The 57671-nt window shown below is 50.4% G+C and carries 51 protein-coding genes and 3 tRNA genes (1 of these 54 running past the window's edge); 34 read left to right on the plus strand and 20 right to left on the minus strand.

The window, feature by feature from the left end:
• Positions 1 to 37 precede the first annotated feature (37 nt).
• From VGN67_RS15560 to VGN67_RS15570, 3 genes are all read right to left on the minus strand, one after another.
• Positions 38 to 193, minus strand: coding sequence for a hypothetical protein (locus VGN67_RS15560; protein ID WP_327487774.1), 156 nt, complete (start codon positions 191 to 193; stop codon positions 38 to 40).
• A gap of 230 nt (positions 194 to 423) precedes the next feature.
• Positions 424 to 1953: a dihydrolipoyl dehydrogenase family protein gene (locus VGN67_RS15565; protein ID WP_327487775.1), complete on the minus strand. Its 1530-nt coding sequence runs from the start codon at positions 1951 to 1953 to the stop codon at positions 424 to 426.
• 30 nt (positions 1954 to 1983) lie between these two features.
• A complete protein-coding gene (locus VGN67_RS15570) occupies positions 1984 to 2265 on the minus strand; it encodes a DUF427 domain-containing protein (protein WP_327487776.1) in 282 nt (93 codons plus the stop codon).
• 350 nt (positions 2266 to 2615) lie between these two features.
• On the opposite strand from VGN67_RS15570, the gene VGN67_RS15575 reads away from it, so the two are divergent.
• Both VGN67_RS15575 and VGN67_RS15580 read left to right on the plus strand, forming a co-directional pair.
• Complete coding sequence (locus tag VGN67_RS15575; protein ID WP_327487777.1) at positions 2616 to 2798, plus strand: hypothetical protein; 183 nt, start codon at positions 2616 to 2618, stop codon at positions 2796 to 2798.
• Between the two features lie 26 nt (positions 2799 to 2824).
• Positions 2825 to 3457, plus strand: a complete 633-nt coding sequence (locus VGN67_RS15580) for a class I SAM-dependent DNA methyltransferase (protein WP_327487778.1) — start codon at positions 2825 to 2827, stop codon at positions 3455 to 3457.
• Positions 3458 to 3518: 61 nt separating this feature from the next.
• On the opposite strand, the gene VGN67_RS15585 is transcribed toward VGN67_RS15580, so the two are convergent.
• Positions 3519 to 3761, minus strand: a complete 243-nt coding sequence (locus tag VGN67_RS15585) for a hypothetical protein (protein ID WP_327487780.1) — start codon at positions 3759 to 3761, stop codon at positions 3519 to 3521.
• Positions 3762 to 4117: 356 nt separating this feature from the next.
• On the opposite strand from VGN67_RS15585, the gene VGN67_RS15590 reads away from it, so the two are divergent.
• The gene (locus VGN67_RS15590) at positions 4118 to 4531 is read left to right on the plus strand and encodes a response regulator (protein WP_327487781.1); all 414 of its coding nucleotides are present in this window, start codon (positions 4118 to 4120) and stop codon (positions 4529 to 4531) included.
• Positions 4532 to 4569: 38 nt separating this feature from the next.
• Here the strand turns inward: VGN67_RS15590 and VGN67_RS15595 are convergent, their stop codons facing one another.
• The 7 genes from VGN67_RS15595 to VGN67_RS15625 form a co-directional block, all read right to left on the minus strand.
• Complete coding sequence (locus VGN67_RS15595) at positions 4570 to 4776, minus strand: hypothetical protein (protein WP_327487782.1); 207 nt, start codon at positions 4774 to 4776, stop codon at positions 4570 to 4572.
• A 192-nt stretch (positions 4777 to 4968) separates the two neighbouring features.
• Complete coding sequence (locus tag VGN67_RS15600) at positions 4969 to 7404, minus strand: TonB-dependent receptor domain-containing protein (protein WP_327487783.1); 2436 nt, start codon at positions 7402 to 7404, stop codon at positions 4969 to 4971.
• Positions 7385 to 8734 carry an HTTM domain-containing protein gene (locus tag VGN67_RS15605; protein ID WP_327487784.1) on the minus strand — a complete coding sequence of 450 codons (1350 nt, stop codon included), beginning with the start codon at positions 8732 to 8734 and terminating at the stop codon, positions 7385 to 7387. Before VGN67_RS15605 ends, VGN67_RS15600 begins: the two co-directional genes overlap by 20 nt.
• 26 nt (positions 8735 to 8760) lie before the next feature.
• Positions 8761 to 9903, minus strand: a complete 1143-nt coding sequence (locus VGN67_RS15610; RefSeq protein WP_327487785.1) for an imelysin family protein — start codon at positions 9901 to 9903, stop codon at positions 8761 to 8763.
• Positions 9904 to 9981: 78 nt separating this feature from the next.
• Positions 9982 to 11142 carry a DUF4856 domain-containing protein gene (locus VGN67_RS15615; protein WP_327487786.1) on the minus strand — a complete coding sequence of 387 codons (1161 nt, stop codon included), beginning with the start codon at positions 11140 to 11142 and terminating at the stop codon, positions 9982 to 9984.
• Between the two features lie 127 nt (positions 11143 to 11269).
• Entirely contained in the window at positions 11270 to 11647 is a 378-nt protein-coding gene (locus tag VGN67_RS15620) for a hypothetical protein (protein ID WP_327487787.1), read from the minus strand.
• A 363-nt stretch (positions 11648 to 12010) separates the two neighbouring features.
• Entirely contained in the window at positions 12011 to 13114 is a 1104-nt protein-coding gene (locus VGN67_RS15625) for an Ldh family oxidoreductase (protein WP_327487788.1), read from the minus strand.
• Positions 13115 to 13843: 729 nt separating this feature from the next.
• Between VGN67_RS15625 and VGN67_RS15630 the strand changes: the two genes are divergently transcribed.
• Positions 13844 to 14275, plus strand: coding sequence for a response regulator (locus VGN67_RS15630; protein WP_327487789.1), 432 nt, complete (start codon positions 13844 to 13846; stop codon positions 14273 to 14275).
• A 153-nt stretch (positions 14276 to 14428) separates the two neighbouring features.
• Positions 14429 to 14860 carry a response regulator gene (locus VGN67_RS15635; RefSeq protein WP_327487790.1) on the plus strand — a complete coding sequence of 144 codons (432 nt, stop codon included), beginning with the start codon at positions 14429 to 14431 and terminating at the stop codon, positions 14858 to 14860.
• Between the two features lie 78 nt (positions 14861 to 14938).
• Here the strand turns inward: VGN67_RS15635 and VGN67_RS15640 are convergent.
• A tRNA-Arg gene (locus tag VGN67_RS15640) sits at positions 14939 to 15012 on the minus strand.
• A gap of 187 nt (positions 15013 to 15199) precedes the next feature.
• Here VGN67_RS15640 and VGN67_RS15645 point away from each other — a divergent pair.
• Positions 15200 to 16222 carry a chemotaxis protein CheB gene (locus VGN67_RS15645; RefSeq protein WP_327487791.1) on the plus strand — a complete coding sequence of 341 codons (1023 nt, stop codon included), beginning with the start codon at positions 15200 to 15202 and terminating at the stop codon, positions 16220 to 16222.
• Here VGN67_RS15645 and VGN67_RS15650 read toward each other — a convergent pair.
• From VGN67_RS15650 to VGN67_RS15665, 4 genes are all read right to left on the minus strand, one after another.
• The gene (locus tag VGN67_RS15650) at positions 16207 to 16566 is read right to left on the minus strand and encodes a response regulator (protein ID WP_327487792.1); all 360 of its coding nucleotides are present in this window, start codon (positions 16564 to 16566) and stop codon (positions 16207 to 16209) included. The two genes, VGN67_RS15645 and VGN67_RS15650, sit on opposite strands and share 16 nt — an antisense overlap.
• Before the next feature lie 195 nt (positions 16567 to 16761).
• Positions 16762 to 21255, minus strand: coding sequence for a CheR family methyltransferase (locus VGN67_RS15655; protein WP_327487793.1), 4494 nt, complete (start codon positions 21253 to 21255; stop codon positions 16762 to 16764).
• Between the two features lie 626 nt (positions 21256 to 21881).
• A tRNA-Pro gene (locus tag VGN67_RS15660) sits at positions 21882 to 21955 on the minus strand.
• Between the two features lie 78 nt (positions 21956 to 22033).
• Positions 22034 to 22120, minus strand: a tRNA-Ser gene (locus VGN67_RS15665).
• 126 nt (positions 22121 to 22246) lie between these two features.
• On the opposite strand from VGN67_RS15665, the gene VGN67_RS15670 reads away from it, so the two are divergent.
• The 13 genes from VGN67_RS15670 to VGN67_RS15730 all read left to right on the plus strand — a co-directional run bounded on the left by VGN67_RS15670 (position 22247) and on the right by VGN67_RS15730 (position 39335).
• The gene (locus VGN67_RS15670; RefSeq protein WP_327487794.1) at positions 22247 to 23209 is read left to right on the plus strand and encodes a vWA domain-containing protein; all 963 of its coding nucleotides are present in this window, start codon (positions 22247 to 22249) and stop codon (positions 23207 to 23209) included.
• Positions 23210 to 23253: 44 nt separating this feature from the next.
• Positions 23254 to 23958, plus strand: a complete 705-nt coding sequence (locus VGN67_RS15675; RefSeq protein WP_327487795.1) for a hypothetical protein — start codon at positions 23254 to 23256, stop codon at positions 23956 to 23958.
• A 27-nt stretch (positions 23959 to 23985) separates the two neighbouring features.
• Complete coding sequence (locus VGN67_RS15680) at positions 23986 to 24927, plus strand: phosphoribosylaminoimidazolesuccinocarboxamide synthase (RefSeq protein ID WP_327487796.1); 942 nt, start codon at positions 23986 to 23988, stop codon at positions 24925 to 24927.
• 63 nt (positions 24928 to 24990) lie between these two features.
• Positions 24991 to 25413 (plus strand): STAS domain-containing protein, encoded by a 423-nt coding sequence (locus VGN67_RS15685; protein ID WP_327487797.1) that lies wholly within the window; start codon positions 24991 to 24993, stop codon positions 25411 to 25413.
• Positions 25414 to 25418: 5 nt separating this feature from the next.
• Positions 25419 to 26339 (plus strand): ribonuclease Z, encoded by a 921-nt coding sequence (locus tag VGN67_RS15690; protein WP_327487798.1) that lies wholly within the window; start codon positions 25419 to 25421, stop codon positions 26337 to 26339.
• Positions 26340 to 26661: 322 nt separating this feature from the next.
• The gene (gene gltB, locus VGN67_RS15695; protein WP_327487799.1) at positions 26662 to 31239 is read left to right on the plus strand and encodes a glutamate synthase large subunit; all 4578 of its coding nucleotides are present in this window, start codon (positions 26662 to 26664) and stop codon (positions 31237 to 31239) included.
• Positions 31240 to 31299: 60 nt separating this feature from the next.
• Complete coding sequence (locus VGN67_RS15700) at positions 31300 to 32814, plus strand: glutamate synthase subunit beta (RefSeq protein ID WP_327487800.1); 1515 nt, start codon at positions 31300 to 31302, stop codon at positions 32812 to 32814.
• A gap of 200 nt (positions 32815 to 33014) precedes the next feature.
• On the plus strand, positions 33015 to 34283 hold the full coding sequence (locus tag VGN67_RS15705) for an ectonucleotide pyrophosphatase/phosphodiesterase (protein ID WP_327487801.1): 1269 nt from the start codon (positions 33015 to 33017) through the stop codon (positions 34281 to 34283).
• 23 nt (positions 34284 to 34306) lie between these two features.
• Entirely contained in the window at positions 34307 to 34762 is a 456-nt protein-coding gene (locus tag VGN67_RS15710; RefSeq protein ID WP_327487802.1) for a GNAT family N-acetyltransferase, read from the plus strand.
• A 163-nt stretch (positions 34763 to 34925) separates the two neighbouring features.
• Positions 34926 to 38393, plus strand: coding sequence for an ATP-binding protein (locus VGN67_RS15715; protein ID WP_327487803.1), 3468 nt, complete (start codon positions 34926 to 34928; stop codon positions 38391 to 38393).
• 123 nt (positions 38394 to 38516) lie between these two features.
• Positions 38517 to 38687, plus strand: coding sequence for a gamma-glutamyltransferase (locus tag VGN67_RS15720; RefSeq protein WP_327488414.1), 171 nt, complete (start codon positions 38517 to 38519; stop codon positions 38685 to 38687).
• A gap of 69 nt (positions 38688 to 38756) precedes the next feature.
• The gene (locus VGN67_RS15725) at positions 38757 to 38885 is read left to right on the plus strand and encodes a hypothetical protein (protein ID WP_327487804.1); all 129 of its coding nucleotides are present in this window, start codon (positions 38757 to 38759) and stop codon (positions 38883 to 38885) included.
• A 192-nt stretch (positions 38886 to 39077) separates the two neighbouring features.
• Complete coding sequence (locus VGN67_RS15730) at positions 39078 to 39335, plus strand: SemiSWEET transporter (protein WP_327487805.1); 258 nt, start codon at positions 39078 to 39080, stop codon at positions 39333 to 39335.
• Positions 39336 to 39399: 64 nt separating this feature from the next.
• Here VGN67_RS15730 and VGN67_RS15735 read toward each other — a convergent pair whose 3' ends face one another.
• Positions 39400 to 39819, minus strand: coding sequence for an OsmC family protein (locus VGN67_RS15735; RefSeq protein ID WP_327487806.1), 420 nt, complete (start codon positions 39817 to 39819; stop codon positions 39400 to 39402).
• A gap of 148 nt (positions 39820 to 39967) precedes the next feature.
• Here VGN67_RS15735 and VGN67_RS15740 point away from each other — a divergent pair, with 148 nt between their 5' ends.
• From VGN67_RS15740 to VGN67_RS15755, 4 genes are all read left to right on the plus strand, one after another.
• Complete coding sequence (locus VGN67_RS15740) at positions 39968 to 40549, plus strand: collagen-like protein (RefSeq protein ID WP_327487807.1); 582 nt, start codon at positions 39968 to 39970, stop codon at positions 40547 to 40549.
• A gap of 358 nt (positions 40550 to 40907) precedes the next feature.
• On the plus strand, positions 40908 to 41351 hold the full coding sequence (locus VGN67_RS15745) for a DinB family protein (RefSeq protein ID WP_327487808.1): 444 nt from the start codon (positions 40908 to 40910) through the stop codon (positions 41349 to 41351).
• A gap of 136 nt (positions 41352 to 41487) precedes the next feature.
• Complete coding sequence (locus VGN67_RS15750) at positions 41488 to 42732, plus strand: pyridoxal phosphate-dependent aminotransferase (RefSeq protein ID WP_327487809.1); 1245 nt, start codon at positions 41488 to 41490, stop codon at positions 42730 to 42732.
• Positions 42733 to 42835: 103 nt separating this feature from the next.
• Positions 42836 to 43627, plus strand: coding sequence for a queuosine precursor transporter (locus VGN67_RS15755; protein ID WP_327487810.1), 792 nt, complete (start codon positions 42836 to 42838; stop codon positions 43625 to 43627).
• Here VGN67_RS15755 and VGN67_RS15760 read toward each other — a convergent pair.
• Entirely contained in the window at positions 43613 to 44374 is a 762-nt protein-coding gene (locus VGN67_RS15760) for an RNA methyltransferase (protein WP_327487811.1), read from the minus strand. The genes VGN67_RS15755 and VGN67_RS15760 overlap by 15 nt on opposite strands.
• Here VGN67_RS15760 and VGN67_RS15765 point away from each other — a divergent pair.
• From VGN67_RS15765 to secG, 6 genes are all read left to right on the plus strand, one after another.
• Positions 44374 to 46830, plus strand: coding sequence for a BamA/TamA family outer membrane protein (locus tag VGN67_RS15765; RefSeq protein ID WP_327487812.1), 2457 nt, complete (start codon positions 44374 to 44376; stop codon positions 46828 to 46830). The genes VGN67_RS15760 and VGN67_RS15765 overlap by 1 nt on opposite strands.
• Before the next feature lie 193 nt (positions 46831 to 47023).
• The gene (miaB, locus tag VGN67_RS15770; protein ID WP_327487813.1) at positions 47024 to 48475 is read left to right on the plus strand and encodes a tRNA (N6-isopentenyl adenosine(37)-C2)-methylthiotransferase MiaB; all 1452 of its coding nucleotides are present in this window, start codon (positions 47024 to 47026) and stop codon (positions 48473 to 48475) included.
• 102 nt (positions 48476 to 48577) lie between these two features.
• Positions 48578 to 49873, plus strand: coding sequence for a sigma-54 dependent transcriptional regulator (locus VGN67_RS15775; protein WP_327487814.1), 1296 nt, complete (start codon positions 48578 to 48580; stop codon positions 49871 to 49873).
• A gap of 47 nt (positions 49874 to 49920) precedes the next feature.
• Positions 49921 to 50463 carry an LptE family protein gene (locus VGN67_RS15780; RefSeq protein ID WP_327487815.1) on the plus strand — a complete coding sequence of 181 codons (543 nt, stop codon included), beginning with the start codon at positions 49921 to 49923 and terminating at the stop codon, positions 50461 to 50463.
• A 60-nt stretch (positions 50464 to 50523) separates the two neighbouring features.
• Entirely contained in the window at positions 50524 to 51360 is an 837-nt protein-coding gene (locus VGN67_RS15785; protein WP_327487816.1) for a hypothetical protein, read from the plus strand.
• Between the two features lie 94 nt (positions 51361 to 51454).
• Positions 51455 to 51823: a preprotein translocase subunit SecG gene (gene secG, locus VGN67_RS15790; RefSeq protein WP_327487817.1), complete on the plus strand. Its 369-nt coding sequence runs from the start codon at positions 51455 to 51457 to the stop codon at positions 51821 to 51823.
• A gap of 72 nt (positions 51824 to 51895) precedes the next feature.
• On the opposite strand, the gene VGN67_RS15795 is transcribed toward secG, so the two are convergent.
• The gene (locus VGN67_RS15795; RefSeq protein ID WP_327487818.1) at positions 51896 to 52603 is read right to left on the minus strand and encodes a hypothetical protein; all 708 of its coding nucleotides are present in this window, start codon (positions 52601 to 52603) and stop codon (positions 51896 to 51898) included.
• 227 nt (positions 52604 to 52830) lie between these two features.
• Between VGN67_RS15795 and VGN67_RS15800 the strand changes: the two genes are divergently transcribed.
• The 4 genes from VGN67_RS15800 to VGN67_RS15815 all read left to right on the plus strand — a co-directional run bounded on the left by VGN67_RS15800 (position 52831) and on the right by VGN67_RS15815 (position 56442).
• The gene (locus VGN67_RS15800; RefSeq protein ID WP_327487819.1) at positions 52831 to 53127 is read left to right on the plus strand and encodes a co-chaperone GroES; all 297 of its coding nucleotides are present in this window, start codon (positions 52831 to 52833) and stop codon (positions 53125 to 53127) included.
• Between the two features lie 68 nt (positions 53128 to 53195).
• Positions 53196 to 54824, plus strand: a complete 1629-nt coding sequence (gene groL, locus VGN67_RS15805) for a chaperonin GroEL (protein ID WP_327487820.1) — start codon at positions 53196 to 53198, stop codon at positions 54822 to 54824.
• Between the two features lie 219 nt (positions 54825 to 55043).
• The gene (locus tag VGN67_RS15810; protein WP_327487821.1) at positions 55044 to 55445 is read left to right on the plus strand and encodes a DUF4174 domain-containing protein; all 402 of its coding nucleotides are present in this window, start codon (positions 55044 to 55046) and stop codon (positions 55443 to 55445) included.
• 133 nt (positions 55446 to 55578) lie between these two features.
• Positions 55579 to 56442 (plus strand): hypothetical protein, encoded by an 864-nt coding sequence (locus VGN67_RS15815; RefSeq protein ID WP_327487822.1) that lies wholly within the window; start codon positions 55579 to 55581, stop codon positions 56440 to 56442.
• Between the two features lie 11 nt (positions 56443 to 56453).
• On the opposite strand, the gene VGN67_RS15820 is transcribed toward VGN67_RS15815, so the two are convergent.
• Positions 56454 to 57116, minus strand: a complete 663-nt coding sequence (locus VGN67_RS15820) for an ABC transporter ATP-binding protein (protein WP_327487823.1) — start codon at positions 57114 to 57116, stop codon at positions 56454 to 56456.
• A gap of 261 nt (positions 57117 to 57377) precedes the next feature.
• Between VGN67_RS15820 and sucC the strand changes: the two genes are divergently transcribed.
• A protein-coding gene (gene sucC, locus VGN67_RS15825) for an ADP-forming succinate--CoA ligase subunit beta (RefSeq protein WP_327487824.1) crosses the window boundary here: on the plus strand, positions 57378 to 57671 show its beginning. The gene runs 930 nt beyond the window's last position; 294 of the gene's 1224 nt are visible here — the first part of the coding sequence; the start codon lies at positions 57378 to 57380; its stop codon lies beyond the right edge, outside the window.

Below are 57671 nucleotides of genomic sequence, written 5' to 3' on the forward strand. Positions count from 1 at the left end.
AAATGATACTTTTAATTTGAATGAAGGTTGTGAAGAATTATTCCTCCATGCTCTTTTGCCGCACTTTTCGGTAGGTAGAGAAAATGCCGTATCCAACCAAAGCAGCAATAATCAGGTAAACCCAGACTGGTATATTCTCTCCAACGACAATCAGGTACAGGTAGGCCGAAATAAAGAAGAATCCTGTAAGCATTACAGGTATTACAATTGATTTCTTACGTCGGATATTGCGTATAAGCCAACTCAGCGATAGAAAGAAAAAAGGAATGGCCCCAACATAAATTCCTCCAAAAATAAGGGGGTTTACCTGGTATTTTTCACCAAGCCCCCAAAACCATTCCTGTATCTGATTCCACCAGTCCATTTTCTTTTTTCAGGCTATACACATTTTGCTGTTAGTATCCCGGACCCGCTACTTAACTTCTAAATTTTGTAAAGGAATTGAAATAACTTCTTCACCAGCGGGGTCAGTTGCTGCCGTTTTTTGGTCATCACGATGCGTTTATTTACGGTAGCGGCCGTAGGATAGGCATAAATCTTTTCGAAGAAGGCGTTAATCCCGATCTTATGGGTATTGGCCAGTACCAACTCCTGAAAGATTTCTCCGGCATGGGGTGCAATCATAGAGCCCCCAAGTACCTTCGGATTCCGATTCAGGAGACTGCTCTTTTCAATGTAAAGTATAAGTTTACCGTACTGGTATTCTTCTATTACAGCCCGGTCATCTTCCTCCAAATCCATTGAAAGCTTTTCATAGCTGACCTTCTTTTCCTTCAGGTGCTGTTCGCTATACCCAAAAGTAGCTACTTCCGGGTCAGTAAAAGTTACCCAGGACATGTGCCGGTTATCGAGCTTTTTCTTGAAAGGAGAAAGAAAGTTGTTCAGGAGCACAGTGGCCTGTTGCTCGGCGGCGTGAGAAAATTTGAGGGAACCTGCAATATCACCACACACATACACCTGCTTATTGGTCGTCTGCAGGTACTCATTTACCACGATTCCGTCTTCATCGGTCGCAATACCGCCCCTGGGCAAGTCCAGTTGCTCGGTGTTTAGTTCGCGGCCTATGGATACCAGTAGCTCATCAAAGGCCAGGGTTTCTTCTGTTCCCTGCCGGGTTTTAATCACCAGATGGTGTGCATCCGTAAGCTTGACTGACTCCGCCTCCAGCACAAACCGAATTCCCTCGGCCTCCAGTCTTTTATGCAGGATGCTGGCTATCTCTTCGGCTTCTTTGTCAAGAATCATGGGTTTATTATGCAGGACCGTCACCGCGGTACCCAACCTGCTGAAAGCCTGGGCCATTTCAATTCCAATGGGTCCGCCCCCGACGACCAGCAGGCGTGGGGGGAGGTGCTGCAGGTCAAAAATACTTTTGTTGGTCAGGTACCTTACCTGTTCTACGCCCGGCAGGGTTAGCTTTCGGGGACGGGAACCGGTGGCGATCAAGATCTTTCGTCCCCGGTAGCGGGTACCCTCTACTTCTACCTGGTCTTTGTCTACAAACCGGGCCGTGCCCAGCGCCACGTCCATTCCCTGGCGGCGGAAGTACCCGGCGTTTTCGTGCTGGCGGATGATTTCCTGTCTTTCCTGAATAAACCGGTTAACGCTGGCCATATCCACCTCTCCCTGTACTTCCACGCCAAAGCGCCGGGCCTGACGGGCCTGGTGTACCGCCCGGGCGGCGTGGATGAGGGCCTTACTGGGAACACAGCCATCGTTGAGGCAATCTCCGCCGATTGCTGCATCCGCTTTGTCAATAAGCAACACGCGGAGGCCAAATTCGTGCAGGGGCAGTGCCACACTCAAACCACCCGAACCGGCCCCAATCACAATGATATCATACAGTAGATCAGTGGGTTGCTTCTCTGATTTTTCGGACTGTGCTTCGGCGATGTCTGTCGCCATGCCCCTGGTAGTAGCAGAGGCCGGTGCTTCGAGGGTTGTGCTGGTCATCTTCGATTTGCTACGGTTTAGTCTTTGGGTTTACTTGCTCACGTCCACGCCCCGCCAAAACGCCACCCACCCTTTGATATGTTTAGCCATATCTTTGGGCTCCGGATAATACCAGGCCGCATCCTTGTTTTCTTCTCCTTCGACTTTCAGTGTATAATAGGAGGCTGTTCCTTTCCAGGGACAAACGGAAGTAGTGCTGCTTTTTTCTAAAAATTCTTGTTTGATACTATCAGCCGGAAAATAATGATTTCCTTCAATCACAATCGTGTCGTTGCTTTCGGCTATGGTTTCGCCGTTCCATACTGCTTTCATACGTTTCTATTTTTTAATGATCACCACTTACTTACTACTTTTATAGATGTCCGGGTGTTCTTACCCTATTCTTACCTGGTTAGTGGTATTGGTTCTAACATTTTCAACCGGGCATTGGGTAGTTTGTTTAGCTTCCTATCAACATAGCTCGTACCTATATCGCAGCATCTTCAAATGAATAAATCCTGTCAGGGCCGGATTAGGTCAACTTTCAGACGGTAAAGAATAATAACTAAAATGTTTATAATTGTCGGCTGGATGACATTAGGCAATTTCATTTATAACCAATGAAATTTCGTGGAGTTATTGTAAAGGGGTTTCCCCTATATTTAGAGCCAAAATACTACCTGATGAAATCAGGAATCCAAACTATTGAGAAAACCCGCTTAGCCCTCCAATGGTTGCCGCTTGTCTTATTTGGTACCATCGCCAGATTTCCGGGACCTGCGAACCTGGCCCAAAGTACTTCAATACTCCTGCCCGCTTTGTATCAGGTAGGAGTAGCCGGATTTAGTCTGAACAGAAGCTCTTAAACTGAAACAGAAGGGCCATACGGTACATGAAGAACAACTACTACAAGTCGCATGCGGATACGTATGACAGCCAATGGGAAAGCTATACCAACAAGACACTTCAAAAGTTGATTAGCTACCTTCCTGATTCGTTGGAAGGCAAAACCATCCTCGACTTTGGTTGCGGTACGGGCGAATTAATCAAAAGGTTGCTTTTACAGTATCCGTCTATAACCCAAATAACGGGATACGACCCCGCAGAGGAAATGCTGCACCAGGCCCGTAAGAAGGTAGCTGCGCTTGATGATGAAGCAAGCAGAAAAGTAAAGTTGCAAAGTCACCGGAATTTTGACACCCCATTTGATATCATAGTTTCCGGGAGCGTTTTACACTATCTGTCCGAACCAGATACAACTCTTACTACCCTAAAATCTTTACTAAACGAAAACGGGATACTGGTACTGCTGGACTACACCAAGGATGGTTTACTGGTAAACTATTTTGAATGGATTATTAAATTATCGGACGCGCAGCATCAGCAGGCTTACCATCCCCGGAAAATAAGGCAGATGGTTAAAAAAGCCGGTTTTGTTATCAGGAAAGAAGAAGCGTTTCGTATTTCCTTCTTCTGGAAGGGGTACGTTGTCAGGGCATCCAAAGCGACTGCATCAAAACCATAAGAAAGCCGGTCTGCGGAAAGCAGACCGGCTGGTTATTATTTCGGGTCAGGCAGATGACAGATCAGGCAGTTTCAATTAATGCCTTCACAACGGCGCAGTGTTCGTACATTTCCAGTTCTTCAAAGTACTCGAGGTACCACGGCAAACTATCCTTTTCCAGGGCTTTACATTGGGTACGGAATCTATCCATTTCCGTGGGCTTTAACCTGTTTTTCAGGTGCTGATCAATCTGTTCGCCGGCCTGCTCCATATTTTTAAGGGCCGCAAACAGATGCTCGATTGGGTCGGGAGGGTTATTGTACATTTTTGGGGAGGGTTACGTTCAATTATATTGAAATAAACTAACTTAATAACGAATTTTATGTCTACTCGATTGTCATCATCGCGGTATTTTATATTAATGAAAAGATAAACTACTAGCCTAATATTTGGCAAACGCCAAATTATGCAAAACATTATTATACTTCTGAAAAAACATTTTTTCTATAAAATGAATGTTAATTTAATTACGTTACTACTTGGTTAATGCGGTTGAAATAATAATTTATCCTGAATCAGCATTAGATTGAAACTTCTGTTTACTTTTATTACGCAATTATAAAGTAAACTACTGGCAATCAATCTTTTTCCATAGTTTGTTCCACAACCTTCCTCAAAGCTATGATAAAAAATGTTTTACTAATTGACGATGATGATACCACTCTATCGCTGGTAAAGCTGGCGGTAACCCGGAATGGTTTTGCTGAGCACGTTATACCTCTGCGAAACGGGAAAGAGGGAATCGATTATTTTGAGCGTTTAGCCGCGGGCAACGAAAAAGAGGTACCGGAAATGATATTCCTGGATATATTTATGCCAGGAATGGACGGTTGGGAATTTATAGATGAGTATATCCGGCGATTTGCGGCCCAGTTCCCGAATACCCACATTTGTGTGCTTTCCACTTCATCGGAGCCCGATGATCAGGTGAAGGCAAGTTCCTATCCTTGTATCATTTGTTTCTGGAACAAACCCCTGTTTATCAAAGATTTAAATACTTTAAAAAATCACGAGCTACTCCGTCAATATTTTTAGGTACGTAAAAAAAGCCGTTTTTCCGTCGGGCCGACCCATTAATTGTTTCGCATCCGGGCCGGCAAATCAATGACAACCACCAGGGAATTGATTTCTTCTTTCAGGGCCAGAATTTTGAAATGCAGTTGCTCAATTGCCTCGTGACTGTCGCCGCTCTCCATGGCTTTTCTATAAGTCATTTGGAGACCGTGCAGATCGTAGCGTTTACTATCAATGATAGTCTGTAAGTTGGACTTGGGTCCCATGGTTGTTGAAGTTGGAGGGTTTTGGACAAATATCAACAAAAGGCGAGAAAACTACTACTACAACCCGCATTAGTTATTTAAAGGATTTTTTAGCGTTACCCTTCCTTTGCAGGACGGTAAGAAAAGCCTTTGAGAAACAGCCAGGTACCTTTTGGCGAGCCAGAACACCTCCTGAACTTAATAAACCAGTACCTACAATTTTACCTGAAGCGTCAGGTAAAAACCCCGGCCGTCGGAAGGTAGTATGCCCGGTCCGGGGTAACCCGTGGCCCGGCGGGTAAAGTATAGGGCATTGGCCAGATTGTTAACGCTGCCTTCCACCCGGTACCGCTTGTAGTCCCAGGAAGCACTCGCATCCATAATGGTATAGGCCGGTATTAACCCTACGACCCCGGCCACGCCACCATCCACCGCGTTGGTAGCCTCGGTAAACTGGTCCGACAGGTGGGTGTACTGAAAGGAGGCTTTCCAGTTTTTGTACCCCAGCCGAAGTCCGGTCTTAAGGTTGAACTTTGGTACAAACTCTACCTGATTGCCCCGCACGCCCACCAGTTCGCTGCTCCGGTACTCCGACCGGATAAGTGCCAGGTTTGAGAAAAGGACTCCGCTCAGGTCTGTCCGTTGGGGTAGTAAGTAATGCAGAAAATCACCCTCTACGTACGATTCTACGCCCATAATGACCGCCTGACCGATATTGCCCCGCTTCCGTAAAACACGGTTGTTCTCATCGTAGAACTGTACTTCGCCAATGCGGTTGTTATAATTGAGGTAAAATGCGCTGAGATCAAAGTTCAGGTACTGGGTCTGGTGACTCCGGATGCCCACATCCACCGAATGTCCCCTTTCGTCTTTCAGATCAGGATCAATAACCTGCGACGGATTGGCAATGCGCATATCACTGAAGGTTATCGAACGGTAGTTCTGGGAGGCATTGGCGTAAATATCAAGGTGCTGAACCGGCTTATAACTCACCCCCAGGCCGCCCAGTACCAATTGCCTGCCGTTGGTCCGGCTTTCTTCGGTACGCTGGATGTTGATAATATTACCAGCCAGGTCTCGGCTGATGCTGCCGTAGTACCCCTCGGCGGTCGTATAAATATACTCGTAACGCAGGCCGGGCGTCAGGCTGATTTTTTCGTTCAGGTAAAAAATATTTTCCAGAAAAAGGGCTACGTTGCGATTGGGAAAACTGTAATCGTAGGTAATGAAGCGTTCGGGTTCCACGAAGTTAAAATCGGCGTCCCGGCCGGTACTTCCTAATCCCTGCAAGCTGTGGTTGTAGCCGGAGTAGTAACGGGCTCCCGCCAGCAGTACCGACTGGGCCGGCCCCAGGTAGTAACGCTTCAGGTACCTCGACTCCACCCCCCAGTTGGTAAATTCGCCTTTGATTAAATCGCGCTCGCTCCCATCGTCGACGGTGGCGACCCGGTTAGGACGGAAACCGAGGGAGTAGCGGTGCGCCGACAACCCAAAGAAGCGCAGGTTAAACTCGTTCAGGGCGTTAAACTTATGGTCAAAGTGCAGCGCCATCATGTTCCAGTCCACCTGAAACCAGTTGCGCGCGCGGTTGCTCTGGCGCGGGTCCTGACGGAGCATCGCATCGGACAGTCCGCCCGGCTGCTGGGCCAGGTACTGCATGTGGGTAAGGTCGAGGCCAATGGTTGTTTTTTCAGAGATTTTGTAGTCTACATCCGAGAAAAGGGTCAGGTTGGTAAAACCCGAATTGGGGCGCCAGCCGTCGCCCCGCTTGTACTGGGCAAAAGTGTAGTAGCTAACCTTGCCTACCGTACCACTGGCACTGGCAAAGCCGTTGTAAAAGCCGAAAGACCCGCCCGTCTGTCGCACCACCAGCTCGATTTTACGGTCTTCCACCGGCTTTTTCATGACAAAGTTCAACAACCCGCCAAACTGCGTACCGTACTGGAGCGAGGCCGCTCCCCGGACAATCTGAATGCGCCCTACGGCTTCAATCGGGGGCGTATAGTAGCTTTCGGGGTACCCGAGGGCATCGGCACTGATGTCGTACCCATTTTGCCGTACGTTAAAGTTGGAGGTACGGTTCGGGTCCAGGCCACGTCCGCCAATGCTCAGCTGCAGACCCGCCCCGTCGTTCTCCCAGATATTGAGGCCCGCCACCCGGGCAAACACCTGACGGGCGTTGTTGGTAGCCAGGTTGGCGGTAAGTTTCTCGGGCAGGATTACCTCGGTTTTCTTTCCTTCGTAAATACCCATACTTTCCACGCTCCGCATGCGGGTAAACCCAAAGTCCCCCTGCTTTTCCCGTACCACCACTTCGTTCAGGTTTTCGTCTCGGGTGGTTAGCACAATAGTAAGCTGCAACGGCTGCCCCTGTACTTTTACCGTTTGTTTATAGGCTTTAAAATCGGGATGGACTACCTGCAGGTCATAGGTACCAGGGGGTACCTCCGCAAAGCGGAAGCGCCCTTCTCCGGCCGTGGTAGTACTTCGTTGCCCGTTCCCCAGGTACACGGTACAGCCCGAAAGGAGGGTACTATCTTTTTTTGAAACTACTACGCCCCCAACCGAAACACCCGTTTGTCCCGACTGCGCCAGAGCGCAGGTACTGAACAGGCAGAAGAGGAAGCAGTTAAAAACCTTTAATTTCATCGTTGAAGGGGGTAATCCATGATTTGGGACGGAAGGTATCAGTTTCATTGGCCAGGTCAACGTCCGGATTTACAAAAGTACGGCCCAGACGTCCGTTGAGCGATACGTAGGAATCGGCGAAGACCTTCGGGCGGTCAAAGCCCCGCTGCGCGTAGTAGTCACGCAGCAGGTGCGCGTACTGTAAAATCATATCCGGCTGGGTAGCCATCATTTTTTCCTGCAAAGGGGTCAGGAATTCGCTGTTGTTCACGATTACAGTTTTTCCGCCGCGGTCCCGGACCGTAAATTCGGTATGGCCGGCTTTTTCCATCAGCATCACCCGCCACGAAAACCGGTACCCCTGCTCGGTCCAGAACAATTCGCCGGGGTAGTACAGGTACCGGAAAGGTACCACCACCTGAACGGCGAAGAAAACCAAAAAAATACCCACCAAGGTGTAAGTAAGGCGGGGCCGCATACGGTAGGTGCGGTGCGGGAACAGGTACTCGCCCGACAACCGTAACCAGCGCCCGATCCGGTTAAGTACTTGTTGATGAAAATCGGCGGAGAAAAAAATCAACGCCGTCATGATCATGATGTACGGAAACATACCGATGGGGAAGAGCAGGGCGGTCAGGCCGTGAAAAACGACTACGGCCCCGAAGGCCCACCAGCGGGTCTTCCGGTTCCAGAGCAAAAACGGAATACTCAGGTCGTACAGGCAGCCAAACCAGCTAAACACATACGCCACCCAGGTGTAATTCAGCAAAAAGCCTACGACGGGCAGGTCGTTGTGGGCCGGCAGCCAGATCCGCAGCGGCTGAGCCTGAAGCAGCCAGTCGGAGTTGAGCTTGGCCAGGCCCGCAAAAAAATAAAGCAGGCCCACAAAGAGTTTCACCGCATCCAGACACCAGGCCGGAATCCGGTCGGACCGGAATTGGGGGTTTCGGTAGGAATCGAGCGAGAAATAAGCGTGGGCCGGTAAAAATAGCAGCATGAAACTAATCATGCTGATAAAGTAGTAGTGGTTGAGGTAGGTGGTTTTGTCAATGAGTTCAATGTAGGTAAAACTCAAAAAGAGGGTAATTGCGGCCACCCGGTAAAAAAGCCCCAGGGCCACCAGCAGCGCCGACAGCCCGCAAAGAGCAAAAAGCAGGTAGGTGTAGGTACCCAGCGGTTTTACAAATCCGAACCCATAAAAAGGAAAGAAGTACCGCGGCCTGATGTACAATTCGTCGATCCAGCCGTAACTCCAGAAACGGACTATACCCGCCAGCAGCAAGAGTCCGAACAGGATTCTGAAAACGGCCAGCGGGGCGGCGGAGGTGGTTTTATGTACATAATCCTTCATGAAACACCGGACCTGTCGTTTTTTGATTAATCGCCGTCGTTATCTACGTACGTAATGGTAATACTCATGGCGGAAGCCATGTCTACTTTCAGCATCCGGACCGCCTTCTGCATTTCGTTATAGACCTCCTTTACTGCCTGGTTGTTGGTCCTCACCTGATCGTACAGATTGGGCGGAAGTACTTCCATTTTGGCCTTGCTGGCGGCGAACTGCGCATTGATTAACTCGGCCAGGGTCTTGCCGGTGCTGCTGTCTTTGGCACCCAGCGCGGTCAGGTAGGTATTGAACGACGGGCCGTTTTCTCCGGTCCTGACGTTTTTCCCGTTAAAAAAATCTACCGTAGCCTGATGGGCCGTTTTGGCCAGCGTCAGGGAGAGATCTTTTTTATAAAAGGCTTCTACTTTTTCAGGTGCCACTACGCCGTTCAGCATAGCCCCCGAAGGTATTCCGAACTTTCCCGAACGTATGTAACGCTCGTAGTGCATGATGTAGCTGTTGACCAGGTTGGAGGTTGAGGAACTGATGTCCAGGCCCGTTTTGCTCACGAAGGTATCGCGGTAGCCCCCTTTCCATTCATTGACAACCCTGGTCAGGAGGGTACTCATACGGTCGGTGATGCGCTTGAGGTAAGCCCGGCGGGCGGGGGCCTCGGCAGCGGTGGTATAGTAGGCCAGTACCTGGGTGTCGGTGGCCCCTACCCCGTTGAGCAGGTAGTCCAGCGCCGGAAAACCCTGACGGGCAAAGGAAGCGGGCAGTTCCAGATCAGCCGTAGGGTTGGCGAAGTTGTTGGTTATTCCCTGCACATCGGCCGGATAAATATTAAAATAATAACGTATGGTATGTACTTCGCCCGGACCCACGTCAAATAACTCTACCTTCTGCCATTCAATATAAGCCTCGGTCCAGGCCTGCCGGAAAGCGGTAAGGGTAGTTTGATCGGGTCGGTTAGCAAATGCCTCCGATGCCGATTTCATTGCATCAAATTTCCCCTTAAAGTTATCGTAAGAAGGAATAATGATATTATCAGCCAGGTGGGTCAGCAGTACCTTCCGGTCCCTGTCGTCGGTATCGGTGCCGGGGGTTGGTTCCTGTCCGCCGTTTCCACAGGCCCAGAGGGTGGCCAGTAGTACTATTATAGCGGCTGTTTTCTTACTAAATGGTCTTAGCATAGCGTCCAAATCTTTCAACAAACAGGAGCAGAGTACCTACCTGAGTACTCTGCTCCCTTACAATTCAGAAAATATCTGTTAATTAATCCCAAACTTGGTACTGATGGTCCTGATGGCTTCTTCCAGTTGCTCATTCTTCACTTTCCACATTCCCTGCGAAGTATAGGCCAGCTTGTTCAGGATGGCGTCAGAGAAAGCGGCATCGGCACCGGCCAGTTTAGCGTAACGCAGGGAGTAAATAAAGCCAAGTCCTTCGCTGTAAGCGTGGGCGCGACGGGCCGGGTCAGTAGCGTTTTCGCGGGTCTTTTTAAGGTAGCCGATGGAAGAGTTAGCAATGGTTTTTTCCAGCTCTTTCCGGATCAGTTCGGCCTGCTCCTTGTACACAGCAGCATCATTGTTTACAATGGCCGCCCGTCCTTTCAGGAAAGCCTGGTGTAGTTTGGGGTACCCTTCTTTATTGTATTCCCACACGTAAGCGCCTAGGAAAGCCTCTCCACCGTTGGAGGTAGCGGAGGCGTCACCCGCATAAACCGGTTTTTGGGTAAAATTGGCGTAGGCCTGATCCCAGTTGTGTTCGAGTTGGGTGTACGGTTTGCCCGCTACCAGTGTATAGTTATCGGCTTTCAAGCCTTCACTGAGAAGTACATTGCCAATGTAGTCTAACTGATAGGCGCCAATCAACGATTTGGCAACAATCTGCCCCCACTCAATTCCCTGCTCATCGACCAGGTAGGTACCCAGTTTACCGGCTTTCCCGTCCTCGGCGGTGGTGGTCAAGGCTTTGCTCTTATTGGCCAGAATCACCAGAAAGTCATCCATTCTTTTGCGTTCACTTTCGGGGTTGGTCGTCGAAACGGCCGTAGCATCGCGCAGCTGGATTCCGGTACCATTTAACGAAGCGTAGGTACCCGAGAAGGGATTTCCCGAATTTGCGTACATATTTTTTAGCTGGCTGGCATCTAGTGGTGTAGTAGCACCGGCCGCAGTAACGGTTTTGGCGTAGGCATCAAGTGCCCTGAACGCGTTGATTCGGGCGTTACCCGTAGTAAGGTCCACCGTACTTGCTCCGTTCTGGTCAACGAAGAGCGACGAATAGGGCGTAGTAGCCGAAAGCTGCGTATAATCAATTGACGGGCGTAAATCGGGCCTAGGATCTACGGTTTCGTTACAGGCTGTAACACCAAAAACCGAAAGGGCGAAAAATAATACGGAGCGATTGGGTAGAGAATATGCTGACATGTCCTACTTATTTAGACTAATTATAAATGACCCTGCAAACATAGGCTCTATTTAGAATTAGTACAAATAAAATAGGAAATAAAATTATCTAATTGCGTAACTACCTCAGCAATTGAGCTTTATTTTTTTAATTCGGGCCGCTACCCGGAACCAGCGCATAAAACGGATTTTTAAACTTATACTTCTGGACTAGCAAATAACCTTTGATCAGTCGATTATCCCAGAGCCACCACCTGTTTTTGTTCGTCACGATGAATAATACCTTGCCGCCCGGCCGATCAAGTACCACCAGCATCCCAACTTCGGGTACAAGGCGTATAGTAATAGTGGCGTTGTTGTACCGGCTTCGTTCCTGCTTCCATTCTTCCAGTTGTTCCCGTAATGAAAGCTCTATTTTTTCGATTGAATTTTCCCGACTGACCAGCATTCTGCCAAATTCTCTAAGGCTGTATTCCAGGCTGTTCAATGAAGTACTTGCGCTACAATGGAAATATATATTATTCATGACTGCTCCCGTTTAGTACCACCTCCGGCATCCCGATTTCCAAATCCAGGTTTTTCTTAGGTGGAATGGTTTACAGGATACTACAAAAAATCGGTCCACCTAGAATACGACTTATTAGCAACCAGGGTAGTTTTGCCAATTGAATTTATATACCGTTGTCTATAAATAAATTACACCAATTCAATAACAGGAACTGCCTCCTGCCTGAGTGGTTCGGCAGGTAGGAGAGCATGTAGAAATAAGGTAGGGATTCTACTCCACAACTAAGGAAGACAGATCGGCTCAGCTGACAGAAAGTGGGGTTCTCAGGCCCGAATATTCATTGTAATGGTAATCGCTTGAAATAATTAGGCTACCAAAAGTTTAAAGATGTTGTAAGGGAATACCGGTACTTGCGGCCATGGATTCCAGGGAGGTCACTACCTCCCGATTAACCGGAATTCCCTCCTGCATTCGCCGCTGGTAGGCCAGGCGCTCGGGATCGCCCGGGATAAGTACTTCTTTTTTGCCGGGCAGGGGGCGGGTACTCCGCATGGTACGGATCCAGTCATCCATATCCTTTTTAAACTCGGTCTTATCCCGGAATCCATCAATGTCCCAGGCACCAAAAAAATGCCCGATTCCCTTACCTACCTGTCGGTTCGTGGCCTCAACCTGAATAGCAAAGGGCGTGGCAAAGGGTCCCCAGTTGGCACCACTCAGTACCGCCGAAAGTACATCTACCATCGTAGCCAGACAGTACCCCTTGTGGCCGCTGCCTTTTTCGTCGCTGCCCAAAGGCAGCAGAGCGCCCCCTTCCATCATTTCGGCGGGCTCATGGGTACTATTCCCCTCTTTATCAATACACCAGCCCTCGGGTACCTTTTCTCCTTTTCTTCGGGCAATTTCCACCTTTCCGTAGGCCACCGCGCTGGAAGCGAAATCAATGACGACGGGAGGTTCCTTAAAAGCGGGAAAAGCTATGGCCACCGGATTGGTCCCCAGCATTTTTTCGGCCCCGTTAAAAGGTACTACACCTTTGGTGGTATTGGTCATGGAAAGACCGATTAAATCCTGCTTGAGGGCCATAACCGGGTAGTAGCCCGCCGCCCCGTAGTGGTTGGTATTACTGACGCTGATCCAGCCGGAGCCGAAGCTATCGGCTCTTTCCATCGCCATCTCCATACACTTTGGGCCTACCACCAAACCCAGACCATTGTCACCATCCACCGTAGCCACGCTCCCCTTCCCTCTGATTATCTTTATGTCGGGGCGGGGATTTATTCGCCCGGCTTTCAACAAATCGTAGTAGGTTTTCAGGCGGGCCACGCCGTGGGAGTCAATACCGTGCTCATCGCTGTAAGCCAGTACATCGGCCGCCAGGGCGGCATCCTCGGCGGGTACCCCAAAGTATTCAAATATCCGGGTGGTAAACCGGCGCAACTGTTCGGCCGTAAAAAGAGTGGAGTTAGGGTACTTGTCAGGCATGTGGCAGGTAGCTGTAGGTTCGGATTTGGGTCGGGCTTGGTACTAGTACTTCCAAAAATCGCTACTCGCTCTTTTTTACTTAGGTACCATTGAAACAAAATAAAAAGAGCCAGGGGCTAAGCTCCCCCGACTCTTTTTATGAATATTAATTATGTAGAAATGTGAATCCTTGTTAAAGCAACAAAAATATCGTGCCAAAAGTTGAAAATGCTTCGTGGATTTTTCAAATTTCGTGTTCCTGCCACCCCGCTTAATTGACGGAGCAGGTAACCGCCTAACAATTCTTGTTAAAGTTTTTTAAATCGTATATCCAATATCGTACAGGGCTAAATTCTGCTTTCCATATTCTGCCTTTAACGCATCTGTTTGGCTTCGGTATCCTTCAAAGGCCTCATTTAACCACACCAAAATTTGTACTTTTTCAACCTCCAATACGTTACGTGACAAATGGTAATAATAAGGAGGTGGGTACTATCTTTTATTTCCTTGCCGTCCTTAGTACCTTATTTTCCTTTTTACACTTTTTGGCCTTTGTCCTGGCTTTCAGGTGTTTTCTAAAAATAAGCCTCAACAGCTCAATATTGGCCCTTTCCCCGACTTTTTTCCAAACTAAACAGATGGCATTGATCAATTAAAATGTAATTAAAAAGAGATTTGCCACCACCAACCGACCTTATAATTTTGTAGCTTTGACAGTATATTAATTATTTCCCCTCCCCTACGAAGCGTATGATTAGAGATTTGGTTATCATTGATGATAATGATTTAGAGGTAGAATTAATAAAAATACTGGCAGTGGATAATCACTTCGCCGAGAACGTCCGGGTGTTGAACAACGGAAGAGAAGGGCTGGCCTATTTTGAGGTTCTTAAGGCGGCCGGTGGAAAAAGGTCCGCACCTGAGCTTGTCCTGCTTGATTTGCACATGCCTCTGATGGACGGTTGGGAATTTCTGGAGGCATTTTCCTTGTTGTACCGGGACCGCTTCCCCGATACTGGTTTTTGCCTTTTAACTTCTTCAGTCAACCCCCAGGATAAATTAAAAGCATATAGTTATAACTGTGTGGTTGAACTTCTGAACAAGCCACTGACAGTCAGGCATTTAAATTTCTTAACAAAATTCCTGGCTGAAAGAGGCCGGTTATTTGAACGAAAAATTTAGGATAATTCTACTATTTTTTACTAATAACGACTTTTAGAGAACACACCCTGGCTAAGTACACATAGACTTTTTTAGAAACAAAAATTTTCCATTTTTGGCTTGATTGTTGTCAAATTTTCAAAAAGACGTTCATCCCAACCCTTCTTTTTACTGATGATTAAGAACCTGCTTCTAATTGACGATGATGAAATTACGTTAAAAATTTTAAAGCTTCTGATAGTCAGGCAGCATTTTGCCGAGAATATTATTACCCGAAAAAACGGAAAAGAAGGACTTGATTACTTTGATGAACTGAGTACCCAACCGGGTGCCGACGAAGTACCTGATTTGATACTACTGGATATCAATATGCCCGTGATGAATGGCTGGGATTTTCTGGATGACTATTCCCAACGCTTTGAAACGAAGTTTCCGAATACCAAAGTCTGTATGCTATCTTCCACGGTGGACCCGGCTGACTTTCAAAAAGCCTCCAACTACGCCTGCGTTATTTCGTTTGTGAGCAAGCCGTTACTAATGAGCGAGGTAGAAATGCTCCGCAAACTGGAACCCCTCCGGCATTTTTTTGAACCAAGTCTCTCCTGACGCTTACTTGTTTCAGCAATAAATATAAGAGAAAGCCCTGCAATCTGTTGATTGGCAGGGCTTTCTCTTATATTCAAGTGATCCCGACAGGATTCGAACCTGTGACCGTCTGCTTAGAAGGCAGATGCTCTATCCAGCTGAGCTACGGGACCCCGTCGGTCACTGTGGGTACTTTTTAGAGGTACCGGAGCGACCTAAGTGCGCACAAAAGTAATACATAAAATGAATTTTGGAAACAGCAACGGCCTTTCTGCCCCCGTTGGCACTTAATTTTTAGTAAAAAACAGGGACGATTCCAGGAGCCGTTTTCAAACTTTCATTTATTGATCAGGAGCAAGCATGGACGAAAAACCTCAGTTTATTATTACGGTAGGTGCCTCTGCCGGTGGTATCAGTGCGCTGCAGGAATTAGTGGTACAGTTTCCGGAAGATATCGATGCCGCTGTTTTTATAGTACTGCATTTGTCCAAAAGAGGAATTGCGGGCCTGCTGGTACACCGGTTACAGCACCTTACCCACCTGCCCTGTGTGGTAGCCTCCGAGGGTATACCTATCAAAAAAGGACATATTTATGTGGCGCCTCCCGACAACCACCTCCTCATAAAAAAAGACCAGATAAAGATTTCCAACGGCCCCGAAGAAAACCGCTGGCGACCTTCCATCGACGTCATGATGAGGTCGGCGGCGGTGGCCTACGGCGAACGAGCCATCGGAATTGTGCTCACGGGCCTGCTGAACGACGGAACGGCCGGTATGATTGCCATTAAAAAATGTGGAGGTACCTGCCTGGTGCAGGACCCCAACGAAGCTGAATACCCCGATATGCCGCTGTCGGTAATTTCCAATACGGAAGTTGACTATTGCTTCCCATTGTCCCAAATGGGCTTCGTGCTGAATGATATTATCCGGACCAAGGAAATAACCGGGAAACCTATACCGCCTGATATAGCCAGAGAAGCAGAAATAGTCGAAAACGCCGTTACCCGGATCGATGTAAACAATTCGCTGGGATCGCAGTCTACCTATGCCTGCCCCGACTGTGGTGGAGTATTGACTGAGCTAAATGACAACAATTTCCGAAGGTACCGGTGCTATACTGGTCATGTATATTCGGAGTCGGAGCTCATGGACAATCAAACCCACCAAATGGAGTCGACGCTGTGGGTGGCTCTGCGTATGATGGAAGAAAAACGGCATCTGCTGACTACCCTGACCAGGGAAGAAAAACATAAGGGGCTAAAAAACCTGGCCGCAGATCATCAGCAGCGGGCTGACGATCTGGCGGTCCATATTGAAAACATTAAGGAAATAATTTTTAGCGTCAGTACTCAAAAAAGTCCGGTACTTCACAGACCCGTATAACGATTTACCAGTTCCAGTAACTCTTTGGTTTTAAAAGGCTTTTCCAAAAAGTCATCGGCTCCGGCTTCCCGTGACAACAGCCCAATGCCTGGTGTGGCCGATACCATAATAACGGGTATGTCCCGGGTAGTTTTGTGGCTTTTTAGATGCCGGCAAATATCCAGCCCATCTACACCAGAAAGGTACCTGTCGAGTATGTATATGTCCGGAATTTCGTAATTGTCCTGGTACAAGGGTTTACCATCCGAAAAAATGGCCGTATTATACCCGGCCCGGTCAAATATTATTTTAAATACATCCAGGATTCCCGGATCGTCGTCAGTAATCAGTACTTTCTTTTTCATAGTGATGTAAATAGCATGGTTAATGCTTTTTGTTAGTTAAACTCCCTCTTCCTTTCTTCTCTGCCCTTTAACTCTTTCAATTAGCATTTAAATCTACGTACCATCCAAAGACAAAAGCCGCGATGAAATAATCAATTTACCTTCACTTCCGTTCCCTGAATTATTGTCTTTTGTTTAATTTAATTTAAAAATATTTTATCTCTTTTTTGGGGTACTAATGGGAATGGAAAAATAAAATTTAGACCCGTGTTCCCGTACGCTGTCCACCCAGATGGCCCCGCCGTGCTTTTTAATGATTTCGGCTGAGATGTATAATCCAAGACCTATTCCGGGAAAAGTACTATTGGTGGAATCATTTACCCTAAAAAACCGATCAAAAACTTTTTCCTGCGCTTCGCGGGTCAGGCCTACGCCAAAATCCTGTACACATACCGTAACATTTTCAGTATCAGCCTTGGTATAAATAATCACCTTGCCCGCCTCGGGAGAGTACTTGATGGCGTTGGAAAGGAAGTTGATCAGCACCTGCCCGATCCGGTCGCGATCGCCGATCAGGTTGGGTACCTGCTGTAACTCCTTTACGATCGTGTGCCTGGGGGTTGACTGCTGAATGTCGTCTGTTACTTCCTGAATCAGCTCATTCATATTGAAGTACCCTTTCCGTAGCTGCAACTGTCCTTCCGAAATCCGGGAAACGTCCAGCAGGTCTTTGATCAGGTTGGCCAGGCGGTCTATCTGTCCCTCCATTTTCTCGACCAGGGTAGCCGAAGCAACGTCTTCCATATCCACCATCATCTGGTGCAGCAGCTCGGCGTAGGCCCTGATACTGGTAACGGGGGTTTTGAGTTCGTGGCTGGCAATACCGATAAAATCATCCTTTTGCTTTTCCAGCATTTTACGGTCATTGATATCCAGGTTTACGCCCAGCATTTGCTCGGCCTGGCCTTTCTCGTCAAAGGTCGTCTGGGTCTGAAACTGGATCCAGTTGTAGGTACCTGCCCGCAGCATAACCCTGAACTCAATGCTCAGGTCCCGTTTTTCGGCAATGGCCATTTTGATACTTTTCCGGACGTACGCCTGGTCATCCGGGGCTACAAATTGCAGCCAGTCTTCAAAGGTACCCTGGTACGCTTTTTCACCCAGATCATAACCCGCCTTTGCGTTCCTGGCCCAGCGCAGTTCGTCCTTTTTAATATTCCACAACCATACGCCCACATCCCCGGCCGACAAAGCCAGCTGCAGTTTGGCCTGGGTCTCGCGCAGGGCAAGCTCGGCCTGCTTCTGTCGGGTTATGTCCCGTTGGGTACCCCATAAGCGCGTCACCCTGCCTTCTTCTACAATCCCTACCAGGTTATGCAGGAAACACTTCTGGTTACCTTCCTGATCGGTTTCCTGGACTTCGGCATCGCTCAGGCAGTAGTCCGAAGCAACAAAAGTTTCCATCAGCGCTTCGCTGTCGGAGTTGCGGGGCAGCAGGGAGTCGAGCGAAAAACCGATGATATCAGCGGCGCTGGTGTAGCCGTACATTTGGGCCAGAGCATCGTTACACTCTTCCAGCCGGGTCTGGCTGAAAAGCAGGTTCAGTTGCTTTTTAGGCGGGAGGTCGGTTACCAGGGGCTGTTGCAGTTCAAAACGCCAGATACCCTCGGTACTTCGGGAGATAAAGGTCTGGTAGCGCTCCTGGCTCTGCCTGATTTGCTCCAGTCCGTTTTTTTGCTCGGTAATATTGGTCGAATAAATGGATAGTGTGTCTTCGGAAGGATAAATACGGTAGTGCAGCCATTCCGAAACCCGGTCGTCGAACCACTCAAATTCCATAAAGGCCTTGGTCTTCATGGCCCTGGTAAGGCGCAGGTAAAATTCGGATTCGAGATGAACGGGAAACAGTTCCCACAGATTCTGACCCAGAATTTCGGTCGCTTTTTTTCCAAAAAAGGCCTCCGCCCGCTTGTTAACGTACTTGAAATTCCAGTCGTTATCAACGGAAACGAATACGTCCTTAATACTATTAAGGATGGTGGAATTGAGCTTATAAGACCTTTTCAACCCCTCTTCGGCCTGCTTGCGCTGGGTTATGTCCTCAATGACCAGCAGTATCCGGTTCTTCTTATCCCCCTCCTTCCCCATCCGCATGGCACTGATGAGCATAATGCGCTCACCGAGTCCGGCAAACTCGTGGGTAATCTCAAAGTTTTCGAATGATTTTTCGCGGGAGATAATCTCCGTCAGTTGTTTTCGCAGGCCCGTAATATCCCACTGCCGGTTGCTTATTTCGAAGAAAAAGTTGCCCTCGGTTTCTTTGGGACTTAGTTTAAAATCGGCATAAAAGGCCTTGTTGGCCGTTTTTACCCGTAAATCAGTGGTTAGTACTACCAGCGGCTCGCGGATGGTTTCGACAATGGCCTCGCGGTACTCGCTCGACTCCTTTAATTCTATATTGCGCTGAAACAGCTCTTCGTTGATAGTAATGAGTTCCTCGTTGGTCGACTGCAGCTCTTCCTTGGAAGTTTCGAGCTCCTCGTTCATACTCTGCAACTCCTCGTTGGACGACAGTACCTCTTCATTGGCCGACTGCAACTCTTCCCGCGTTGCCTCAAACTCCTCACTCATGGACTTCATGTGCTCGCGCGCCTCCCGGAGCTCCTGCTCCAGTATGGCTATGCGGCGGTCTTTGGCGTCCTTGCGGGAACTCCGGCTTTCGGTGGAATCTCCTTCGCCCTTCCGGGTCGTGGCTTTTTGGGTACCTTCCTTAAACAGGATCAGAAAGCTCAGCTCTTTGGATGATGACCGCACCGGTACTACCTCCAGTTCCACTTCCTGGATCTGTTCCCGGTCAATAAACGGTATGCCTTCTTTCCGGACGGGCAGGCCGTCTTTTCTGGCCCGGTGTATGAGTCCTCTCAACTCAAAGATGAGCTCGTCGCGTACCATTTTGAGCAAATGAAAACTGGCCTTGCCGGATGCCGGATGCAGGTAGTTCTGGGTGTTTCCGTGAAACCGGATAATGTGTAAATCCTTGTTGACCAGCACACTGGCTGGTACATAGCGCGCTAGCAGCAGCTTATCCGCTTCTTTTTCAATGTCAACTTCAGTACCTTGCTCAATGGAATAGCGCCCCTTGTCGTAGTTGGCGGCTACCACGCCGGTCGAAGGCTTTATCGAAAAATTAAAGCTGATATTATTGTCGCCCTCCTTTTTCTTATAAATTTTCAGGTCCTTATCAATCTGGTCAAACAGATCGGTTGAGTTCCCCACGGTTTCTGATTTGCCCAGGAGCAAAAAGCCCGCTGGTTTCAGGGCGTAGTGAAAGGACTGCAGTATCTTTTTCTGAGGGTTGGCCTCAATATAGATAAGTACATTCTGACAGCTCACCAGATCAATCCGGGAAAACGGAGGGTCTTTGAGCAGGTTATGGGTGGCAAATACACAGGAATCGCGGATCGCCTTAACTACCTGGTACTTACCGTCAATGGCCGTAAAAAAGCGCTTCAGCCGCTGGGCCGACATCTCTTTTAAAAGGCTGCCGGGATAAATTCCGGCCCGGGCTTTGTCAATAGCATGGGCATCGAGGTCGGTGGCAAAAATCTGAAACGGAGTACTGATAGATTTGCTGCTCAGGAACTCGTACAGGCAGATGGCGAAGGAGTAAGCTTCCTCGCCCGTTGAGCAGGCGGGTATCCATATACGTATCGGGTCCAGGCTTTTGCGCCCTTTCAGCAGGGACGGAAATATCTTTTTACCCAGGGCTTGAAATACCGCCGGTTCGCGGAAAAAACTCGTGACGTTTATGAGCAGGTCCTGGTAGAGCAGGTCCAGCTCGGTCGTTTTTTCTTTGATAAGTGTCGTATATTCTTCCAGTTTTTCAAAGCGGTTCAGGGCCATCCGCCTTAAAATCCGGCGCTTAATGGTAGTCTGTTTATAAAGAGAGAAGTCAACCCCGAAGCGGTTCATCAACAAAAAATGGATTTTCCGGAGTTCGGCTTCGTTTTCCAGTTGGATATCGTTGGGTGGTTTTACCGCGTAGGGTAGTTTTAAGAGGGCGGTCAATTCTTCGGCTATTTTGTGCGGGGGAAGAATGTAGTCCACAAATCCCGAGTCAATGGCGCTCTGGGGCATACCCAGGAACTGGGCGCTTTCGTCCTGCGCAAAGGTTATTCCTCCTTCGGCCTTTATGGCTTTTAGCCCGGCTGTTCCATCGTTGGCCGTTCCTGATAGTATTATTCCAATGGCGTTGTTCTGGTACACCGGGGCCAGTGCCGCCATAAAAAAATCAATGGAGTGGTACATACCGCCGGTGCTTCGTTCCCGATCCGAGAGGGTCAGGTGGCCATCAATAATACTCATAAAGGTATTGGGCGGTATTACGTACACGTGGTCGGGTTCCACGCGCATGCGGGGTACAACCTTCTGTACCGGCATGGAGGTAGTACGGGCCAATAACTCGGGGAGTATACTTTCGTGCGCCGGGGAAAGATGCTGAATAATAATATACGCAATTCCCGTATCTGCGGGCAGGTTACTCAATAATTCAGAAATGGCTTTAAGTCCTCCGGCCGAAGCGCCGAGGGCCGCAATGGGGAATGGCTTAGGTCGCACTATTTCACTGTTTTCAATGCCTTCTTTAAACCCCTCCTCTGCTGCAGTATCTTTATTTTCTTTTTTATCTTTATTATTGCTTCTTTTTGCCATTTATAAAAAAGGTAACCTCCGTTTAGGTTTCGATTAAGGTTTAGGTTGGGTTCACACCCCCGGTCGAAGTGGCCGGTTCAGCACCTAACGCTGCTACTTCAGTTTGGGTTCACGCCCTGGTCGAAGTGGCAAGTTCAGCACCAAATGCTGCTACTTCTATATTTTTAATGTAAGTACCGAGTCCGCTGAATCTTCTTTTCCAAAAAACAAGTACTCACGGTAGAAATGAGTAGTAAAGTCAGTAAACGCCAGGATTTACTTCCCGAAAATTGGAGCGCAGAAGTGGAAAGGTACCGGAAGGAAGTGTAATATAAAAAATATGCCTGAAAATCCATAACGATCCTCAGGCATATTCCCATTTCTTTTTCTCGGGGAGACAGGATTCGAACGGCAATGGGAGGCGCGGCCGACCGTCTGCGACCCTTTGGTCCCAAACCAGATGCCAACTAAAATTTTTATAAACAAAAAACGACCGCAATGCTACGGTCGTTTTAGAATTGTGTCGGGGAGACAGGATTCGAACGGCAGCGGCCGCCGCGGCCGACCGTCTGCGACCCTCTGGTCCCAAATCAGATGCGCTACCCCATAAAAAAACCCCACAGCTTTCGCTGCGGGATTCTAAGGTGTCGGGGAGACAGGATTCGAACCTGCGACCCTCTGGTCCCAAACCAGATGCGCTACCGGGCTGCGCTACTCCCCGAAACTATTGTGCTCTTCGAACAAGATGAACAAGTGATCTATCCTGGATTTACGACTACCCGATGAAGTTGTAAATCAGCGGAGAGAGCGGGATTCGAACCCGCGGTACCCTTACGAGTACGGCAGTTTAGCAAACTGCTGGTTTCAGCCACTCACCCATCTCTCCCTCTCTTTCGAGGCACAAATATAGAAGGTTAAAAACGATTAAAACAAACAATGCTTTAAAAAAACTTTATCAGAAATTGCTATTGCCTATTTTTGAGCAACTTTACTCCCAAAGTTTTTTTTGACTATGAATTGGAACTACCCTTTTGGTACCACCGAATATATATTTATCTTTTTATTCCTCCTGCTTTATGTAACCTACTTCCTCCGGATGCTCCGGATTACCCGGCAACTGCAAACTACCTCCCGCTCGTTGTTTATTAAGTTCTTTCTCAGGTGCATCGCCTTTGCGCTGCTGATGATGGCCCTGCTGGGGCCTTCTTTCGGGGAAGCCGGCCGGGAAATTCAGGCCGAAGGAAAAGACATTTACCTGCTGACCGACCTGTCCAAATCCATGGATGCTACCGATGTGGTACCCAGTCGGCTCGAAAAAATAAAGTTTGAAATAAACCGGTTAATCAGCTCGGCCGGTACCAACCGCCTGGGCCTGATCGTTTTTTCGAACGAGGCCTACGTGCAGGCTCCCCTGACCTTTGACCAGGCCGCCCTGGAACTCTTTGTGCAGTCGCTACAGACCGACCTGCTGCCCCGCTCGGGTACCCATGCCTGCAGCGCCCTGGACCTCGCCTACCAAAAGCTCATCAGCGGTGCGCAGGCTTCCAACCAGGCCAAAATGATGGTACTTTTTACCGATGGCGAAAACACAGGTACCTGTCCGGCAACCCTTCTTAACAACATCCGGCGGTTTGGTATACGGGTATTTGTGGTCGGGGTAGGTACGAAGGTTGGCAGCTCTATTCCCGCCGACGGCCAGGTACTTCGCACCGGCAACGGTGAAATGGTCATCAGCAAACTTAATCCGGCTGCCCTGCAGAAGTTAGCCGAACAAACCAACGGCAGCTACTATGAAGTTAATAATGAGAAAAATGAGTTACCCCGGCTGGTGGCGGATATCAACTCGGCCTCGGGCCGGCTCATCGACAGCCGTACCGTGGCCGTTACCACCAACAAGTACTACTATTTTCTGGCGGGAGCTCTGTTTTTACTCATCATTGATGTACTGGTAACGGTCCGGACCTTCCGACTTTAAATTTCAATTACTACTTTTACCGGCGTTTTGGCCGAATTTCCTTTATGACCTCCTTCCTACTCTACCTGCTACTCTGGATTTGGGACAACCGCTCCTTCGAAGCGGTTAGTCAGTCCAACCAGATAAAACGGCAGGCCGAGCTGGCGTACCAGGACAAAGAATTCGAACGGGCCGCTCAACTTTTTTACCGGGTTACGTATGGCTCCCTGTTCGCGGAACCCGCCGCCCGGCTCAACCTGGCGCACTCCTACTACCAGGCCGAAAAACCTGAAGAGGCTCAGTACCACTACCAGCTACTAACGGGGATTGCCGACAAAACCGTGGCTTCCAAAGCCAATACCCAGCTGGCCCTGATTGCCGTCAGTCGTCAGGACACGGCCCAGGCGCTGGACCAGCTCGTGAGGGCGCTACGCCAGGACCAGGAAAACCTCACGGCGCGGTACAACTACGAACTACTCAGGAAAGCCTATTCCGGCCGGACTCCCCCCCGCAGCCCGCAGCAGCAGCCTCCCCCCCCGGCCCAAAACCAGCCGGAGCCACCGCCCCCTCCGCAGGAAGAGGGTCAGTCGCCCGAACTGGCCGAGCAGCGGGAACAACTCCTGAAGGAGCTACGGCAGCTACGCATGTCAGAAGAGCAGGCCCGGGCCATTCTGGATGCCATGAAGACCAACGAAATGCAGTATATATACCAGCTACGGCGCCGTCAGTACCGTCGGCAAACCGACCAGACCGACGAAGTAGAATGGTAGCTTTTCATTTATTTCAAATACAACCTTATGAACGCTCTTAAAGAGACCCATTTCCAGTTTCCCGGACAAACCGGCTTCTACCGCGGAAAAGTACGTGACGTCTATATGTTTGACAACCGGCTGGTCATGGTGGCTACGGACCGCATTTCGGCTTTCGATGTAGTACTCCCCCGGCCCATCCCGTTCAAGGGGCAGGTACTTAACCAGATTGCCTCGCACTTCCTGCGGGCTACGGCCGACCTGCTCCCCAACTGGCTGCTGGACACCCCTGACCCCAACGTGGGAGTGGGCTGGCGCTGTGAGCCGTTTGCGGTAGAAATGGTGGTGCGCGGGTACCTGGCCGGCCACGCCTGGCGCGAGTACCGGGCCGGCAGGCGGGTACTTTGCGGGGTGCCGCTGCCCGAAGGCCTCAAGGAAAATGATAAGCTACCCACGCCCATTATTACCCCCACTACCAAGGCCCACGAAGGGCACGACGAAGATATTTCGCGGGCAGAAATACTGGCCCAGGGCATTGTGGCGGCCGCTGATTACGAACAGCTCGAACGCTACGCGCTGGCCCTTTTTGAACGGGGTACCCAAATGGCGGCCGAGCAGGGACTTATTCTGGTTGATACCAAATATGAATTCGGCAAGCTGGATGGCACGATTTATTTAATAGATGAAATCCACACACCTGACTCGTCGAGGTACTTCTATATGGATTCGTACGAGGAAAATCAGGCCAATGGTGCCCCCCAGAAACAGCTCTCCAAGGAGTTTGTGAGGGAGTGGTTGATTGAAAATGGCTTTCAGGGAAAGGAAGGACAGCAGGTACCGGCCATGGAAGATGCCTGGGTCCACACGATTACGGACCGGTACATTGAATTGTTCGAAAAGGTCACGGGTACTCAATTTGTAAGGACAGAAAGTGGAGATATTTTGCAACGGATCGAAGAAAATATTCTGCGTTCATTAAATTCGCAATAACACTTACCTCCCGGTAGCGGGGATCTGACAATTACATTCGAAACCAACTCAACCAAACAACGGATGAACCACAAACTGGAACGAAGCGAGCAGTACGCACTAATTGACTTAAAAGAATCATCTTTTTCCGACGAAGTACCTGCTTCTTTTGAGGAGCTGGTGCGTAAACTTTTCCGGGAAGGATATCACAACCTGATCCTGGTAATGAACGAAACCAAAAGCCTGGATTCCACCGGTGTTGGGGTACTCAGGAAAGTGAACCGGCTGTGTATTAATGAACTGGGGCTCCTGGTGGTAGTAACCAAAGACGATGAGTTCATTAATTTGCTGGAAGACTCCAAAATTCCCGATCTGACTATTCTGCCGACGCTCGAAGAAGCGGTAGACGCCGTATTCATGAATGACCTCGAGAACGAGTTCGGGGCCGGTGAAGACGACTACGACGAAGACGACTACGGCGGGGTAAGTGAAAGTAAAGAACCCTGACCGGATTGACGTTCCAGGTTACCATATTAGGTTCCGGCTCGGCCTCCCCACTACCCGGTCGGCATTTTTCGGCCCAGGTACTCCGGGTGGAACACGAATGCTTTCTGATTGATTGTGGGGAGGGCACCCAATACCGCCTGCTGGAACAAAAGATTCGGCCCGGAAAACTCCGAGCCATATTTATCAGCCACTTGCACGGGGACCATTATTTCGGGTTGTTAGGCCTGCTCAACAGCCTGAGCCTGGGCAAGCGCACCGACGAACTTTTTTTATTTGGCCCCCAAGGCCTGGGCGACATTCTAACCGAAGTATTCAGGCACTCCAACACCCGGCTATCCTATCCGCTCCACTACCACGAACTAAACGCGGAACAGCCCGGGCTGATCTGGTCAACTCCCTGCATGACGGTGCACACCCTGCCGCTGCGGCATCGGGTACCCTGTACCGGCTTTCTGTTTCGGGAGCAGCCCAAAGCCCACCGGATCATAAAGGAGAAGATCGTCCCCGCCATGACCATTGCCCAGCTACGCCAGCTCAAGGAGGGGCAGGATGTGCTGGATGAACACGGTACCCTACTGTACCGCAACGCCGACTATACCACCCTTCCGCCCCGGCCCCGCTCCTACGCCTACTGTTCCGACACGGCCTATTTGCCCGAGCTGGTTCCCCACCTGCAGGAAACCGATATGCTGTACCACGAAGCCACCTTTCGGGACGACCTGGCCGGACGCGCGTCCACTACCTTTCATTCTACCGCCGGACAGGCCGCCCGCATTGCCAAGGGAGCGCAGGTAAGCAAGCTGCTGATTGGCCACCTTTCTTCGCGCTACCTCGACCCCGAAGCTTCCCTGGCGGAGGCCCGCGCTATTTTTCCCGATACGTATATGGCCGTGGAAGGAGAAACTTTTGAAGTACCAGCCCGCTGATTTTACCCTTCTCCGGCAGTGTTTCCGTCCCTTTTGCGGCCCTTATGTTTTGGAATTTTTTCAGGGAATAGTATTCCCCGTTATTACTTTATCAATATTTCGATATATAGTATAAATTAACTAGCAACTTTATACTATGTACATAATATTTTGCTTTTGGCCTATTTAGCCAAATATTTTTTATTATTATCTTGCATCAGTTTACCTCATCAACAGCCCCGTTATCAGTTTTACCTTATTTTGCTTTCTGCATTTTTGGTGAACTGATTTATGACTTTTTCAATTAGATTGTTGTAAGTATTTTACCCATAAAAGTACAGGAATGTCAGAAGTAGTAGCAGACCAACCAGGACTTTATCGTTCGGAGTTTGAGCACGACGCGTGCGGAATTGGTTTCCGGGCCAACATGAAAGGGCGCAAATCACACCAGATCGTGGCCGACGCTATCCATATGCTGGAGCGGATGGACCACCGGGGTGCGTGTGGCTGTGATCCCAACACCGGTGACGGGGCGGGTATCCTTATCCAGATTCCCCACGAGTACTTCGTGGAAGAAGGTACGCGTTTGGGTTTCCAGCTACCGGCAGCCGGTGAATACGGCGTGGGAATGATTTTCTTCCCCATGGATGAAACCGTGCGCGAAGAATGCCGTGACTTGCTTAATCGTAAAATCAAGAAGCTGGGCTTGACCCTGCTGGGATACCGCAAAGTACCTACCCTGAACGAAACGCTGGGCGAAGGTTCACTCTCGGTAGAACCCCACGTGGAGCAGGTATTTATAAAACGTCCCGACCTGGTTGAGGATGACCTGGGCTTTGAACGCCGGTTGTACGTACTGCGTCAGGTGGCGGCCCGCCTCATCACCGACACCGTGAAAGGGGCCAAAAATTACTTCTACTTCTCATCGCTTTCCAGCCGTACTATTTCCTACAAGGGGCAGCTCACTACGGCTCAGCTCAAGTACTACTTCCCGGATCTCGAGAACGAATCGGTGGTGTCGGCCTTTGCGGTTATCCACTCCCGTTTCTCTACCAATACCTTCCCGTCCTGGAAGCTGGCTCAGCCTTTCCGGTACATCGCCCACAACGGCGAAATTAATACGGTAAAAGGAAATGTAAACTGGATCAGGGCTGGGGAACGGTCGTTCAGCTCGGAGTACTTCAGCAAGGAGGAAATGGATATGATCCTGCCGATTTGTGACATGAAGCAGTCCGATTCGGCCAACCTGGACAACGCCATCGAACTCCTGTACCTGACGGGCCGCTCGCTGCCGCACGTTATGATGATGCTGGTACCCGAAGCCTGGGACGGCAACGAGCAGATGGACCCCGTTCGTAAGGCATTTTATGAGTACCATGCCGCTATCATGGAGCCCTGGGATGGCCCCGCCTCTATCTCTTTTACCGATGGAAAGCTGGTAGGTGCCACCCTCGACCGCAACGGTCTGCGTCCTTCGCGCTACTGGGTATTGGACGACGATACCGTTATTATGGCTTCCGAAGCCGGCGTACTGGAAGTAGACCAGGCCCGGGTAGTTAAGAAAGGCCGCCTGCAGCCCGGACGGATGTTTGTGGTGGATATGGAGCAGGGCCGGATTATTCCGGACGAAGAACTTAAAGCGGATATTTGCTCCCGCCAACCTTATCAGGAGTGGCTGGATGAATACAAACTGCGGGTAGATGACCTGGAGCAACCTATCCGGATGTACCGCCAGTACGATGACCAGTCGCTGGTGAAGCGCCAGATGGCGTTTGGTTTTACGACCGAAGATATCCGGATGATCCTGGCGCCCATGGCCCAGACGGGTATGGAAGCGGTGGGTTCCATGGGTACCGATGTGCCGCTGGCGGTGCTGTCGGACCAGAGTCAGCACCTGTCCAACTACTTCAAACAGTTGTTCGCGCAGGTTACCAACCCCCCCATTGACTCTATCCGGGAGCGTTCGATCATGTCGCTGATCTCCTTTGTGGGAGCGACCGAGAATATTCTGAGCGAAACCCCCAAGCACTGCCGTCAGATAGAACTGGCCCAGCCGGTACTTACCGTTCAGGAATTTGACAAGCTACGCTTTGTGGATAAAAATCACTTCCAGGCAAAAACCATCAATACCTACTTCCGCGCCGATGAGGGGGGAAAGGGACTGGCCCGGGCGCTGGAGCGTATCTGTCGCTACGCCGAAGATGCCATTGAAGATGATTTTGAAATTATAATCCTGTCGGACCGCGCCATTGATTCTGACCACGCGCCAATCCCGTCGCTGCTGGCTACGTCGGCCGTACACCACCACCTGATCCGGATGGGGCTGCGGGGTAAGGTAGGTATCCTGGTGGAAACCGGCGATGCCTGGGAAACGCACCACATCGCTACCCTTATTGGGTACGGTGCGTCGGGTGTTTGTCCGTATATGGCCTTTGAAACCCTTTCTTACATGAACCGTAAGAATCTGGTAGACGGGGAATTTACGGATGAGAAACTGCACAAGAACTATATCAAGGCGGTCAATAAGGAACTACTGAAGATATTCTCCAAAATGGGAATCTCTACCTTCCAGTCGTACCAGGGCGCTCAGATCTTTGAGTGCCTGGGCCTCAATAAGGAAGTAGTTGATAAGTACTTTACCGGTACCATCTCCCGGATTGGGGGCATGGGACTGGATGAGCTGGCCAAAGAGGTACAGGTTCGCCACAAGGTAGCCTATCCGGAAACGCCCGTTCTGAATACCCGCCTGGAGGTAGGTGGATTTTACCAGTGGAAGCAACGCGGGGAAGCGCATATCTTCAATCCGCAGACCATTCACCTGTTGCAAAATTCAACCAAGACCAACAGCTACGAGCAGTTCAAGAAGTACTCAAAACTCATCGACGATCAGAGCCAGAAGGCTATGACCCTGAGGGGCCTGCTGCGTTTCAAAAAAGGAAATGCAATCCCCATTGAGGAAGTAGAACCCATCGAAAATATATTCCAGCGTTTTGCCACGGGGGCCATGTCGTTCGGGTCCATTTCGTGGGAAGCCCACACGACCCTGGCCATTGCCATGAACCGCATTGGTGGCAAATCCAATTCGGGAGAAGGTGGCGAGGATGAACTACGCTACAAACTCCTGGAAAACGGCGATAACCTCAACTCCAGCATCAAGCAGGTAGCATCGGGTCGCTTCGGGGTGACCAGCCACTACCTGACCAACGCGCAGGAATTACAGATAAAGATGGCGCAGGGTGCCAAGCCGGGTGAAGGCGGACAGCTCCCCGGCCACAAAGTGGACGACTGGATTGGTCGTACCCGCCACTCAACGCCGGGTGTAGGCCTGATATCACCGCCGCCCCACCACGATATTTATTCTATCGAGGACCTGGCCCAGCTGATATTTGACCTCAAGAATGCCAACCGGGCGGCGCGAATCAGCGTGAAGCTGGTATCGGAAGCTGGGGTAGGTACCATTGCGGCCGGGGTAGCAAAGGCCCACGCGGATCATATTCTGATTGCGGGTCACGACGGAGGTACCGGCGCTTCCCCGCTTAGTTCCATCCGCCACGCCGGTTTGCCCTGGGAGCTTGGCCTGGCCGAAACCCACCAGACGCTGGTCAAAAACAAACTACGTGGCCGGGTAACCGTACAGGCCGACGGACAGCTCCGTACCGGCCGGGATTTGGCTGTTGCCGCCCTGTTGGGAGCCGAAGAATGGGGAGTGGCTACCGCCGCCCTCGTAGCGGCTGGTTGTATCATGATGCGTAAGTGCCACCTCAATACCTGTCCGGTTGGGGTAGCTACCCAGCGCAAAGAACTGCGTGCGCTCTTTACCGGAAAGCCCGAGCACGTGGTGAACATGTTTACGTTCATGGCGCAGGAGCTGCGCGAAATAATGGCGCAGCTGGGCTTCCGTACCATCAACGAAATGGTGGGACAAGTACAGTACCTCGAGCTTCGCAAGGACCTGAAGCACTGGAAATACAAGAACCTGAACTTCGACGCCATGCTGCACAAAGAAGCCGCCGGACACGAAGTAGCTCAGTTCAAGCAGGAAGAGCAGGATCACGGCATGGAAACCGTACTGGATTGGGACCTGATGAAAAGCGCCGGTCCTGCCCTCGAGAAGTCGGAGGAGGTATACGCTGATTATTCCATCAATAACCTTAACCGCTCGGTAGGTACCATGCTTTCCAACGAGATATCCAAGCGTTTTGGAGGAACCGGCCTGCCGAAGGGTACTATTCATTTCAAATTCAGAGGAACGGCCGGACAAAGCTTTGGCGCTTTCAATACCACGGGTATCCGTCTGGAACTGGAAGGCGACGCCAACGACTACTTCGGTAAGGGTCTTTGCGGGGCTGAACTGGTAGTGTATCCGGACCGGGATGCCAAATTCAAACCCGAAGAAAACATAATTATTGGTAACGTAGCCTTTTACGGAGCTACTTCCGGGGAAGCCTTTATTAGGGGTACCGCCGGTGAGCGCTTCTGCGTGCGCAACTCCGGAGCCAAGGTAGTAGTAGAAGGCGTAGGAGACCACGGCTGTGAGTACATGACCGGTGGAGTGGCGGTGATTCTGGGTGAAACCGGAAGAAACTTTGCCGCTGGTATGTCAGGTGGTGTAGCCTATGTACTGGATAAGACCGGAGATTTCAAAGAGAAAGTAAACTTTGAAATGGTAACGCTCGACGTACTTACCGACGAAGACAAGGGTATCCTGCGGGAGTTTGTGGAGAAACACTTCCAGCTCACCACCAGCAACGTGGCCTTCCAGATCATGCAGAACTGGGACGAAGCCGTGAAGCAGTTTGTGAAGGTACTACCTACCGACTTCAAACTGGCGCTCGACAAACGCGGTATCACCCTGGCGCAGCAAATCGCTGACAAAAACGTGGTTTACAAAGACATAGTAGTGGATGTAGCCCACCAGTAAGGGAGCCCCCTTCCAAAGAGTTTAAAAGAAAGTCTGAACAAAGAATAAGAAAATATAGGTATGGGAAAGCCCACCGGATTTTTAGAGTTTGATCGCCAATTACCCCAGAAGCGCAAAGTAGAAGAGCGTTTGCGGGACTTCCAGGAAATTGAAACCCAGCATACTGATGAGCATTCCAGGCAGCAGGCTGCCCGCTGTATGGACTGCGGGGTACCTTTCTGTCACAATGGCTGCCCGCTCGGAAATATCATTCCTGAGTTCAACGATGCCGTCTACGACAGCAACTGGGCCCTGGCCTACGAAATACTGGCTTCGACCAACAACTTCCCCGAATTTACCGGACGAATTTGTCCGGCTCCCTGCGAGGCTTCCTGTGTACTGGGTATTAATAAGCCACCGGTTGCCATTGAATTTATCGAGAAATCAATCGCCGAAAAAGCCTTTGAACTGGGCCTGGTGAAGCCCCGCTTACCAAAGAAGCGTACCGGTAAAAAAGTAGCCGTAGTAGGTTCGGGTCCCGCTGGTATGGCCGCGGCCTCGCAGCTCAATCAGGCTGGCCATACGGTTACCCTGCTGGAAAGGGCCGATCGGATTGGCGGACTGCTGCGGTACGGTATTCCTGATTTCAAACTGGAAAAGCGCTTCATTGACCGTCGCCTGGAAGTAATGGAGCAGGAAGGAATTGAATTCCGTACCAATGTAAACGTTGGGGTCGATATCAAGGCCGACGAACTGCTCCGCGATTTTGATGCGGTTGTCCTTTCTACCGGTTCTACTGTACCCCGCGACCTGAAAATCCAGGGTCGGCACTTAAAGGGTGTATATTTCGCGATGGAATTCCTGAGCCAGCAAAACAAACGGGTGGCTGACATTGTGCGGGAAAAAGACCACCGGGGCGCTGCCTACCAGCAGGGCGAACTCCTGGCTACCGACAAGCACGTTGTTGTGATTGGTGGGGGTGATACCGGTTCCGACTGCGTAGGTACTTCCAACCGCCACGGTGCCAAATCAGTTACGCAAATTGAGCTGATGCCGATGCCTACGGCCACCCGCGACGTAACTACCCCCTGGCCCAATTGGCCCATGATGCTACGTACCTCTACCTCGCACGAAGAAGGGTGTGAGCGTCAGTGGGCTATCAATACCAAGGAGTTTATCGGTGACGAAAACGGTAACCTGAAAGCGCTGAAAATAGTAAAACTCGACTGGCAGAAAGACCCCGAAACGGGTCGGTTTAGTATGCAGGAGATTCCGGGTACCGAAGAGGAAATCTCCTGTGAGCTGGCGCTGCTGGCGGCGGGATTTCTGAATCCCCAGCAGGAAGGCTTGCTGAATGAACTGGGTCTGGAGTTTGACGATCGTGGAAATATCAAAACCAAACCCAATGGCTATCAGTCCATCACCAGCGAGAAAGTTTTTGCCGCCGGTGACAGCCGCCGTGGACAGTCCCTGGTGGTTTGGGCTATCAGCGAAGGACGGGAAGCCGCCCGCGCGGTGGATGAGTACCTGATGGGGGAATCGCTGCTGGAAGCCAAATCCGTTTCTATGCTGAACCCAACTTTTGCCCATGTGTAAGCTCTTGAAACAAAATTTCATAAAAAAGGGAGGCTGGTCAGCCTCCCTTTTTGCTTTTTTATGGGTTACGTTGTTTTAGTTGATGCCCCTAAGTACCTCTCCTTTCCCAGTGGTAAGAATAAAAAGTAACAGTTGCATAACCTTGCTTTACTAAGGTTTCTATTAATTTGAGCTTTCAAAATTCATCAACATACAAAAAAATGGAAGTACCTCCCTTAAGGTCAATTCTGCTTCTTCTTGTCTGCCTTACTACTGCTCTGGTTCGGGCGCAGGACCTGACCCAGAAAATAGTACCTGACCGGACCAACAGTGCGAAGCAACAGGAAAAGCCCTACGTCATCCTTATTTCCGCCGACGGTTTCCGGCACGACTTTGCCCGGAAGTACCAGGCCAAAAATCTGCTGCGGCTGAGCGGACAGGGCGTTGCTGCCACCGCCATGCTACCCTCTTTTCCTTCGCTTACGTTTCCCAACCACTATACTATAGTGACCGGCCTGTACCCGGCGCACCACGGCTTAGTCAACAATACCTTTTTCGATGTAAAACGGAATGAGCGTTACGCCATGGGCAACAAACGGGCGGTAGCGGATAGCTCCTGGTACGGCGGTACCCCACTGTGGGTGCTGGCGGAGCAGCAACAGATGCTGAGCGCGAGTTTTTATTGGGTAGCGTCCGAGAGCGCGATTCAGGGAAAACATCCTTCCTACTACTACATCTACAACGAGAAGATCCCCATTGACACCCGAATCCAGACGGTAAAAGAATGGCTGCAGCTCACGGAAGAGAAACGTCCGCACCTGATTACGTTTTACTTTCCGGAAGTTGACCACGCCGCCCACACCCACGGTCCCGACTCGCCGGAGACGGGTGAAGCGGTACAATTTATTGATGAGAGCATCGGCAAACTGGTTGCCACCGTGGACTCGCTGCACCTACCCGTCAATTTTGTGTTTGTGTCGGATCACGGTATGACTGAAGTAGACACCAAAAATACCCTCTCACTGCCCGCGGCTATTGATACCAGTCAGTTCATTATTCCCAGTGGCGATGTCATGCTGCATTTATACGCCCGGGATAAAAGGGCCGTAAAACCCACCTACGAGGCCCTGAAAAAAGAGGCCCGTGACTACGAGGTATACCTGACCGAAGCAACCCCGGCGCACTGGCATTACAATAAGAAAGCAGACCGGTACAACCGCATTGGTGATATACTACTGGTCCCGCGCCTCCCGAAGGTTTTCAACATTAACGGCCGAAAAATAACTCCGGGCAAGCACGGCTTCGATCCGACGATACCTGATATGCACGCTACCTTCTACGCCTGGGGACCCGCTTTTAAAGAGGGTATTACAATTGAAACTTTTGAAAATATTCATGTATATCCTTTAGTGGCCGAAATACTTGGGCTTCGGTACAAGAAAAAGAGTATTGACGGGAAACTGAAAGTGCTACAGCCAATTCTAAAATAATTTACTCCAGGTACCTACTCTCTATGCTGTTTCGCCAGGCCCTTATTTCTGATTTTCCGGCTACAATGAAAGTTCGGTTGGCCGTACGGGAAAATATTCTCTCCAACCCCGACCTGGTTACCGTAGCTCACTTTGAGTCAATCCTCCGGACAGGCGGCAGGGGCTGGGTTTGCGAGACCGACGGAGAACTCGTGGGTTTTAGTATTGTGGACATCCGGCAGCGCATTGTTTGGGCTCTTTTTGTTTCACCCGACTATGAAAAACGGGGTATTGGCAAAACCCTGCACGATCTTATGCTTACCTGGTCTTTTGAACAGGATATTGAGGAACTTACCCTAAGTACCCAACCCGGCTCCCGGGCGGAGGTTTTTTACAGCAAGGCGGGCTGGACCCGAAAGGACCGGTTACTGAATGGTGAGGTGCAGTTCGTCATGACTAAAAACCAGTGGTTGAGCCTGAACACCTCCGGATTACCATAAACTAATCAATATTTTTTTATTTCGCTCAAATGAATAAATTTGGCAAACTCTTCTCTTAGTAACGCTTCTTTTCTTTATTATTTTCCCCAGAGGTAGTACCTGAATCCATCAGGACTTACTACCCCTGTCTTTTTATTCCCATACTATCAGGTAGAATTAAATTATGAAACAAGCTGAATCTAGGCATCAATTCCTTTTGGGAGGGGGCGAAATGGGAAATCTGATTCGTTCCAAGGATTGGAGTTTAACCCCCTTAGGTGATATTAATACCTGGCCGCAGAGTTTGCGGTCTGCCCTGAGTATTTGTCTGGGTTCCAGTTTTCCGATTGCTCTGTATTGGGGCAAAGAACTAACACTGCTTTACAACGATGCCTGGAGCCCAATTCCGGGCAATAAACATCCCTGGGCCTTAGGAAAACCCGGCCGGGAAGTGTGGCCGGAAATCTGGGATACCATCGGCCCCATGTTTGAACACGTAGTCGGAACCGGGGAAGCCACCCGCTCCCAGGACGACCTGCTTCCCATGCGACGCCACGGATATACGGAAGAGTGTTACTTTGATTACACCTTTACCCCTATTCGGGGCGAGGAAGGCAAGGTAGAGGGAATTTTTAACGCAGTAATCGAAACAACCTATAGGGTCATCAACGAAAGGCGGACGAACATTATACAAACACTTTCCGAAAGTGTAAGCCGGGCCAGGACGGTGGAAGAGGTAGGTCGTATGGTAGCCGGAGCCCTTTCCAACTCCGCCCGGGATTTGCCATTCCTGGGCCTGTACCTACTGGGTGAGAAGCAGGACGACGCCCAGACGGCTCATCTGATTGCTTCGACGGGCCTGACCGATCAAGACGAAATTTGCCCGAATACCATTCTGATTTCCGAAGAAGATGTTACTACCCCCTGGCCGCTCTCGGAAGTAATAAAAACCGGAAATTCACGGCACCTTTCTGATATAAGTACCTTCATTGGAAACCTTCCCCGGGGTATATGGCCGGAGCCCGTGCAGGAAGCCATGGTTGTTCCCATTGTTCCGTCAAGTTCCGGAGGTTCAGGCTTCATAATTGTGGGTATTAGTCCGCGCCGGGCCCTGGACAAATCCTACCAGAATTTTATTCAATCCCTTGCCAACCATATTTCAACCGCCATTATCAACGCCCGCACCTACGAAGAAGAGCGACAACGGGTGGAGGCGCTCGCCGAAATAGATAAGGCCAAAACGGCATTTTTCAGTAACGTCAGCCACGAGTTCCGCACTCCCCTGACTTTGATCCTGGGCCCGCTTGAAGAACTGCTGAGCCATACCGAGGAGCTTCCCGACTACCTCACCCAAAGTATTCAGGCTACCCACCGCAACGCGCTCCGCCTGCTCAAACTAGTCAATAGCCTGCTGGAATTCAGCCGGATTGAGGCGGGCCGGATGCAGGCAAGTTACCGCCCGGTCAATCTGGGAGCACTAACCCGGGACCTGTCCAGCGGGTTTAGGTCAATTATTGAGAAAGCCGGCCTGGAGTTTGAAGTACATTGTGAGTCGCTGGGAAGTCCTGTTTATGTCGACCGGGAAATGTGGGAAAAAATAGTTCTCAATCTTCTTTCCAATGCTTTCAAATACACCTTGAAGGGTACCATCAGGGTTAATCTGAACCGGGAGGGTGACTGGGCCGTCCTGCACATTCAGGATACGGGCGTGGGTATTCCAAAGCATGAACTACCCCGCATGTTTGAACGGTTCCACCGCATTCCCAACACCGTAGGACGAACCCACGAGGGGTCAGGCATCGGGCTTTCGCTGGTACACGAGCTGGTCAAGCTTCATTATGGGCAGATCAAGGTGCAAAGCGTGGAAGGTGAAGGTAGTACGTTTACGGTGTGCCTTCCCCTGGGTAAAGCCCACCTGCCCGCCGAGCAGATTACGGAATTGTCAGACCACACGGGCGGGTCGTCACTCCTGAGTGCTTTTGTGCAGGAAGTGGCCCCCCTCCTTGAAACTGACCCGGCACATACCACCCTGGAAGATTTTCAGATGGACCCTGCTTTCGGCGCTCCGGCCGGACAAGCTGCGACTGACTCCCTGCTTATTATTGATGATAACCACGATATGCGCTCCTACCTGCAGCGCTTGCTGGCCCCTCACTTCCAGGTTCGGACGGCGGCCAACGGCCGGGCGGCACTCAAACAAATAGAAAAACAGCTGCCCGACCTGATTGTAAGTGATGTAATGATGCCAGTTATTGACGGGAAACAACTGGTAGCATTGCTACGAAAAAATCCGGTTACTTCCCGAATTCCCGTTATCCTCTTGTCGGCCCGGGCGGGCGAAGAAGCACGAATTGACGGGATCGAAGCGGGTGCCGACGATTACCTGGTGAAGCCTTTTTCGGGCCGGGAACTGTTAACCCGCATTAAATCCCAGCTTAAAATTGCCCGGGTAAGGAATAACAACGAGGTACAGCTCCGGAACCTTTTCCAGCAGGCCCCCATGGCCGTTGCAATTTTGCGTGGCCCCGAGCTGGAAATAGAACTAGCCAACGAAAGAGCCCTGGAAATTTGGGCTAAAACCGCCGAAGAAGTTTTAAATAAACCTTTGTTTGAGGCTTTTCCTGAATTCCGGGGAACGCCGCTGGAAGAAATAGTCAAAAACGTAGTGGCCACCGGGGTACGTTATGTATCGGCCGAGTCGGCCATTGAACTCTGGCGGCACGGACAGCTGGAAACCATATACGCGCAGTTTGTCTACGAGCCGCTGCGCCAGGAGGATGGAACCGTGACCGGTTTCATGGCGGTAGGGCACGAAATAACCGAGCTGGTCAAGGCCCGCCAGCTGGCGCAGAACAGCGCGCAAATGCTGGAAAAGAAAGTAGAGGAAAGAACGGAGGAACTGGAAAAGAAAAATCAGGAACTCAAACGGACCAACCAGGAACTCGAGCAGTTTGCCTACGTATCCAGTCATGACCTGCAGGAGCCGCTGCGCAAAATCCAGACTTTTTCGGATATGGTACTTGCCAAAATGAAGGACCCACGCTTTGAGGCTACCAGCTACCTGGAAAAGATCAATGCCTCGGCCCAGCGGATGTCGGTACTTATCAAGGACTTACTTAATTATTCCAGAGTCAGTCAGGATGAACAACGTTTTGAGCGGGTTGACCTGAACGAGGTACTTGACAACGTTCTCTATGACTTTGAAGTACTTATCCGGCAGAAGCAGGCTCAGGTACTCAGTACCCCACTACCGGTTGTAAAAGGGGTGCCGGTACAGCTCAACCAGTTGTTTTATAACCTGATAAGCAACGCGTTGAAATTTTCGGATAAGCCTCCGGTTATTAAAATCAGCGCCCGCCAACTCACTTCATTGGACGAAAACTCCCTGCTTTCACCGGAAGGGGACAGCAGCTACCTGGAACTGACTTTTGAGGACAATGGCATTGGCTTTGAGCAGGAATATGTCGATAAAATCTTCACCATATTTCAGCGCCTCAACGACCGCCAGAAGTATTCGGGTACCGGCATTGGCCTGGCTATCTGTAAGAAAATCGTCGAAAACCACGGAGGTACCATCCGGGCGTCGGGGGTGGAAGGCAAAGGGGCAACCTTTACCGTACTCCTGCCGCAGGAATCGCCCGTAAACGCCTGAAGGATTTCAACTCAATCGTTCCAAAGAACAGATTTGCAGGGAAGTGGCAGGAGTAAATAACGGCAGCCAGGTACTTACTTAGTAGGCCATAAAGCTCCCGGCAAGCCTCCCTTCCATACTATTATTCCGGGCTTTGTAACCCGCAACGGCCAGCCCTACCCCAGTTTTGGGGTACTGGGCGGCGACATGCAGGGGCACGTGCAGGTACTTACCAATATCATTGATTTTGGAATGGATTTGCAGGAAGCCGGCGACGCCCCCCGTACGAACCACCACGGTACCTCTCCTGCTTAGGGCCACACCGCCACCGTTGGTACCACTACCGTTGAGTCAGGTTTTCCGTACGAAAAGGTCCGGGAGCTAATGCGACGGGGACACGTTGTTCAGTTTGATTATGGCTTTTTTGGGGGCTACCAGGCCATTGGCTCTAACGGCCAGGTCTATTTTGGTGGCTCCGACGCCCGCAAAGTCGGACAGGCCGCGGGCTACTAACTACCTTCGGGTCTGGTACCTTTACTGGTCTGATTCCATCCGAAAACACCTTCCGGATTACAGAACCCGGAAGGTGTTTTACTTTTTGGTCCAATGCTTGTACTTTTAAAAGAACTGGTAGCTATTGGCAACTAATTCATATAATTATCCCGTTATCTTTGGAGTAATTAAAACGACAAACCAAGAAAGTACATGTTGGAAGTTTTAGGGTACTTGGCCGGAGGCCTGACTACCTTAGCGTTTGTACCCCAGGTGGTACAGATTTATAAGACCAAATCGGCCAAGGATGTTTCCCTGGCTATGTTTCTGCTTTTTACAATGGGCGTAATCATGTGGTTAGGCTACGGGCTTATGACTCATTCGTTTCCCGTTGTAGCCGCCAATGCAGTTACCCTTTTGCTCTCGCTCGTGATTTTATTTTTCAAGTACAAATACCGGGACATAGCCTGACCTACCAGCAAAAAGACCCGCTTTGGTGCGGGTCTTTCTGCTGGTAAAGAATATGGTTTACTTATCAGGCCAGTTGCGCTTCCATGGAAAGCTCGGCATTTAATAACTTGGAAATCGGGCAGCCTTCTTTTGCTCCTTCGGCAATCTCCTGAAACTTTGCCTCATCAATCTCCGGAATGCGGGCCTTTACAACCAGGTGGCTCTTGGTTACTGCTCCCTGCGAGGGGTCCAGGGTTACCGTGGCGGTGGCATTGATTTCATCGGCCGTAAAACCGGCTGCGTTCAGGTCAAAGCTTAATTTCATGGCAAAGCAGCCCGCGTGGGCCGCCGCAATCAGTTCTTCGGGATTGGTACCTTTGCCTTCCGCAAAGCGGGTATTGAATGAGTACTGCGCATTGTCCAGTACGGTACTTTGGGTACTTACTACCCCTTTTCCTTCTTTTCCGGTGCCGTTCCAGACGGCCGTAGCTTTACGGTTGATCATAGGTACTTAAATAATATAGAGGTGAATGATGAGATAAATTTCCTGTATACAACCATTGAATTTCCGGGAATGTTCAACGACAAAACATAATAACAGCAAATGGAGTAGATATTAAGTAAACACAAAACTCATATTAACTCTTTCACTCATGAAAAAGCTTCTTTTATCGTTTTTGCTGGTCAGTACCGGCCTGTTGCTGGGTTGTGAGGGGCCGGTCGGACCACAGGGAATTCCCGGACCCGAAGGTATACCCGGTCCGCAGGGTGCTCCCGGAGTCAACGTGGTAAGTACCGTATTTGACATTGATGGGTCATTTAACGCCCAGAATGAATACCAGATTTTCTTTGATTTTCCACCCGAAGAAATTGAAGTATTTGAAACCGACGCGGTCTTGGTATACCGACTCTGGGACGAGATAGAAGACCCAGGCGGCCCCATTCCGGTCTGGCGCATGCTACCTCAAACCGTTTTCATGCCCCAGGGCCTGATGCAGTACAATTTTGACCACTCCTTTCTGGATGTAAGTATTTTTATTGACGCGCAGTTCAACCGCGCTACCCTGGGTGCCGACTGGACCCAAAACCAGACTTTCCGTGTGGTCATAGTACCGGCCGATTTTGCCCGGAATGGGCGGGCCGGTGCCGTAGATTTTTCTGACTACGAAGCAGTGAAAAAGCACTTCGGCATTAACGAAAGCACCATTAAAAAATACAAGGCCAGACGTGACTAAGTAGCAGGCGGGCCGAAAGCAACCTGCGGCCCCCTGATTTTCCGGATCAAGCACAAAAAAGCCAGTCGTGAACACAACTGGCTTTTCCTACCTATGAAAACAAAATTCTACTTGCAGTACATTGTTGGGTAATCAATCACTTCCGTCTCTGCTATATAAGTACTCCAAAAAGTTAAAAGAGACTATAACTGAAATGAGATTTTTTTTCAAGATGCCGGACCTATAAAGCCGCGCCTCTAATTATGAAGACGTAAAAGTTGGGATTTTACCCCTATCTTTTTTTAACATTTAATAGAAATCATCGTAATTTATCAAGAAAGAATTTTCCCCTACCCTTTGACCATTTGGAAAACCACGCATGAAAGAATTAACCACCAAAATTGAAAGAGCTGTCAGTGAGGCCGTTCCGAAGTTACGTTCCCTGCCGGAACCCGAGTTTAGCCGGAAAGAGTCTCCCCTGAAATGGAGCAAAAAAGAAACGCTGGGCCACCTGGTAGATTCCGCCCAGAATAATATTCAGCGTTTTGTAAGGAGCCAATACAAAACGACCCCCACCCTGGTGTATGATCAAAATGAATGGGTACGACTCCAAAACTACGAACACTACCCTACCGAAGAGCTACTACCACTGTGGGTCGTATTAAATAAGCACCTTTGCCGGGTCCTGGAGGCTATACCCGCCGATGACCTGTACAAAACCTGCAACGTAGGAAAAGAACTGGCCGAAGAGCATACCCTGTTGTTCCTGGCGGAAGACTACCTGAGTCACCTGCGGCATCACCTGAGTCAAATTGTCGAATAGCCCTATATTTCAGGCCGCTATACCTTCGGTTCCCGGCAAATTTTCTACCTTTGTTTTTAGAGATACTGTCCGAAAAGTACTGCTATGAGCAGCAACCGGCAATTCTCCCGCTATTATCAACCTTTTGTGGTACAGTATGGAATTTTTAAAAAGTCAACGGCTCAATCATCTTAAGTATGATATAAGAGGGCCCGTGTACGAGAAAGCCCAGGAACTGGAAAGCCAGGGATACAAGGTCATTAATCTTAATATTGGTAATCCGGCTCCGTTCGGTTTTGACGCTCCCGATGAGATCGTCCATGACATAATCATGAACATCCGGAACGCGCAGGGCTACGCCGATTCACGCGGTTTGTTTCCGGCCCGGAAAGCGGTCATGCATTACACCCAAACCCTGGGAATACCCAACGTTGAAATCAACGATATTTTTATTGGAAACGGCGTCAGCGAGTTAATCCTGCTGTCCATGCAGGCCCTGCTCAATCCGGGCGATGAGATACTGGTACCTTCCCCCGACTACCCTTTGTGGACTACCTCCGTGGCCCTGAGCGGCGGCAAGCCCGTCCATTATGTATGTGACGAAGCGTCGGACTGGAATCCGGACCTGGACGATCTGGAAAGCAAAATTACGCCCAAAACCAGGGGGCTGGTCCTGATCAACCCGAATAATCCGACGGGAGCGGTGTACGACAAAGCCATCCTGGAACGCATCGCCCGCATTGCCGAAGAACACGGATTAATTGTTTTTTCGGACGAGATTTACGATAAAATACTGTACGACGGGGCGGTTCACTACCCCATGGCTACGCTGGTGGAAGATACCCTCTGCGTTACTTTTGGTGGTTTGTCCAAAAACTACCGGGCCGCCGGCTTCCGCGGTGGCTGGATGATCCTGAGCGGTGCCAAGCAACGGGCCAAATCCTATATTGAGGGTATCCTGTTTCTGGCCAGCGCCCGGCTCTGCGCCAATGTACCTACGCAGTTTGCCATTCAGACGGCCCTGGGCGGGTACCAGAGTATCAAAGATTTAGTATTGCCAACGGGTAGGCTGCACAAGCAGATGAACCTGGTCTACGAAAGGCTCACCTCCATCCCGGGTATCAGCTGCGTAAGGCCCAAAGGAGCGCTGTACCTGTTTCCGCGTATCAACCTCAAGAAGTTTGATTTCAAAAACGACGACCAGTTTGTGTATGAATTGCTGAGTGAGCAAAAGGTACTGGTGGTGTCGGGTACCGGATTCAACTACTTCCGCGACGACCATTTCCGCATTGTGTTCCTGCCAACGGCCGATGAGCTGAACCAGGCCATGGACAAAATTGAGGTCTTCCTCGACTCCCGCCGTATTCATTCTACGCGAGCGGTGGAAGAAGTTATAGCCTGAAACAAAAAGCGGCCCGGGTTTACCTTCGGCCGCTTTTTGTTTGGCGAAGTTTTATAAATTGCGATTAGCAATTTTCCCTCAACTACCTACCCGTCGTCCCGCTATGGAACAATTCTCCCTTCACGAACGCAAAAGGCAGCGTCTTTTTCTATTTCTCTGCGGCTTATTCCTGACCAACGCCCTCATTGCCGAAATCATCGGGGCCAAAATATTTTCGGTGGAAGCCCTGCTCGGGATGGCTCCGGCTCAGCTCCCGCTGGGAGATCAAAAACTGGATTTCAATATGTCGGCCGGTGTAGTCAACTGGCCCATTGTTTTTTTGAGTACTGATATTATCAATGAGTACTTTGGCCGGAAAGGTGTCCGCCGGATTTCCTTCCTGACCGCCGGATTCATCATTTATATGTTCTTTACCATTTACATGACAACGACCCTACCCCCGGCCGAATTCTGGCTGGACGTAAACAGCACCGACGAGGCCGGTAACGCGTTCAACATCAACGCGGCCTTCTCCCGGATTTTTCGTCAGGGTATGGGTATTATGGTGGGTTCTATTGTGGCGTTTCTGCTGGGCCAGCTACTCGATATTTCGGTTTTTTCCTGGCTGCGGAAGCGAACCGGCCCCAAACATATCTGGCTGCGGGCCACGGGTTCAACCCTGTTTTCCCAGTTGGTAGACAGCTTTGTGGTAATCAGTATCGCCTTTTACGTGTTTGGCAACTGGTCCATTCAGCAGGTACTTTCGGTAGGTACCGTCAACTACCTGTACAAGGGGGCGATTGCCATACTGGCGACTCCGTTGCTATACCTGGCGCACTATGTCATTGACCGGTACCTGGGAAAAGAAAACGCGGAAAAACTGGCGGAAGAAGCGGCAATTTCAACCTTTGTGTAGCTGCCGACGAAGGTTGTCGCACAGCACGGCGGTGGCAATTCCCACGTTAAGTGACTCCGCTCCGCCAAAGCGGGGAATGGTAACCCGGTGCGTGACGAAAGCTTCCACGGCACCGCCTATGCCCTGGGACTCGTTGCCCATAACCAGGTACCCGCCCTGCGCCGGAAACCGGAAATCATACAGGGACTCGCCCCGCAGGAACGCCCCGACCACGGCAGTACCTTCTTTTTGCTGGCGAAAAAAAGCGGGCAGGTCGGTATAGTAGGTTTGGATGCGGGTAAAGGAGCCCTTGCTGGCGGCCACCACCTTGGGGTTGTAGAGGTCGGTGGTACTCTCGGAGCAAATGATCTTGGTGATTCCGTACCAGTCGGCAATCCGGAGGATGGTACCCAGGTTACCCGGGTCGCGCACGTCGTCGAGCAGCAACGCATATTCACCCGGCCCGGCACATAAAAAGCGGTTTTCTTTCGTTTTAGCTACGGCCAGGCAGGAATCATTGGTCTGAAAAGACCCAACCTTTTCTAATTCAGCGAGGGTTACGGTTTCCAGCGCTACCGGCCGGGCCGCCAGGGTACTTTGGTGTTGCTGCTGGAAGTCGGAGGTAGCAAAAACCGTTTCAACTTCGTAGTCGGAAGCCAGTAGTTCAACCACACTTTTGGCACCTTCTACCACAAAGGATTGGTGCTGCTGCCGATACTTCTTAATTTGCAGCGAATTTATATACTTGATCTGATTTTTAGATAGCATTGAATAGCAAGCGTTGTGTACTACTGATCTGCTTCATTAGCCTCTTTCTGGCGGGGCTGTCAGGCTGTGCGCCCCAATCCGTTACCGAATCCAGGCGTTACCTGTTGGGAATTTCTACCATCAAGGGCAATAAGGTAATAAAAGATGACGAACTGGAATCCCTCATTCCCCAACAACCTAACCGCCGTTTTCTGGGCCTGCCCATATTCCCGTACCTGGCCCTGTACCAGGTGGGTCAGGTGGCCTACGACCGGGAGGAAAAGCAGCGCAAATTAAGCGAGGTTACCCAGGAATACCAGCAACAGTCCGCCCTGTACGCCGATGATCTGGAAAAACTCAAAAGAATTCAACGAAGATACGGTAAGAAAATAGAGAAAGCCCGTCGCCGGGCCGAAGAAGGTAATTTTACGATGCGGGTACTGGGCGAAGCGCCCGTGTACTTCAACGAGCCGGACGCGGGTCGCAATGCCGAAAAAATGCGCAACTACCTGTTCAATAACGGCTTCTTTTTCTCCACGGTTACCCATACCACCGACACCACCTTTCAGCGGATACGGGTCAACTACCGGGTCAGCGAAAACCGCCCTACCCTGCTGCGTAACGTAGGCTACCGGGTCAGGGACAACCGGATTGACAGCCTGCTAATCAGTACCAAAACGGGCACGACCCTGCTGCCCCGGCAACGGTACGACGGGGACGCCTTCGAAGCCGAACGAGTCCGGATTGAAACCCTGCTTCGGAACAACGGGTACTACGGCTTCTCGCGGCAGTACGTTACTTTTATTGTCAATGACACCATTACCGCTCCCGCTACCGACAGCCTGTACAAGCAGGTAGATATTATAGTACGGGTAGAAAATCCCCCCGGGCAAACCGGGCACACGCCTTATGCGGTCGAAACCGTTACCTTTGAGGTACTTCCTCCGGCCGGTTATCCCGATTCGCTCTTCCGAAAGGATACGGCCAGCTGGAACGGCATCAACTATATCTTTTCCGGGCGGCGGTTTTCGCCCCGCATCCTGAACAGCAAAATCCGCGTACGTTCGGGGCAGTTGTACAGCCAGGACGCAGAGCGCCTGACCCAGCGCCAGCTGGCCCTGACCGATCAGTTCCGTTTTGTCAATTACAGCTTTGACTCCACCGGTAATCGTCTGCACGGACATTTCAGAGCCATTCCGCTGGACAAGTACCAGCTTTCGGCCGACCTGGGCCTGAACGTCATTCAGATTCAGCAAACGCCGGGTCCGTTTGCCAACTTTTCCTATAAGATCAGGAATGTATTCAATGGGCTGGAAAATTTCGAAATCAACCTGCGCGGAGGAATAGAAGCCGTAACCGGTTTTAGTGACGCCCGGCTGTACCGCAGCCAGGAATTCAGCCTGAATACATCCCTGCTGTTTCCACAGCTTCTGGTACCCATTGGCGCCGAACGTTACCAGTTGGGCCGGTTTACACCAAGTACCCAGGTGGGCCTGGGCTATAACTACGTCAATCGTCCCGAGTACACCCGGACCAGCGTAAAATCAGCCCTGACCTACTCGCTTCAGCCCAGCCTGACCCGCTTCTATAATCTGTCCATCATTGACCTGAACATTATCAATACCAGCCGGTTAAATCCCAGCTTTCGCAACCTGCTGGATACGCTGCAGCTGCAGGGCAACAACCTGATCAATAGCTTCCGGAAATCATTTGTGTCGGATATTAACTTTTCTTACGTCTATAATACCAATACCTTTCTGGGGGTACCCATCAAAGCGCAGTACCTGCGGTTGGCGGTGGAGTCGGGAGGTACTACGCTGGGGCTGTTTCCCGGCCAGCAAAAGCTGATTCAGGGCCTGTTTGGTGACCTGCAGTTTTTTCAGTACATCCGGCTCAATGCCGACTATCGCCGCTACTGGCCCATCAACAGCCGGGCTTCTTTTGTGGCCCGTATTAACACCGGCAGCGTTCACAGCTACGGGGTAAGCTCGGTACCTCCCTACGAGAAGTACTTCTTTGCCGGTGGCTCCAACAGTATCCGGGCCTGGCTGCCCCGCCGTCTTGGTCCGGGTTCGGCCCGGCCGCGTATTACTTCCAGCAATCTTTCGGTAGAAGCACCGGGTGAATTTTTACTGGAAGGAAACCTGGAATACCGGGGTTTTCTGGCCGAATTTTTCGGCAATCTCAACTACGCCCTCTTTCTTGACGCGGGCAATGTCTGGAACCTGCCCCGGGCTTCCTCCGACTCGCCCGGCGACCTGGACTGGACCTCTTTTACCAGTGAGATAGCCGTAGGTACGGGTTTCGGAATCCGCTACGATTTTTCCTACTTCGTACTCCGGTTTGATTTTGGCGTGAAAGTCTACGACCCTTATCTGAAAGACTTTGTGCTGGACGATTTGAACCGCCGACGGCTTTTTGATACGCGTCAGCCCAATTTCCTGAACCTTAACCTGGGGGTCGGCTATCCGTTCTGACCCGTTTTTTTCTATAAATTTTATCCCTCACCTACTGCCACTTTGTCAGTACAATCGCAATTTATTTGTACATTTGCCCCTTCATTAGAGAAGCCCGGTACCTGTCCGCCGGAAAGCCCGGCTCCTCAACCACCCAACTGATTACTGATTGTCTACCAGAAAAAAAGAGCGGTTTCCGGCCGTACGTTAAAATATGGAACACCGAATCACCGAAACATTAAAGATACTTACAGAAGCTGATAAGGAGGCCTGTGAAGTAGTAAAGGTTACCGAAAAAGAAACCGCTGCTCCGGCCACCAAAAGACTTTTAATTGAAAGCTACGGTTGCCAGATGAATTTCTCCGATAGCGAAATCGTGGCTTCCGTCATGCGGGAAGCCGGCTTTGCTACGACCAACTCCGAGCAGGAAGCAGACTTGATTTTCCTAAATACCTGCGCCATCCGCGACAACGCCGAACAAAAGGTACGCAACCGGCTGCAGCAGCTAAATTTCCTTAAGAAGAAAAAACCCGGTATGCTTATCGGGGTACTGGGCTGTATGGCCGAGCGCCTGAAGGCCAAGTTTCTGGAAGAGGAAAAAATGGTTGACATCGTAACCGGACCGGACGCCTACCGTGACCTGCCGCGCCTGGTTGAAGAAGCCGAAACGGGTCAGAAAGGGGTAAACGTGTTTCTGTCGCGCGAGGAAACCTACGCCGACATTTCCCCTATCCGCCTGAATTCCAATGGCGTTACTGCCTTCATTTCAATTATGCGGGGCTGTGACAACATGTGCAGCTTTTGTGTGGTACCTTATACCCGGGGCCGCGAGCGCAGCCGCGATGCCCACTCCATTGTGCAGGAAGCCCGCGACCTTTACCGCGACGGCTACCGCGAAGTAACCCTGCTGGGCCAGAACGTGGACAGCTACAAGTGGAGCAGCTCCGACGGTACCGAGCAGGTCAACTTTGCTCAACTTCTGGAACAGGTAGCACTGGTTAGCCCCAACCTGCGGGTCCGGTTTAGTACTTCGCACCCTAAGGATATTACAGATGAAGTACTGTACACCATAAAGAAGTACGACAACATCTGCAATTATATTCACCTGCCCGCCCAAAGCGGCAACAGCCGCATACTGGCGCTCATGAACCGTACCTACGACCGCGACTGGTACCTTCAGAAAATTGACCGGATCCGGGCTATTCTGGGCGACGACTGCGGTATCTCGCACGATATGATTGCCGGCTTCTGCACCGAAACCGAGGACGAACACCAGGATACGCTGTCACTGATGGAGTATGCCCGCTACGACTACGGGTACACCTTTGCCTACTCGGAAAGACCGGGTACCCCGGCCGCCAAAAAACTTACGGATGATATTCCGGAGGACATCAAGAAGCGCCGCCTGAACGAAATTATTGCCTTACAACAAAAACTATCCCTGGAACGGAACCAACGCGCCGTTGGGCGGGTACATAAGGTACTTGTAGAAGGTACTTCTAAACGTTCTGATGAGCACCTGCAGGGGCGGAATGACCAGAATAAAGTAGTGGTTTTCCCGAAAGAAAATTTTAAAAAAGGAGATTACGCCCAGGTACTGGTAACCGAATGTACCACCGCCACCCTGATTGGGCACGCGGTTGAGCTGGCTTCCATTACGGCCTGACAACCGGAGGAAGCGGTACAAGACCCGCGTTCAGTACCTGACACGGCTGCGGGGGAAGAAGAGCAGAATAGTTCTCCGGAATTATTCTTTACGAATGACTACATGGATACAAACGAAATACAAGCGATAAAGAACCGCTTCGGCATTATTGGTAATTCTCCCGGACTCAACTATGCCATCAACGTCGCCATGCAAGTGGCTGCTACCGACCTAACCGTTCTTATTACGGGTGAAAGCGGCAGCGGAAAGGAGTCTTTTTCCAAGATTATCCATAGCCTGAGCTCGCGTAAACACGGCCCGTTCATTGCCATCAACTGCGGTGCCATACCCGAAGGTACCATTGACTCCGAGCTGTTCGGTCACGAAAAAGGTGCCTTTACCGGCGCTCTGGACGCTCGTAAAGGGTACTTCGAAACCACCAACGGAGGTACTATATTCCTGGACGAAATTGGTGAAATGCCCTTAGGTACCCAGGCCCGTCTGCTGCGGGTACTCGAAAACGGGGAATACATCCGGGTTGGCTCTTCGAAGGTAATGAAAACGGACGTACGGGTGGTGGCGGCCACGAATGTGAACCTGCGGGATGCCGTGAATACCGGGAAGTTCCGGGAGGACCTGTACTACCGCCTCAATACGGTGCCTATTCTGGTGCCGCCGCTCCGGGAGCGCGGCGAGGATGTGCTGATGCTCTTCCGCAAGTTTACCAACGACTTTGCCGAACGCTACCGGACCAAACCCGTCCGGCTGACGCAGGAAGCGCGCGAAATGTTGATTGCGTACGAATTTCCGGGCAATATCCGGCAGTTGAAAAACATAGCCGAGCAGATTACCATCCTGGAAACCAATAACGATACCCAAATTACCGCCGAAACCCTGCACCGTTACCTCCACCCGGTGCAGGCGGCCACCCGCCGGGCGCTGGTACCCCTGGGGGGCGGCGATGAGGCAGGTACTTCTTTTTCGGAGCGTGAACTCCTCTACAAGGTATTGTTTGATATGCGCCGGGATGTAAATGAACTCAAAAAGCTGGTCCGGGAAGTCCTGCAGAATGAGCAGTTCGGAGGGGATATTCTCAATGACCATAAGGAACTGTTCAGTACCCTGAACGCCCCCGAAAGCAAGGCCAATACCCCCCCCGTCGAAACACCCCGCCTGTTGCCTTCGCCCAGCCACCGGACCATTGACCTTAACCGCTACTCGGAGTCCCGAAGTGATATTGAGGATGTGACCCACGTTACCGAGGAGGACGAGTCGCTTTCGCTGGAAGAAAAAGAGAAAGAAATGATAATTAAGGCTTTACGCAAAAACAACAACAAGCGGAAGTACGCCGCCCAGGCCCTGGGTATTTCGGAAAGAACGCTCTACCGAAAAATCAAGCAGTACAATATTGAAGAGTAGAATCCAGTTGAATACCACGTATACCAAAGTAAGTACACCCTCTCTTTATGACGAAAACAACCGGGACCGCTCTCTTTCGCTCCTACCGTAGCCTGGGCCTTGTGTTAATGAGTTGCCTGGCCCTCGGGTTATTGAGCAGTTGCGGCATATACTCCTTTACGGGTACCAACCTTTCGCCCGATATTAAAACCTTTACGGTGAATAACTTTACTATGGGTACGGCCGGGGGGCCTTCCAACCTGCCGTTGCTCGTGAACGAAAAAATTAAGGAATATTTTCAGCGCAATACCAACCTTACGGTGGTGCCTTCGGGTGGTGACCTCCTGCTGGAAGGTACCATTACGGGCTATGACGTGGTACCCGTAGCCCCCACCGCCAACGACCGGGCGGGTTTTAACCGGTTGAATGTAACAGTGCAGGTGCGCTTTGTAAACAATAAGGACGAAACCAAGAATTTTGACCAGGCTTTTACATTTTATGCTGATTTCCCGCAGGATCAAACCCTGAACCAGAACGAAGCCCGCCTCCTGCCACCCATACTTGATCAGATAGTTCAGAATATTTTCAATAAATCCGCGGCCGACTGGTAAATTGCACGGCTTTGTTGTAATTTCATTGCATACTTTCTGACACACCAGCCTCCTTTGGGTATGAGTACTATTGATAGAGAAACTTTTTCTTACTGGGTTACGCGTCCTCAGGATGTAAGTCAGGCTGATTTGACCCGGCTGGAGACAGCCGCCCGGGACTTTCCGTATTGTCAGATCACCTACGCCCTTATGGCCAGGGCCGCTTCCCAGAAGTCTCCCTACGCTCTGTCGGAGGTGGTATCCCGCGCTGCGGTATACGCGCTGAACCGGAGCGCTTTGCGGCGGATGGTGGAAAACGAATTTGAGTGGTCCGAGTCCCTGCTGGGTCGCTTTTCGGACCTCCCCTACGGCCGCAGCGAGTCGCGCGATAAGGCTACTCCCTACGGACTGGAGAAGCCCATCTCGCTCATTCGTTTTGAGGACCGCTTCAACCCGACCACTGAGCTAGCTGCCGAAAAAGACCCGCGTGAAGCCGCATTCCTGGAACCACTTCCGGTAGATGATACCGTAGCCTCCGAGAAAGTAATTGAAGAGGAACTGACCTACAAACGGTTGAAGGTGACTCCGATTCCGCCCATTGAACTACTTCCCTCCGCCGAGCCCCGCGATAACAGTCGTAGGCAGCAGCAGGAACTAATCGAGAAGTTTATTCAGAATGATCCCCGCATTGGACCTATTCGCCTTAACCTGGAAGATAAAAGTGACCCCGAAGACCTGACAGCCCGTTCGCAGGCCACTACCCTAGACGGTTTGGCTACCGAATCGCTGGCTAAAATCCTGGTCAGGCAGGGCAAAAATGAGAAGGCCATTGAGGTCTACCGAAAACTTGTTTTGAAAAACCCGGAAAAAAAGGATTACTTTGCGGAAAAAATTAAGGAGCTGATGACCAAGAAGTAAGGTAGAAGCCTTGTCTTTATCTGCTTCTTTGAATAAGAAACCCTTTTGAAATAAACCATACTTTTTACTCACCCTTTTATTTTAACGTAAACGCATGTATCTGGCTCTTGTTATTTTGGTTGCGATTATCGCCGTGTTGTTGATTCTCGTGGTATTGATACAAAACTCAAAAGGAGGTGGTCTTTCCAGCGAATTTGGCGGAATGGGCTCAACCCAAATGTTCGGTGTAAAGAAAACGACTGACCTGCTCGAGCAAATCACCTGGGGTTTGGCCGGCGCTATTATACTTTTCTCCCTGGTTTCTTACATTATGGTTGGTGACGGCTCCCAGGCGGCCGATGGCATCAACAGTATCAACATTGACCGGGCTCAGAACACGACTCTACCCGGTGGTAGCGTGGCTCCGGTACCCAATGCCACTACTGCTCCGGCGGCTCCGGCTCCTGCCGATACGGCCAACTAAGAAATTGTGGTACTATTCTAAAGTCGAAAGGCCAACCTGCACAGGTTGGCCTTTCGCTGTTTTCGGGCTTAATCAGGCTACGTTCAGGTACCGCACCATCAGCTGCTTGGCCACCGGCAGCAGGGTTTCGTGCAGCGGATAATCGTAGCGGGTTTCAACCATGTAGGTAGCCGGATTGGGCAGGGAGCGGTACTTGCGGGCCAGCTCCACTTTCAGGTTTTCGAAAGTGGTCCCCAGGCCTTTGGTAATGGAGTCAACCCAGACGGTGTGAATGTACCGCTGTTTGCCCGAATCATAAAGTGCCAGCTGGTAGCGGAATATGGCCGTTTCGTGTTGGGAAGTCCGGTGAATAAACAAGTACCCTTCCTCGGTACGCAACGGTATAATACCCACGGGGGCAAAGGTCAGTTCGGCCTCCACCTCCTGAAAGCGTTCCTGCCCCTCCGACAGGGTACTTGAAAATCGGGGTATGGCAAATTCCAGAATACTGTTCAGTTCCGACAAACAGGCATCGTCGTTATAGACCTCCTCGTACTGAAGCCGGAGTTTTTTCAGGTCCAGCCCCGTCAGATTTTTGGGAAAGGCCGAGCGTATCGTCTTTTTTTTCTCGTTAAAGTAAAGGCTGCTCTCGTAGTGGCTCCTCAGCTCGGGCAGGTGCGGAAACAGCCGGTGGGCCGTAAACTGACTTTGTACGTGCTGAAGGTATGCCAGTAAGACATATTTTTTATACTCAAAATCCAGATTCCCTTCGGTCAACCAATCTCTCTGTAGCTTTGTCATAGTCTTTACGGATGGGTTTGTGAACAAAATATAAGGATATTTCCTTAAACACCAAACGATATTTTCCGATTGTACATTATATCCTCCTTTAGTTCCCGGAAAAAAGAATTTAACCAAAATTGTCAGTCTAATTCTGAAAAAATGACAGAAAAACCCGCTGGCACAACTTATGTAGTAGCTAAGGATGTCAAAAACTTAACTGACAACCATAAAAACGTTTTATACCTATGTCAACTGTAACAGAAGTACAAGTGAACGTACAACCCTTAGCGGACCGGGTTCTGGTAGAGCCTGCTCCAGCCGAAGAAAAAACAGCGTTCGGTATCATTATCCCTGATACTGCCAAAGAAAAACCGCAGCGCGGAACGGTAATCGCGGTGGGTCCCGGAAAGAAGGATGAGCCAATGACCGTTAAAGTGGGTGATACCGTACTTTACGGAAAGTATTCCGGCACTGAGCTTGCCGTTGACGGTAAGGATTGCCTCATTATGCGTGAATCAGATATCTACGCCGTTATCGGTTAAGGTACCCGGTTGACGCATTTTTCGTTCTATTCCAGTTCCATAACTTTTAATCATTAACATTTACAAGTATGTCTAAGAAGATCTTTTTCGACGTGGAAGCACGCGATAAAATTAAGCGTGGTGTTGATACCCTGGCCGATGCCGTGAAGGTAACCCTGGGTCCCCGTGGTCGCAACGTCGTTATTGACAAGAAATTCGGCTCACCTACCATCACCAAGGACGGTGTAACCGTAGCTAAAGAAATTGAACTGAAAGACGCCATGGAAAACATGGGTGCTCAGTTAGTAAAAGAAGTGGCTTCCCGTACAGCCGATCAGGCTGGTGACGGTACTACTACCGCTACCGTACTGGCTCAGGCTATTTACTCCATCGGTGCCAAGAACGTAGCTGCCGGTGCTAACCCAATGGACCTGAAGCGCGGTATTGAGAAAGCGGTTATCGCCATCGTAAAAGACCTCGAAAACCAGAAGAAAAATATCTCTACTTCCAAAGAAATTGCGCAGGTAGCAACCATCTCGGCCAACCATGACGAGGAGATCGGTCAGATGATCGCCGAAGCCATGGAGAAAGTAGGTAAAGAAGGTGTAATTACCGTAGAAGAAGCCCGTGGTACCGAAACGGAAGTAAAAACCGTAGAAGGTATGCAGTTTGACCGCGGTTACCTGTCGCCTTACTTCGTTACTAATACTGAGAAAATGGAAGTTGAAATGGAGCGTCCTTTCATTCTCATCTCGGAGAAGAAAGTATCTTCCATGAAAGAATTGCTGCCCGTACTCGAGCAGGTTGCTCAGACCGGCCGTCCTTTGCTGATTATTGCCGAAGACGTTGACGGAGAAGCCCTGGCTACTCTGGTAGTGAACAAAATCCGTGGTGCTTTGAAAGTGGCTGCCGTTAAAGCTCCTGGCTTTGGCGACCGTCGCAAGGCTATGCTGGAAGACATCGCTATTCTGACCGGTGGTACTGTGATCAGCGAAGAGCGCGGTTTCAAATTGGAAAACGCTACGCTTGACTACCTCGGAACCAGCGAAAAACTGATCATAGACAAAGACAATACAACTATCGTAAACGGTAGCGGACAGTCGGAAGATATTGCAGGCCGGGTTAACCAGATCAAAGCGCAGATCGAAAACACCACGTCTGACTACGATCGGGAAAAACTACAGGAGCGTCTGGCGAAGCTGTCGGGTGGTGTAGCTATCCTGTACATTGGTGCGGCTACCGAAGTAGAAATGAAAGAGAAGAAAGACCGCGTTGACGATGCTCTGCACGCAACCCGCGCCGCCGTTGAGGAAGGTGTGGTAGCTGGTGGTGGTGTAGCGCTTATCCGTGCTGCGGCTGCTCTTGATGAGCTGAAAGGCAGAAACGAGGACGAAAACACCGGTATCAACATTATCCGGGTGGCTATTGAAGCTCCGCTTCGTACTATCGTTGCCAACTCAGGTGGCGAAGGTTCGGTAGTTATCCAGAAAATCAAAGAAGGTACTGGTTCCTATGGTTATAACGCCAAAGACAACATTTTTGAAGACCTACTGGAAGCGGGTATCATTGACCCTAAGAAGGTAACTCGTCTGGCGCTGGAGAACGCGGCTTCTATTGCCGGTCTGTTGCTGACCACCGAGTGTGTGATTGCTGACGAGCCAGAAGACAACCATGCTCCAGCTATGCCTCACGGCGGCGGCATGGGTGGCATGATGTAATCCTGCAATCTATATTTTATAAAAAGCACGGGCTGGTCCCGTGCTTTTTATGCTTCAGTATTTCCTCTGCTTTCCCCTACAAAATTCTCCCTAAACTTTTTGCTTTTTGTGCCGGTTTATTGTAATCTTAACAATTAGTTAACATTGGGGTAATAGTACAATAATACGGGGATGGGAAGAGTAGCAAAAAGAATCGGTCTGGCAGCATGCCTGGTAGCTATGATAGCAATAGGCAACAGCGCCCGGGCACAACGGGCCTTACTGGCCGACTTTCTGGAACAAAAGCAGACCTGGAACGAAAAGTTGGTGGTGGTTTACGACCCCGAGGAGCAACAGGATGTTTTAAAGCAGCAATTGGATGCCCTGCACCCCCACATCCAGACCCTTCGCAAAGAAAATATAGTGGTAGTTCAAATTCCGGCCCGTCTCAGCAAGGCGGATCGGACGTACCTGGAAACTAAGCTCCATCACCAGCCCGGCCGCTTTCAGGTGTGGGTACTTGATGAGCATGGCCGGTTACGTATGTCGGGTACCAAGCCAGCCGAGGCCAGCCAGCTACTCCGGGTACTTTCCCGGCAGCAACGCCCCGGTGCGTTAGCCCGCGCCCAGCTATTCAGGTAGTCTATTGATATGATATAAAGTAGAAGCCGTCTGACCACTCAGGCGGCTTTTGTTTTTAGATGGTACCTTCGCAGTTGCCATAGAAACTCTTAAATTGGAGAAAAATTAGTCCGCACTTCCTTTCCTGTTTCCGATGCGATACCTCTGCCTGTTTTCTTTATATATTTTTGGTTGCCAAAGTACCCCTTCCTTCACCCCTACCTATGCCGCCCAAAGAGGTGAAGAGGTAGGTACCTTTCGGGCCAAAAGCCGGGAGTTCACCCCCCTGGCCCGGGGCATGGACCCCTGCCTGTCTCCTGATGGCACACGGCTCGCCTACACCGAAAACAGACCGAATGGTGACCGGGGCATCAGAGTGATTAACCTGAAAACCAAGGAATCAGTCTTGCTGAATGTAGAAGGCAAAAACTATTACGGACCGGTATGGTCGCCGGATAATAGCCGGATTGCCTTTTCCATATTTGAAAAAGACCGCTGGCACATTGGGGTCATTTCAAAGGACAACCAGGACTTCCGGATTATTTCGACCGGCTCCACCACCGATCTTTTCGCTCCCACCTGGACCTTTGATGGCAAGAAGCTGGTAGTTCATGATCTGGAGCAGGTTTATTTATATGACCTCAACGGAAGAATTGTAAAGAAGTACCCGGCCCAACAGTTGGCCAAGGATTTTTCCCTATCCAGTAGTAGCCACTTTATCCTGAGTCCGGACGAGCAGTACTTTCTTTTCAACGCCGGCGTAGCCGAAGGAGATAGTACCCTGCTACCCATGGAAGCAATTTTCAGTTATGATTTACAAACCGACCTCACTACCCGGCTTACCCCTCCGGGATTGTTCAGCAGCGATCCCTACCTTCATCCGGAAGGGGAGCTGTACTTTAGCGGAAGTGAAAAGGAAGACGCACCACTCAATGCGTACCAAATGAACATTCAGACCCGCCAGCTCACCGAACTGCTGAAAAATGCATCCCGGCCCACCTGTTCTTTTAATAAGTAGCCGGGCTGACCTCAATCTTCCATGAGGCCGTCGCGCATGGTCAGTCGGCGGTCGGCCATTTCGGCCAGGTGCTCATTGTGGGTCACGATGACAAAGGTCTGGTCCAGTTCATCGCGCAGGCGGAAAAACAGTTGGTGCAGGTCTTCCGCATTTTTGGAGTCCAGGTTACCGCTGGGTTCATCAGCCAGCAGAATGGCCGGGCGGTTCATCAGGGCCCGGGCAACGGCCACCCGCTGCTGCTCACCCCCCGAAAGCTGGGAAGGCAGGTGGTCCATTCGATTGGGTAGCCCCAGCAGCGTCAGTAGCTCAGCCGACCGCTTACGAATGGCTTCTTCTGGCTCTCTTCCCCCTATAAATGCCGGCATACACACGTTTTCTAACGCTGTAAATTCTGCTAACAGGTTATGAAACTGGAAAACAAAGCCAATTCGCTCGTTTCGGAACTGGGCCAGGGCTTTGTCGTTCAGGGCGGAGATGTCGGTCCCCTGAATGGTGACGGTACCTTTGTCCGGGCGATCCAGAGTACCTATTATGTGCAGCAGCGTACTTTTCCCCGCCCCCGAAGCGCCTACTATGGCGACAATTTCGCCCTTCCGGACTTCCAGATCTATTCCTTTTAATACGTGCAATTCACCGTACTTACGGGCAATGCCCTTGGCCTGGAGTAAAGTCATAGGTTACTATTATGCGCGGAACACCGCTAAGGTTAGGTATGCCGGAACCGGGGCTACCGATTAGTAAAGTAGTTAATAAAGTACTACGGTACTTGTCGGGTCAGCCACTGATCCTGATCTGATTATTCTTTATTAAGTTAAAATCCCCGGCATTTGTTACCCTCGTCCCGGGGCGTTTCTCGACAAAAGCTTTGCAAAACTACCTGCCGTTTTGAATAATTCGTTAATTTGCCGTGAAAATACCAATTTACTATAACACTCATGAATATTCACGAATACCAAGCCAAAGGCATCTTAAAAAAATACGGCGTACGTATCCAGGAAGGAGTCGTGGCCGATACGCCCGATAAAGCCGTAGAAGTGGCCCGCGAACTCAGCTCGCAGACCGGTACCAAATGGTACGTGGTTAAGTCGCAGATTCACGCGGGGGGACGCGGTAAGGGAAAGATAGTAGGGAGCGACCAACGCGGTGTAGCCCTTGCCAAGTCGGTGGAGGATGTACGTACCATTTCAAAGAATATTTTGGGAAAGGTACTTGTTACGCACCAGACCGGC

The sequence above is a fragment of the Telluribacter sp. genome (genome assembly GCF_035998675.1).
Lineage (GTDB): Bacteria > Bacteroidota > Bacteroidia > Cytophagales > Spirosomataceae > Telluribacter.

Bases quoted from the DNA above. Each gene is read 5' to 3' on its own strand.
- VGN67_RS15680 (WP_327487796.1), top strand. From the start codon at position 23,986: ATGAACGCTCTTAAAGAGACCCATTTCCAGTTTCCCGGACAAACCGGC.
- VGN67_RS15735 (WP_327487806.1), bottom strand. From the start codon at position 39,819: ATGATCAACCGTAAAGCTACGGCCGTCTGGAACGGCACCGGAAAAGAA.
- VGN67_RS15625 (WP_327487788.1), bottom strand. From the start codon at position 13,114: ATGCCTGACAAGTACCCTAACTCCACTCTTTTTACGGCCGAACAGTTG.
- VGN67_RS15820 (WP_327487823.1), bottom strand. From the start codon at position 57,116: ATGACTTTACTCCAGGCCAAGGGCATTGCCCGTAAGTACGGTGAATTG.
- miaB (WP_327487813.1), top strand. From the start codon at position 47,024: ATGGAACACCGAATCACCGAAACATTAAAGATACTTACAGAAGCTGAT.
- VGN67_RS15580 (WP_327487778.1), top strand. From the start codon at position 2,825: ATGAAGAACAACTACTACAAGTCGCATGCGGATACGTATGACAGCCAA.
- VGN67_RS15620 (WP_327487787.1), bottom strand. From the start codon at position 11,647: ATGAATAATATATATTTCCATTGTAGCGCAAGTACTTCATTGAACAGC.
- VGN67_RS15560 (WP_327487774.1), bottom strand. From the start codon at position 193: ATGCTTACAGGATTCTTCTTTATTTCGGCCTACCTGTACCTGATTGTC.
- VGN67_RS15780 (WP_327487815.1), top strand. From the start codon at position 49,921: ATGACGAAAACAACCGGGACCGCTCTCTTTCGCTCCTACCGTAGCCTG.
- VGN67_RS15725 (WP_327487804.1), top strand. From the start codon at position 38,757: ATGCGACGGGGACACGTTGTTCAGTTTGATTATGGCTTTTTTGGGGGC.
- VGN67_RS15595 (WP_327487782.1), bottom strand. From the start codon at position 4,776: ATGGGACCCAAGTCCAACTTACAGACTATCATTGATAGTAAACGCTAC.
- gltB (WP_327487799.1), top strand. From the start codon at position 26,662: ATGTCAGAAGTAGTAGCAGACCAACCAGGACTTTATCGTTCGGAGTTT.
- VGN67_RS15610 (WP_327487785.1), bottom strand. From the start codon at position 9,903: ATGCTAAGACCATTTAGTAAGAAAACAGCCGCTATAATAGTACTACTG.
- VGN67_RS15795 (WP_327487818.1), bottom strand. From the start codon at position 52,603: ATGACAAAGCTACAGAGAGATTGGTTGACCGAAGGGAATCTGGATTTT.
- VGN67_RS15650 (WP_327487792.1), bottom strand. From the start codon at position 16,566: ATGAAAAAGAAAGTACTGATTACTGACGACGATCCGGGAATCCTGGAT.
- VGN67_RS15760 (WP_327487811.1), bottom strand. From the start codon at position 44,374: ATGCTATCTAAAAATCAGATCAAGTATATAAATTCGCTGCAAATTAAG.
- VGN67_RS15810 (WP_327487821.1), top strand. From the start codon at position 55,044: ATGATAGCAATAGGCAACAGCGCCCGGGCACAACGGGCCTTACTGGCC.
- VGN67_RS15590 (WP_327487781.1), top strand. From the start codon at position 4,118: ATGATAAAAAATGTTTTACTAATTGACGATGATGATACCACTCTATCG.
- VGN67_RS15570 (WP_327487776.1), bottom strand. From the start codon at position 2,265: ATGAAAGCAGTATGGAACGGCGAAACCATAGCCGAAAGCAACGACACG.
- VGN67_RS15635 (WP_327487790.1), top strand. From the start codon at position 14,429: ATGATTAAGAACCTGCTTCTAATTGACGATGATGAAATTACGTTAAAA.
- VGN67_RS15575 (WP_327487777.1), top strand. From the start codon at position 2,616: ATGAAATCAGGAATCCAAACTATTGAGAAAACCCGCTTAGCCCTCCAA.
- VGN67_RS15565 (WP_327487775.1), bottom strand. From the start codon at position 1,953: ATGACCAGCACAACCCTCGAAGCACCGGCCTCTGCTACTACCAGGGGC.
- VGN67_RS15730 (WP_327487805.1), top strand. From the start codon at position 39,078: ATGTTGGAAGTTTTAGGGTACTTGGCCGGAGGCCTGACTACCTTAGCG.
- groL (WP_327487820.1), top strand. From the start codon at position 53,196: ATGTCTAAGAAGATCTTTTTCGACGTGGAAGCACGCGATAAAATTAAG.
- VGN67_RS15775 (WP_327487814.1), top strand. From the start codon at position 48,578: ATGGATACAAACGAAATACAAGCGATAAAGAACCGCTTCGGCATTATT.
- VGN67_RS15700 (WP_327487800.1), top strand. From the start codon at position 31,300: ATGGGAAAGCCCACCGGATTTTTAGAGTTTGATCGCCAATTACCCCAG.
- VGN67_RS15675 (WP_327487795.1), top strand. From the start codon at position 23,254: ATGACCTCCTTCCTACTCTACCTGCTACTCTGGATTTGGGACAACCGC.
- VGN67_RS15755 (WP_327487810.1), top strand. From the start codon at position 42,836: ATGGAACAATTCTCCCTTCACGAACGCAAAAGGCAGCGTCTTTTTCTA.
- VGN67_RS15600 (WP_327487783.1), bottom strand. From the start codon at position 7,404: ATGAAATTAAAGGTTTTTAACTGCTTCCTCTTCTGCCTGTTCAGTACC.
- VGN67_RS15655 (WP_327487793.1), bottom strand. From the start codon at position 21,255: ATGGCAAAAAGAAGCAATAATAAAGATAAAAAAGAAAATAAAGATACT.
- VGN67_RS15615 (WP_327487786.1), bottom strand. From the start codon at position 11,142: ATGTCAGCATATTCTCTACCCAATCGCTCCGTATTATTTTTCGCCCTT.
- VGN67_RS15645 (WP_327487791.1), top strand. From the start codon at position 15,200: ATGGACGAAAAACCTCAGTTTATTATTACGGTAGGTGCCTCTGCCGGT.
- VGN67_RS15785 (WP_327487816.1), top strand. From the start codon at position 50,524: ATGAGTACTATTGATAGAGAAACTTTTTCTTACTGGGTTACGCGTCCT.
- VGN67_RS15605 (WP_327487784.1), bottom strand. From the start codon at position 8,734: ATGAAGGATTATGTACATAAAACCACCTCCGCCGCCCCGCTGGCCGTT.
- VGN67_RS15745 (WP_327487808.1), top strand. From the start codon at position 40,908: ATGAAAGAATTAACCACCAAAATTGAAAGAGCTGTCAGTGAGGCCGTT.
- VGN67_RS15740 (WP_327487807.1), top strand. From the start codon at position 39,968: ATGAAAAAGCTTCTTTTATCGTTTTTGCTGGTCAGTACCGGCCTGTTG.
- VGN67_RS15710 (WP_327487802.1), top strand. From the start codon at position 34,307: ATGCTGTTTCGCCAGGCCCTTATTTCTGATTTTCCGGCTACAATGAAA.
- VGN67_RS15750 (WP_327487809.1), top strand. From the start codon at position 41,488: ATGGAATTTTTAAAAAGTCAACGGCTCAATCATCTTAAGTATGATATA.
- VGN67_RS15670 (WP_327487794.1), top strand. From the start codon at position 22,247: ATGAATTGGAACTACCCTTTTGGTACCACCGAATATATATTTATCTTT.
- VGN67_RS15630 (WP_327487789.1), top strand. From the start codon at position 13,844: ATGATTAGAGATTTGGTTATCATTGATGATAATGATTTAGAGGTAGAA.
- VGN67_RS15685 (WP_327487797.1), top strand. From the start codon at position 24,991: ATGAACCACAAACTGGAACGAAGCGAGCAGTACGCACTAATTGACTTA.
- VGN67_RS15705 (WP_327487801.1), top strand. From the start codon at position 33,015: ATGGAAGTACCTCCCTTAAGGTCAATTCTGCTTCTTCTTGTCTGCCTT.
- VGN67_RS15815 (WP_327487822.1), top strand. From the start codon at position 55,579: ATGCGATACCTCTGCCTGTTTTCTTTATATATTTTTGGTTGCCAAAGT.
- VGN67_RS15715 (WP_327487803.1), top strand. From the start codon at position 34,926: ATGAAACAAGCTGAATCTAGGCATCAATTCCTTTTGGGAGGGGGCGAA.
- secG (WP_327487817.1), top strand. From the start codon at position 51,455: ATGTATCTGGCTCTTGTTATTTTGGTTGCGATTATCGCCGTGTTGTTG.
- VGN67_RS15585 (WP_327487780.1), bottom strand. From the start codon at position 3,761: ATGTACAATAACCCTCCCGACCCAATCGAGCATCTGTTTGCGGCCCTT.
- VGN67_RS15800 (WP_327487819.1), top strand. From the start codon at position 52,831: ATGTCAACTGTAACAGAAGTACAAGTGAACGTACAACCCTTAGCGGAC.